Source organism: Beduini massiliensis (assembly GCF_000829905.1).
Taxonomy (GTDB): Bacteria; Bacillota_I; Bacilli_A; order Erysipelotrichales; family Coprobacillaceae; genus Beduini; species Beduini massiliensis.
The window spans coordinates 230,686-288,356 of record NZ_CDPP01000003.1; the positions used below are offsets into that span (position 1 = coordinate 230,686).

Below are 57,671 nucleotides of genomic sequence, written 5' to 3' on the forward strand. Positions count from 1 at the left end.
GGAGCAGTATCTTCGCTGCTACAATCATTTAGTGGAAAAGTACGGCGAAGGCGGTTATTTAAAACTATATCTGGAAACAGAAAAAAACAAAGCGGGATTAGAAGCACTGCGTTCACTATTAAAAGATCCGGATGCTTTAAAAGAACGATTTAAAAAGGTATTGAAATAACATAAGAAATAACGATGGAGCATAGCGGCCATCGTTTTTTATTGAATATATAATGGGAGAGCGCTATAATTTTTATAAAAGGAGGGATTTTTGTGACGATTACACAGTTTGCTCAAGATATTTATATTTTAGATGATCAGCGAGTGAGAGAATTTTTGATTTTAGGAAGAGATCATGCCGTATTAATTGATACCGGTTTCTCAGATACTCCTATTCTTGACGAGGTACGAAAAATAACCGCTTTACCTGTTCAAGTAATCTTAACGCATGGAGATGGGGATCATATCGGCAACCTGTCTCAGTTTAAAGAGTGCTGCTTTCATCAGGCAGATGAAGCAAAAATTAATCCGACAATCCCTTTTCATTCTTTAAAAGAAGGGGATATTATCGATATTGGTGATTACCATTTTAAAATCATCGAAATACCGGGACATACATATGGCAGCATTGCCTTATTAGAACTCCAGCATCATTGGCTGATTGTAGGGGATACAGTGCAAAAAGATGGACCGATCTATATGTTTGGTGAGCATCGCAATCTTGATCAATATATCGAAAGTCTAAAGAAATTAGCTAATATGAAAGAGCAAATCCGAACAATTTTGCCAAGTCATCATGACTGTCCGATCTCGCCGGATTATATTGATTATTGTTTAGAGGATGCCAAACGCTTAAAAGATGGTCAACTAGAAAGCAGTCCCCACCCTAAGATGCCTTGTCGGGAATATAGGGGAGTGCATGTTCATTTTTACTATTGAGAAGGGAAACCTTCTTTTTTCTTTAGTAAATATTTAGTAAACTATTGATTTGTTTACTAAAATCTTTTAAGATAAAGGTGAAATGAAAGGGGAATCATAATGGCGACGATTAAAGATATTGCACAATTAGCTCAGGTTTCTCCAGCGACAGTTTCCCGTATTCTTAATCAAGATGCGACGATCTCCGTGACACCGGAAACAAGACAAAAGGTGCTGGAGATTGCTAAAGAGCTCCAGTATACAAAAAAGACAAGGAATCAGATTGGTTCTGTGCCTGCTTTTACGATAGGCATTGTACAGTGGTACAGTTTAGAACAAGAACTGGAAGATCCTTATTATCTGTCTGTACGCTTAGGGGTGGAACGTTACTGTCAGCAAATGGGAATTCCTATTGTTCGTTATTTCAAAAATGATCAGCATCATCCAGACATTAGTCAAAGGGACGGTTTGATCTGTATCGGGAAATTTAGTGAAGATGAGATTTCTTACTTTAAAAGTTGTTGTCAGAATATTTTGTTTGTCGATTTGATTTCAGAAACTATTCGGGAAAATTCAATCGTTCTGGATTTTGATAAAGCCATGCAAGATGTATTGGATTATTTATGCAGTCTTCATCATCGAAAAATCGGATATTTGGGGGGAGAGGAATTTGGCAGTGATCATAAAAAGTTTAATGATGCTCGCTTAAAAGCCTTTCTTCAATATGCTTTACTTCATAATTTGGAAGTTCAGCCGTATATTATGTTGGGACAATATACAAGTGAATCGGGATATCAGATGACAAAGAAAATGATTGAGAAAGGAAATCTGCCGACTGCGTTATTTGCTGCCAGTGATCCGATTGCAATAGGAGCACTAAGAGCAATGCAGGAAGCCGGAATCGAAGTGCCAAAGCAGGTAAGTCTTATTGGTTTCGATGATATCTCTGCTTCCTCATATACGAATCCACCGCTGACAACGGTTCATGCTCCTGCACAGGAAATGGGGGAATATGCAGCTAAATTGGTAGTTTCCAAATTGTTGTGCGATACTTTAATTCCGATGAAGATTTATCTCCCCTGTCATTTAGTAAAACGAGAGACTTGTCAGATAAAGGAGGATCAAAAATGAATCATGAAATCAATCGTCTATTACATTTTGCTTTACAACAACATTTAATAGCAGAAGAAGATTTCGATTATGCAGCGAATTTATTAATGGATGTATTGAAACTAAACGAATTTGAAAAAGAAGAAATCAATGAGCAGTTAAAAGAATGTACGCCAATCTTGGAACTTTTGTTAGATGATGCGTGTCAGCGAGGGCTGATTGAAAATGATACAACACATCGCGATCTGTTTGACACCCGCATTATGAATTGCTTAATGCCGCGGCCAAGTGAAGTGGTTGAGCGTTTTTTAACCCTTTATGAAACGAAAGGTCCAAAGGCCGCTACAGAGGCTTATTATCAATTATCGATCGCTTCAAATTATATTCGTCAATCAAGAGTGGATCAAAATATCAAATGGGTTACGAGCAGTCCGTATGGAAATATTCAAATTTCAATTAATCTGTCAAAACCGGAAAAAGATCCAAAGGAAATTGAAAAAGCAAAATCAATCAAATCAACGGATTATCCAAAATGTTTATTATGTAAAGAAAATGTTGGCTTTGCCGGAGATCTAAAGAAAAATGCCAGACAGACACACCGCATTATTCCGATGAAACTTGATGAAGAACGCTATTATTTGCAGTATTCCCCCTATGTTTACTATAATGAACACTGCATCGTGTTTAATGAACAGCATATACCAATGAAAATCAATGGACAGACATTTTCACATCTGCTTGCTTTTTTAGATATCCTGCCGCATTATTTTATCGGGTCAAATGCAGATTTGCCGATTGTAGGCGGATCTATCTTATCGCACGATCATTTTCAAGGGGGATGTCATCATTTTCCGATTGAAACAGCTGAAGTGTTGGTAGAATATACCTTTGAACACTATCCGTTAGTAAAGGTGGAGATAATGGAGTGGCCATTATCCACGCTGCGTCTTACATCTAAAGATAAAACAGAGTTACTGCAATTAAGTGAACATATTTTAGCTGTATGGCAGGATTATAATGATGAAACGGTGGATATTATCGCCTTTAGCGAGGGTATTCCTCATAATACGATTACACCGATAGCAAGAAAAAAAGATGATTTTTATCAGCTGGATTTGGTGTTAAGAAATAACCGCTGCAATGATGAATATCCGGATGGCATCTTTCATCCACATCCAACAGTGCATCATATTAAAAAGGAAAACATAGGGTTGATTGAAGTCATGGGGCTGGCAATTTTACCGGCACGTCTGGATAAAGAAATGCACTATGTAGAAGAAGCCTTGCTTCAAAAAAGAAATCCGGATGATCCAATATTGGGTGCACATCGAGAGTGGGTTCATACGATTGCCAGTCAGCATACGTATACGAAAGAAAATGTTAAAGAAAAGATTCAAGAGGAAATCGGGAAAGTTTTTATTGAAGTGTTAGAAAATGCCGGGGTGTTTAAATTAAATAAAGAAGGGATAGAAGCATTCAAGAGATTTGTTTCTAATTTGGGATAATATAATGACAAATATCAATATGATACAAAAGGATCCGCAAACGGGAATTGTGGTGGTTAAAATGGAAAGCGATCAGCTTAAAGTAATGGTGACTAATTTTGGCTGTCATCTTATTTCTGTATTGATGCCTGATAAAAACGGGCATTTTGGAGATGTAGTCTTAGGGTTTTCGGATCTTAAAACCTATCAAAAACAAGATAAATTTATCGGTGCCATTGCGGGTAGGGTTGCTAATCGTATTAAACATGGAGAATTTAGTCTAAACGGGAAAGACTATCATTTAGCGCTCAATAATGGACCTAATCATCTTCATGGCGGCTTGATTGGCTTTGATAAAAAGATCTTTGATTATAAGATCGAAGGCAACGCAGTCGTATTTCACTACTTATCGAAAGATATGGAAGAAGGATATCCGGGGAATCTTGATTTAAGCATCACTTATGAGTTGGTTGAAGATACTTTAACGATGCGTGCACATGCAGTTAGTGATCAAGATACTCTGATCAATATCACGAATCACTCCTACTTTAATTTAAGTGATGAAACAGAATTGATCGACCATCATGAACTTATGGTCAAAGCAGATGAGATTGCTTGCATCGATCAGGATGGACTGCCTGATGGTAAATTTTTAAAGGTAGCGGGAACGCCTTTTGATTTCAATGCATTTCGTTGTATTGGAGAAGGTTTGCAGCAAGCACATCCACAGCTTACTTTAGGAAAAGGCTATGATCATCCTTATATCCTAAGCCAATCTCAGGATCAAATCTGTCTGCGACATCCCTTAAGCAAAAGAAAGTTAAGTATCAGTACCAATCTGCCATGTGTTCAGGTATATACGGCTAACTATTTAGATGAAACCCTTATCGGGAAAAAGGGACATCCATATAAGGCCCAAGAAGGAATCTGTTTAGAAACACAATATCTGCCGGATGAAATTCATTTGGCAAAAGAACCAAAAGTTATCTTAAGAAAGGGCGAAAGCTATGATGCTGTGACGGCATATCGCTTTGAGGTGGAAAAATAGTATGAGACAATCTGCATTATTAAAAAAAGAAATAGAAAATCATCACTATGACGAATGTCTTTTAAATCTTTATGTCGATGAAGCAAAATTAGAGAAGCAAAGACAGCGTTATATCAACGCGATTGAACAATTTGAAAACTTATACGGAGAAAGGGAAATCGAGATTTACAGTGCTCCGGGAAGAAGTGAAATCGGTGGAAATCATACGGACCACCAACATGGTAAAGTATTAGCGGCTTCTATTAACTTAGACTGTATAGCAATCGTGGCAAAACGAGAAGATGCCATTATAAAAATTGTTTCTGATGATTTTGATATCAACCCCATTACATTAAATGATCTGTCTGTGAAAGAGGAGGAAAACGGAACCTCTGAAGCATTAATAAGAGGGGTATGTCATCAATTGAAAACATTAGGCTATCAGATTGGCGGATTTGATGCTTATATGACCAGTGAAGTTCTAATGGGGGCCGGACTTTCTTCATCGGCAGCATTTGAAGTGGCCATTGGTTCTATTTTATCCGGATTGTATAATGAGATGACTATTGATCCTGTGGAAATCGCTAAAGTCGGGCAATATGCGGAAAATGTCTACTTTAAAAAGCCTTGCGGACTAATGGATCAGATGGCATCATCGGTCGGATCAATCATATTTATTGATTTCAAAAATATCGATCAGCCGCAAATCCAACGTTTAGACGTGGACTTTCCGACATTTAAACATAGTTTATGTATCGTTGATACGAAAGGTTCTCATGCAGATCTGACAGATGACTATGCTGCGATTCCGGTGGAAATGAAAGAAGTGGCACAAGTATTTGGTCAGCAGTTCTTATGTGATATTTCAGAAGAGGACTTTTATGCTAATTTGAATAAGGTGCATGCTATCTGCCATGACCGTGCATTATTAAGAGCCATTCATCTTTTTGAAGAAAATAAACGTGTTGAAAAAGAAGTCAATGCTTTAAATGCCCATGATTTTGAAGCCTTTAAAAAACAAGTGCAGTTTTCCGGCAATAGTTCATTTAAATATCTGCAAAATGTTTATTCAAATCATGATATTCAAAATCAAAGTATTCCTTTAGGGTTGGTGCTAACAGAAAACTTCTTGCAGGATGCCGGGGTATGCCGCGTGCATGGCGGTGGTTTTGCCGGGACAATTCAGGCTTTCATTCCCGATCATCTTGTTGAAGGGTATCAGTCTTATATTGAAAACTTCTTTGGTCAAGGAACATGTCATATCTTAAAAATCAGAAAACAAGGTGGCGTTAAAGTTATCTAAGATACACAAGTAAATCGTGTAAAAATGGTCTTATTAAAAAAATAGATCATTTTTTTATGAATGAAACAAGTTGGAGTTGAGATATATTTAAAAATGTGTTATTATTATGCTCCTTGAGTAAGGCGGCAGAAGGATGAAAACATGGTGAATTGATAACTAAAGGTTACATTGCTCTGCCATTTTTAGTACTACGATGGTAGTACTTTTTATTTTGTTTAAAAAGAGAGGTGAAAGAATGATTGAATTAGAAAACATTAGTAAGACGTACAAAGTAAGCAGGCGAAATGCCGGGTTTAAAGAAGCCGTTAAATCTTTATTTAAAAAAGAGATGGTCGAAGTGGAAGCCTTAAAAGATATCTCATTTAACATTAATGAAGGTGAAATCGTGGGCTATATCGGTCCTAACGGTGCCGGAAAAAGCAGTACGATCAAGATCATGTGCGGGATTTTAACGCCTGATGGAGGACGCTGTATTATCGATGGTATGGTGCCATGGCTGGATCGCAAAAAGTATGTGAAACAGATCGGCGTTGTATTCGGACAACGAAGCCAATTATGGTGGGATGTTCCGGTAATCGACTCATTTGAATTACTCAAGGATATTTATGAAATTGATGACTCGGTGTATCATCGCAATGTAAAAGAATTAAGTGAATTGCTTCAGTTAGACACACTTTTAAGAACACCGACCCGTTCATTGAGTTTAGGTCAGCGAATGCGCTGTGAGATTGCGGCGGCACTGCTTCACGATCCTAAGATCTTGTTTTTAGATGAACCGACAATCGGATTGGATGCAGTCAGTAAAGTCGCTGTCAGAAATTTTATTAAAAAGATTAACGAAACCCGCCAAACAACCATTATTTTAACGACCCATGATATGCAGGATATAGAAGCTCTGACTTCCAGAATAATCCTGATTGGTCATGGACGTATTTTATTTGACGGCTCTTTAGCAACACTAAAGAAGCGTTATGGGGATTATAAATTTATACGATTAGAACATCGTGGCGGAACCATTCTTCCTAAAGCAGGACTGGTGGTTAATGAAGAAAACCAGCAGATCGTTAAACTTACATTGGATCAAGAAAAGTTAAGTATCAATGAAGCCATCGATTATTTATCAACACAAGTCGATATTCTCGATCTCACGATCGATCCTCCCTTCATTGACGATATCATTATCTCCTTATATAAGGAGTACCACATATGAAAAAGTATTTAAGTTTTTTTAGGATCCGTTTTAATTTATTATTGCAGTATCGGGGAGCCGCTTATGCCGGAATGGTGACCCAATTTTTCTGGGGAATCATGACCCTGCTCATGTTTCATGCTTTTTATGAGGCTGATCCCAATGCTTTTCCGATGACCTTTCGTCAGTTGTCTGCCTATATTTGGATACAGCAATCCACCATTGCTTTACTGATGGTCTGGTTTTTGGAAAATGACATTTTTGAAGAAATCACTTCAGGGGGTGTTGCCTATTCTCTTGTCCGTCCGTTAGATCTTTATACGATGTGGTTTACTAAAAATGCGGCAACCCGTTTGGCAAAAGCCACGTTAAGATTTCTTCCGATTTTATTGATTGCCTCTTTACTGCCTGATCCGTACCGCATGAGTTTGCCAGCCTCCGGACTGAGTTTTATTTGCTTTATAGGAGCGATGCTTTTAGCTTTGATTATTGTAGTAGCGTATTGTATGCTGATATATATTGCGACATTTCATACGATGAATCCAATGGGTATTCGCCTTGTCGCAACATCAATGACCGAATTTTTCTCAGGTGCAATTATTCCGTTAGCGTTTTTACCCACCTATCTGCGTACTTTGTTGGAATGGAGTCCATTTGGATCGATGGTCAACTTTCCTTTACAGGTCTATAATGGTAACATTCAAGGAATGGCATTACTGCAAGGATTACTTCTTCAGTTATTTTGGGCAGTTGTTTTAGTGTGGATAGGAAAATGGTGGATGCAGCAGTCTTTAAAGAAAGTCATTGTACAGGGAGGCTAAAAGATGAAACTTTATTTAAAATATTTTCAGATTCATTTACACAGTCAAATGCAATATAAAGTATCCTTTTTTCTTACTGTTATAGGTCAGTTTATCTTATCTTTTTCCGCTTTTTTGGAAATTTATTTTATGATGACACGCTTTCACACCGTAAATGATTTCCCTTTTGAAGAAGTCTTATTATGTTTTGCGATTGTGATGTTGGCTTTTGCTTTAGCGGAATGCTTTGTACGGGGATTTGATGGTTTTTCTTCGATTTTAGGCAATGGTCAATTCGATCGTATTTTAGTTCGGCCACGCAATATTATTTTTCAAGTCTTGGCCACAAAGATTGAGCTATCAAGAATCGGACGTTTTATTCAAGCTGCCATTATTTTTGCCTATGCCATTCCACGTTGTCAGATTATATGGAGTGCTGATAAGATTTTCACATTGATCTTGATGGTAATTTCCGGTGTTGTCGTATTTAGTGGATTATTTATTATTTATGCCTCCCTATGTTTCTTTACAACAGAAGGACTGGAATTCCTAAATATTTTTACAGATGGCGGCAGAGAGTTTGGGAAGTATCCGTTTTCTATTTATGGGGAAGGTGTTTTAAAGTTATTTACCTATATTATCCCATTAGCTTTATTTCAATATTATCCCTTTTTATATCTGATTGGCAAAACAGAGGATATCAAGTATATGTTAGCACCGCTTATCGCTTTTCTCTTTTTGATTCCATGTTTCATGTTGTGGCATTTTGGATTAAAGCATTATAAATCTACCGGTTCTTAGATTTTTAAAAAATATAAACATTAATAAAAAAAGACAAACAAAGAATGACCACTCTTCTTTGTTTGCCAATCATATAGCGGACGATCTGTCTGCTTTTTTTATTTTAGTAAATTCCTTGTGAGATCATGGCCGCTACGACTTTTTCAAATCCGGCAATATTTGCTCCGGCAACAAGATCATAACCTAAACCATATTTTTCACTTGCTGCTTTGCTGGCAGCATGAATATTCTGCATGATCTGTTTTAATTTTTCATCAACTTCTTCTTTGGTCCAGCTATAACGCATTGAGTTTTGTGCCATTTCCAAAGCGGAAACCGCAACTCCTCCGGCATTTGCTGCTTTGGCAGGACCCAAGATGATTTTATTTGCTTTAAAGAAATTCATCGCTTCCGGACGCGTTGGCATATTGGCTCCTTCAATGACATAGCGTACACCGTTTTTTGCCAATTGTTCTGCTTCTTCTAAACCAATTTCATTTTGCGTTGCACAAGGCATGGCAATATCGCCTTTAAGCCCCCATGGTTTTTGATTTGGGAAAAATTCACAATTAAATTCTTTAGCATAATCCGCTAATTTAACGTCATTAGATTCTCTGATCTTGACTAAAAAATTGATTTTTTCATCCGTATTAATTCCGTTTGGATCATAAATATACCCATCTCTTCCAGAGATTGAAATAACTTTTGCCCCTAATTCTTTTGCTTTTAAACAAACACCCCATGCTACGTTTCCGTAACCGGAAAGAATGATGGTTTTCCCTTCAAAGCTTTCCCCTTTTTCTTTAAGTACTTCTTGAGCATAATACATAGCACCAAAACCGGTTGCTTCCGGACGAATCAAACTTCCGCCATATGGCAATGGTTTTCCGGTTAAGACCCCATTTTCAAATGCACCGCGAATACGACGGTATTGTCCGTATAAATAACCGATTTCACGAGCACCAACACCGATATCTCCAGCCGGAACATCAACATCCGGTCCGATATGACGATACAACTCTGTCATAAAACTTTGACAAAAACGCATAATTTCAGCGTCTGATTTTCCTTGTGGGTTAAAGTCCGATCCGCCTTTGCCACCACCGATTGGCAATGTCGTAAGCGAATTTTTGAAAACCTGTTCAAAACCTAAAAATTTAACGATACTTAGATTTACACTTGGATGAAAACGCAGTCCGCCTTTATAAGGACCAATCGCTCCATTAAACTGAACACGATAACCGCGATTTACTTGCACTTGACCTTGATCATCTGTCCAAGGCACTTTAAACATGATGGCTCTTTCTGGTTCAACGATTCTTTCTAAGATCGCAAGTTTTTCATATTCCGGATGTGCTTCAATGACGGGTGTCAAACTTTCCAGCACTTCCTCTACAGCTTGGCTGAATTCCGGCTCATGGCTGTTTTTTTCTTTCACTTCTTTTAAAACGCGTTCGATATATTTCATAATTCATCCCCCTTGTTTTTCATTTTACTAAAAAAGAGGATATAAATAAAGAGAAAAAGTAAATTTTTTAGAATTAACAAAAAACCGGCATAAAGATACCGGTTTCATTCAAAATTTATTTTTTACTTTGTTCAATGACACGTTTTTGAACGGGCTCAGGAGCGATTTCATAACCTAGAAACTCCATTTCAAAAGTTCCTTGTCCTTGTGTCATTGCTTTAAGATCGATGGCATATTCCATGATTTCATTCTGTGGGACTTCCGCTTCAATCATCACATTTCCGTCTTGATGATCAATGTTGCCGACACGGCCGCGTTTTTTATTAATATCACTCATAATATCTCCGGTATATTTTTCATCGGCGGTAATCATCATTTTAACAAAAGGTTCCAATAAAGCGGGTTTTGCTTTTGCCATCGCTTCTTTAAATGCCATACTGGTAGCGGTTTTAAAGGCTAATTCAGAAGAATCTACATTATGGTAAGATCCATCAATAAGAGTGGCTTTGATCCCAATCACCGGATATCCGGCAAGGACACCTTCTTTTACACTTTCCAAGAGTCCTTTTTCAACCGCAGGGAAGTACGCTCTCGGAACGGCTCCGCCTACGATTTTTTCTTCAAAGATATAGGGTGTATTTAATTGAAGTGAAGGTTCAAACGTGATTTCAACATCGCCATATTGTCCATGACCGCCTGATTGTTTTTTATATTTGGCACGCTGAGTGACGGTAGAACGAATGGTTTCACGATAAGGAATAACAACATCTTGCAAAGTTACATCAATTTTAAATTTTGTTTTTAGTTTGGAGACGATAATATCCAAATGCTGATCGCCCATTCCATAAATCAGCTGTTGTTTTGTTTCCGGATTGGTCTCAAAACGCAGAGTTTGATCTTCTTCTAATAAACGATGAAGGGCATTGGCAATCTTCTCTTCATTATCTTTGCCAACAGGGCGGATTGCTTTAGAATAATAAGGGGTTGGAAATTCAATCGGTTCATAAGCCACACGATATTCTAAAGTACATAAAGTATCGTTTGTTTGAGTATACTGCAGTTTAGTCAAAGCACCGATATCTCCGGCATTCAATTCTGAAGTTTCAATCAGTTCTTTTCCTTTCATAATAAAGAGCTTATTTAATTTTTCGGCTTCTTTTTTATTGCTGTTATAAAGGGTCATACCGCTTTTTAAAGTTCCTGTACAGATCTTAATTAATGAAATACGACCTACAAACGGATCGGCAATCGTTTTAAAAACAAAAGCAGAGGGAGCTAAACTTTCATTATAGCCAATGATATCTTGTTCATTTGTTTCAAGATTATTAACAATAAAGGAATTGCAAGTATCACCAGCCGATGGGAAAAAGGCCACGATTGAATTTAAGATGATTTGAATACCGATTGTCTCTGTTCCACACAGTACCGGAATAATTGTATTATTCATCACTCCTTGACGCAAAGCCCAAGAAATTTCTTCTTTGCTGAAAGGTTCTCCATTAAAATATTTTTCCAACAACGCATCACTTGAATTTGCTACCGCTTCATCAATCATCTCTTTGATTGGATTGACTTCATCCCACATATCCTCTGGTATTTCGGAAGGAACTGTATGATCTCCTTGGAAACGGCGGCCTTCCATTTTGGCGACATTGACATAACCGACCATCTTATTTTCTTCCATGATCGGCACTTGAATAGGGGCAATGGCTTTGCCAAAGGTTTCTTTTAGTTCTGTCAATTTTTGTTGATAAGCGCTGTTGGGATCGTCTAAACCATTAATAAAAATCATTTTGGGCATCCCTTTTGTTTTATTCATGGCCTGAATCGTGCCGACGTTGATGCCTTTGCTGGCAGGCACAATGATTAATGCCGATTCAGCGGCACGAATCGCTTGATTGATTTCTCCCACAAAATCAATGTTTCCCGGTGTATCTAATAAGTTAATCTTACAGTTTTCCCATTCCAGCGGAACAACCGTTGTATTAATTGATATTTTACGTTTAATCTCTTCATTGTCATAATCACTGAGGGTATTTCCATCTGCAATCTTACCGATTTTGCTGATGCTGCCGGCACGGTAAGCCATCGATTCTATAATACATGTCTTTCCGCTGCCGCTATGTCCTAAAACAACAACATTTCCAATTTCATTTGAATGATAAACTCTCATGTTATCACGCTCCTTTAAGTAAGGTTTATCTATAGTTTTATTTTACCATATCTCCTCTTTTAGTAAAGCGCTTTCATGCTATTGCTTAAAATAACTGCCATAATAAATAAGGCAGTTATTTGGTATTCAATTTTTCTTTTAATTCTTTTGGAACAGCAAAACAATGAGTCAGTGTAGCATTTAAAAGCTTGAAGCGTTCCGCATATTTATATGGAGTATTGTATGCCATCATTTCAAATAAGGAATAAAACATTTGTATTTGCTGTTCATCCATTTGTGATTGATGAGCACGAATCGCATCCATCTTTGTTTCTATATAATCGGTGATATCAACAGTTGTATTATCATCACTGGTAAAATAGAAACCAATGATCTTAACGGAAAAAGCATCGGGATGCGGACGATTGTCTTCATAAGGATAATATGGCTGACCACAACGCATAAAGGCTTCACATAATGCTTTACCGGTTTGAATATGCACCGGGTGCATTTCATTTGGTAAATCCGGATCAACTGTAAATATGGCATCCGGTTTTACTTCTCGAATCACTCTGACTAAATCTTTTACCAATTGTTCATGAGTAGCGGGATGTTGATCATGATAACCAAGATCGCCTAAATTGATAGTTCCGGTAATATCCATAGCAGCCTGTGCTTCTTTTTGCCGAATTTCTCCCAGCATTTCGGGAGTGATGGCCGGATCATTGGAACCTCCACGACCTTGAGTGACCGTCAGTCCATAGACTTTCACTCCTTTTTTGACTAAATAAGCCATTGTACCGCCTGCACCGATTTCATTATCATCCGGATGCGGCTGAATGAAGAGAGCTGTTTTGATATCATCCATTTTTGGATAATCTATCATAAAATCCATATACATCTTCCTTTCTTTTTATATAATTGTTTTTTCAAGATGTTCTTTTGTGACTAATGGAAATAAGATTTTATAGTGACGACTTCCAACTTTAAAAGTTAACCGATGTTTTTCGTAACTTGCTTTCTGAATATTTTTTGCACGAATGAATTCATCGCGGCAAATCACCGATTTTTTTGAAACAAACACCCAACGATTCAAATGCCAATACGTTAATATCAATCCTGCAACATGAATCAAAGTTGAGATAGATTCATTCACGACAGATAAAGGAATCAGGAATTGAAGGACAACGTAGATATTAAAAAGATAAACTTCCAGTTTCTGTGGAAGCGATAAAACACGTTTAATCGTACGATCCTGCTTTAATAGTTTTTTAGTTTTTGAATAATCATAGAAATAAATTCCAAACGTAATGATTTTTAATAGTACGATAATAATGATATGAAACATGATGACACCGCCTTTTAAAATATTTTAACATAAATTAAAAAAAATAAGTATATAAAATTAAAACAGTTACACAATAATCTTGAAAGGAAGGTGAGATATATGAATTCAAATAACTCAAGTACTAACAAATTAGTAGTTCCTGGAGCTAAAAATGCTATCGATCAAATGAAATACGAAATCGCTAACGAATTTGGTGTTACATTAGGTGCTGATACAACTGCTAGAGCTAACGGTTCAGTTGGTGGAGAAATCACTAAACGTTTAGTTCAAATGGGACAAAACCAAATTAAAGGATCTTCTCAAAACTAATGATGAAATAGGGCACTCTTGAGTGCTCTATTTTTATTTTTCTCCAAGTCTTATCACACATTCAAGTTTATCAGCTTATTTTTAAAGCGTCATGATATTTTCTGCGGTTTTGTAAAGTTTTTATGAGATGTTCATTAAATTGTTTCTATTTTTGAAAGCGGTTATAATCGAATTCGTTGAAATATTTTAAAAACTCCGTTAGAATAAATGATGAAGGCAAAAAATTGTTTTCAGAATTATAAAAAAAGCTTATTTATTATATGTTTTCGTTGATAATAAACGTATATTGGGAATTGGAGGAAAAATTATGTCAATGATCATTGCAGTCAATGCCGGAAGTTCATCTTTAAAATTTCAACTTTATAAAATGCCTGGATATGAAGTACTGGTTCAGGGGAATGTTGAAAGAATTGGGTTAGAGAGCGGACAGGCTGTTATTAAATACAATGGTAAAAAGGAAGTTGTTCAAGATGTTTTCCCAACACATAAAGAAGGTGTCGATTTTATCTTGAAAGTATTATTGGATTATCATATCATCGCCTCATTAGATGAAATTGAAGCGTGCGGACATCGTATTGTCCACGGCGGGGAATATTTTAATCAGTCAGTCGTTGTAGATGATGATGTCGTAAGTAAAGTAGAAGAATTATGCGAACTGGCGCCATTACATAATCCGGCGCATTTAATCGGGTATCATGCCTTCAAAGAAGCATTGCCTCATAGTCGTCATGTTTTTGCTTTCGATACGGCTTTTCATCAAACTTTAGATAAAGAACGTTATTTGTATGCCTTGCCCTATGAATACTATACCGACTTAGGCGTACGTAAATATGGCGCTCATGGATTAAGTCATCAATATGTATCTCAGCAGGTGATTCAGCATTTAGGAAATCCAAAGCGTTCACGCATTATTGTGTGTCATTTAGGAAATGGAGCGAGTATTTCGGCAGTGGAAGATGGAAAATGTATTGATACATCAATGGGCTTTACGCCATTATCCGGAGTCATGATGGGAACCCGCAGCGGAGATGTCGATCCTTCTATCATGCCGTACTTATGCAAGAAGCTGAATAAAACGGCTCAGGAAGTATTGGATATATACAATAAAAAATCAGGAATGCTGGGCGTATCGGGGATTTCGTCAGATTCACGTGATGTGGAACAAGCATTATTTAAAGAAGGCAATGAACGTGCATTATTGACAGGACTTCTTTATGCTAGAAATGTTTCAAAATATATTGGAAGTTATGTGATGGAATTAGGGGGCGTGGATGTGATTGCGTTTACTGCCGGAATCGGTGAAAATGTGCCTTATTTACGAGCATTGATCATCGATGATGTTGCCAGAGCATTAGGATGTCATATCGATGTGGCATTAAACAATCAGCGCAGTGATGAAAGTCGTGTGATTTCTTTACCATCATCACAAGTAGAAGTCATGGTTGTGCCAACCAATGAAGAATTAGTCATCGTTCGTGATACAGTGCGTCTACTCGGCATTAACGAAGGAGAATAGCGATGAGTATTTTTGACACTATCAAAACTTATCAAAAAGTATGTTTGTATCGTCATGTCAATCCGGATTTTGATGCGTATGGCTCACAATTAGGGATGGCTCATATTTTGCGTCAGCACTTTCCGAAAATGAAGATTATGCTGAAGGGGCAAAGAAATGAAGAACTGCTTACTAAATTAGAAGAGGATGATACATGGGATCACTTTGAAGATGTCAGTGATGCTTTGGCAATTGTATTAGATACAGCTAATCATGAACGTATCGACGGAGAAGATTATCATCAATGTGCAGCCAGAATTAAAATTGATCATCATTTAATCATCGATTCCTTCGGGGATATCAATATTGAAGAGCCCACAAAATCTTCAACGTCACAAATTGTCACCGAACTGTATCAGGCTTATTTTAAAGAACCGATGAATCGTCAAGCAGCAACTTGCTTATATTTTGGGATGATTGCCGATTCTAATCGTTTTATGTATCGCAGTACGGATGGCAGTACATTAAAAGCCGGAGCTTATTTGTTGGATTGTGGAATCGATATGGAAAACATTTACCAAAGAATGTATCTGCGTAAAGAAATTGATCTTCGCATTAATCGTTTCATATTGAATCGCTATGAATCGACGGACAGCGGTATTGCCTACTACACATTGAATCAAGCGGATTTAGATGAATTAGGGATTACCCGTGAACGTGGTTCTGATTATGTCAACATGCTGGCAAATATTCAGGAATTTAAGGTATGGATGGCCATTACTCAAAACTCAGAAGCCAATAACTGGCGTGTCAGTTTAAGAAGCCGCGATGTATCTGTAAATAAAGTCGCTGAACAATTCAATGGCGGCGGACATCAGTTAGCCAGTGGAGCTACGTTGGAGTCCATCAATGATTTGCCAAAATTGATTGCCGCTATTGAGGAACAAATGAAAAGAGATTAAGATTGTAATTGTTTACAATCTTTTTTCTTAGTATAATAGTCATATAAAGTTCAAAAAAATCAGTTATAGTAATAAAAGAATATGTGGAGGCAATATATGAAGACAAAAATATTGGTGGTAGATGATGAGATTCATATTCGTGAATTAATCAAGTTTTATCTGAATAAAGAAGGTTATGAAATTCGTGAAGCAAGCAATGGCGAAGAAGCTTTGGAAATCGTAGAAAATGAGTTTATTGACTTGGCGATTGTCGATGTCATGATGCCGATTATGGATGGCTATGACTTTGTGAAAGAAATGAAAGAAATTCGTGATATTCCGGCGATTATGCTGACAGCCAAAGGAACTTCGGAAGATAAGTTGAAAGGGTTTGATCTTGGGATTGATGACTATGTCGTGAAACCTTTTGATGCACCGGAATTAATGGCACGTGTCAAAACCATTTTAAAACGATACAGTGTCAATGCACAAAACATTATTACGATTGGCAATACGACGCTAGATGGTGATAAATATGAAATTCATTATAAGGGAGAAGTGATTCATTTGCCTTTAAAACAATTTGAATTAGTATTTGAACTCGCTAAAAATCCTAATCAAATCTTCTCTCGTGAACAGCTGATCGAAAGAATCTGGGGAATGGACTATGATGGATTTGATCGTACCGTTGATGTTCACATTAAAAGAATTCGTGAAAATTTAGGACATATCGAGGATTTTAAAGTAGTGACGGTACGCGGACTGGGTTATAAAGTAGAAGTGGAAGCACAGTAGACGATGAAATCCATTTATGGAAAACTGATCCTTGGATTTCTTGTCAGCATTTTAATCAGTTTCTCCTTTGCCGGCTATTTTGTACTTAAAAACAATTCAGAAGAGTTATCGGAATTTACCCGAGTGGAACTGCAGGATGCTACGCGGCTGATTTTAAATCAAATGACCTATGTCGAAGATAGTCAAGTAGGACAGGTGCTTACTAATATATCTGAATCGTTGAATGTGGCGATCCTAGTCAGCCATGATGATTCGGAAATTGTTTACGGACAGTTTAAAAAACCGGATAAATTAGATGAAGCTATCTCTAATTTGAAAGAAAAAAAAGAAGGCTATATCGATATGCGAAATTCCTTCTTTCAAACAGTAGGCACTCATTTTGAAATCGATGGGACACAATATACTTTATTTGTGCAGAAAAATATCTCTCAGCAGGAAAACATTTTTAAACATTCAGCCCTGTTGGCAGTAGGATTTATTTTTATCGTGGGAAGCGTTGTCTTCTTAATCATCGCGGATATCATTGTTAAACCGATCACTCGCTTAACCCGAGCTACTCAGGAATTGGCAAAAGGAAATTATAAAGTCAGTGTTAATTATGTCGGTAATGATGAGATCGGACGATTAAACAAGAGCTTTAACCTGATGGCACAGCAGTTAGGGAAAACCGAGCAAACCCGTCAGCAATTTATATCCGATGTCTCGCATGAGTTTCAAACCCCTTTAACGTCGATCAATGGCTTTGCCACTATTTTAAAAAATGAAGACTTACCTCCGGAACAAAGAGAAAAATATACGGATATTATTTTGTTTGAAAGCCGACGTTTGTCGCAGTTAAGTAAAAATATGCTGCAGTTGACTTTATTAGATGGAGAAGATATCACATTGAATGTGGAAAACTATTCGTTGACGGAACAGTTATACCGTGTCATTTCTTCTTTAGAAGAATTTGCCAAACAAAAAGATATTGAAATAGATGTGAATATTCCTAAAAAAGACATTATGATCAGCGGGGATCAGAACCGTTTAGAACAAGTCTGGATTAACTTGCTGAATAATGCAATCAAATATACAAATGAGGGCGGCTATATATCCGTCAATTTAAAACGCAACAGCAAAGATGTCGAAGTCATGATCAGTGATACGGGGATCGGCATGGATGAGGAAGCACAACGCCATATATTCGAACGCTTCTATCGGGAAGATAAAGCCCGCAGCGTTGGCGGAAACGGATTGGGTTTAGCAATCGTCAAAAGTATTGTCGATCTTCATTTTGGAACCATTAAAGTTAAATCACAAAAAGATGTCGGATCAGAATTTTATGTGAATCTGCCTTATGAAAGAAACAATACTTTAAAAGAAGTCTTTAAATCATATCGTAAAGAAGGATAGAGGAACCCCCTCTATTTTTCTTTCTTTATTTTTAAATTCATTTATTATATAATAATATACTGAGACAAGGGGTGAGCATATGTATTTAAAAAGAATCGAACTGCATGGTTTCAAATCATTTGCTGATCGTGTCAATTTAGAATTCCAACAAGGGATCACCGGAATCATCGGTCCCAATGGCTGTGGGAAAAGCAATATTACCGATGCCATCCGTTGGGTGTTAGGCGAACAATCCGTCAAATCATTGCGCGGAACTTCGATGATCGATGTCATCTTTGCCGGTTCACAGGATCGTAAACCGCAGAATGTGGCAGAGGTTACCCTCGTTTTTGATAACGCCGATCGTTATATTGACAACGATTATCAAGAGATTGAAATTACCAGAAGAATCTACCGTCATAATAATGAAGGAGAATATTTATTAAATAAGCAGTCTTGCCGTTTAAAAGACATTATCGATTTAATGATGGATACGGGATTAGGACGTGATTCTTTATCGATGATCTCGCAAGGTAATATTTCCAGCTTTGCCGATTCTAAACCGGAAGATCGCCGATCAATGTTTGAAGAAGCAGCCGGAGTGGCAAAGTATAAGAAGAGAAAGATCGAATCTTTAAAGCGATTAGAAAAAACGAATGATAATCTAAGTCGTATCAGTGATATTGTCAATGAACTTGAAAAACAGATCATTCCCTTGAAAAAACAAAAGGAAAAAGCAGAACAGTATTTAGCTTTAAGAAAACAATTGGAAGATATTGAGATTGGATTAATTGTGTTTGAATCCAAAGAATTAAAAGATAAAATGGATCAGTTAAAAGCATCGATCGAATCTTTAGAACGTTTTGATCAAGAATACAGTGGGGACTTAGCTTCCAAGGAAGCCATTTTAGAAACGAAGAAAAACAAAATGGTGATGTTGGATAAAGAAGTGGATGAAATGCAAGTTGCCTTAATGCAGGCAATGGAAGAAGTAAATCAGCTATCCACCAGCAAAGTACAAATTGATGAGAAACGTAAACATATTATTGAAAATCAGTCAGGTGCAGATTTGGAACATAAAATCACCTCATTAAAGCAGATGCTGGGTGATATATTAAGCGAGTATAATAACCGTGTCGAACGTTATGACCAATCACAAAAAGAAATCGACGAATTAGAAGCAACGCGTCAGGCAGTCAATAAAAAGATGGAAGGACTGCGCCAACTTCATGAACAGCAAAATTCAAAATATAATGCTCTTAAAACAAAGCAGATGCTTTTAAAAGAGCAACAACAAAACCACAGTAATTATCAGTATGGGGTAAAAACAATTTTATCTTCTTCTATCAATGGGGTCATTTCCGTATTAGAAAAAGTAGTGACACCAAAAACCGGCTATGAACAAGCCATTGGAACAGCTTTAGGGGCGGCTACTCAATTTGTTTTGACCGAAAATCAAAGCAGTGCCCGATCTGCCATTCAATATTTAAAGCAGAATAAAGCCGGGCGTGCTACCTTTTTGCCAATCGATGCTTTGTCTAAACGTACCGTTAGAGAAGAGCATTTATTAGTGGCGAAGAATACAAAAGGATTTTTAGGTATTGCCAGTGAATTTGTAGAATATGAACCTAAATATACAACGGTTATTGCCAATCAATTAGGGAATACTCTGATTGTAGACAGCATGGAAACAGCCAACACATTAGCGAACAGTTTATATTATCGTTATAAAATCGTAACGATTAACGGGGATGTGGTGAATGTCGGAGGATCGATGACCGGAGGGCAAAACCGTCAGCAGCAAAACAGCTATTCGCATAAAAAAGATATGGAAGATATCCAAACGGAGATGACGTCATTAGAAAACAATGTCATTCATCTTAAAACACAGATCAATGAGTTGGATTTAAGCAGTCGTGAATACAGTAATGAACTGCTTCAAAAAAAGATTTCTTTTGCTCGTTTAGAGGAAGAAGTCTCTTCCAAATTATCACAGTTTAAAAGTTTAAAGGCTCAATATGAAACTTTGTCTAATGAAAAACTGGAAGTGAATCAGATCATGAATGATGAAACGGAAAATGACGTTGTGAAACAGTTAAATGCAGCCATTCAAAAACGTGATGATTTAACTGAATCAATTAAAGCAAAGCGTGAAACCCGCATGGGATATGTCAATGACAATGAAGCATTGGAAGAGGAACTGCGCCAGATTCGTAAAGCCATGGCAGATGTGAAGTCAAAACTGATGAATGAGCGTGTGGAATTTACCAAAGTGGAATCACAGCTGAGCAGTAAACTCGCATATTTGAATGAAGAATATAAAATGACATTTGAATATGCAAGCGAAAATTATGGCAATAACGTGTATAATGAAGAAGCGCGCAGTGAAGTGTTCGCTTTGAAAACAGAAATCAAGCGTTTAGGGAATATCAATTTAGATGCCATTGAAGAATATCAACATGTAAATGAACGCTATGAACATTTGAATACACAACGTATTGATTTATTGGAAGCGCAAAACGGTTTATTGAAAGCAATCGATGAGATGGATCATGTCATGGTGACCCGATTTGACGAGACGTTCCATCGAATTAATGATGAATTTAATGAAGTCTTCAGAGCCTTAATGGGCGGCGGACGTGCCTTATTAAAATATACCGATCCTGACAATATTTTAGAAACAGGGATTGATATTGATGTTCAGCCTCCGGGAAAATCGGTGCAGAACATATCGCTTTTCTCCGGTGGAGAAAAGGCTTTGATTGCGATTTCATGTTTATTTGCGATTTTAAAAGTGCGTCCGGTACCTATGTGTATCTTAGATGAAGTTGAAGCGGCATTGGATCAAGCCAATGTAGAACGTTTCGCTAAATATTTAAAAGAATTTGCCGGGAAAACACAATTTATCGTTGTCACACATAGACCGGGAACAATGGAACAGTGTGATATTCTGTATGGAGCTACCATGCAGCAAAAAGGGGTAACGAAACTAATTAGTGTTAAATTTGAAGATGTCGCTGAAACAGTGAACTAGGAGGGTGACAGATGGGATTTTTTAGTAAAGTAAAAGAGAAGATCGTTGGAAAATCAGCCAAGCAAAATGAAAAATATGTTGCCGGGTTAGATAAATCGAATGCCAGTTTTTCAGACCGTATCAATCAGTTAGCAGCACGTTTCAGAGAAATAGATGATGATTATTTTGAAGAATTAGAAAACATTTTGATCATGAGTGATGTTGGGGTCAATATGGTCATGAAAATTGTAGATGAAATCAAAAAAGAAGTTCGCTTACAAGGTATTACCGATCCTAAAGATATCAATGAGATCATCATTGATAAGATGTTTGTTATTTATGCAAATGACAGTGTGATGACCAATACGATTAATTATCAGGAAAATGCTTTAACCGTGATCTTAATGGTCGGAGTCAATGGTGCCGGGAAAACGACAACGATTGCTAAATTGGCACATCGAATGAAAGATGAAGGACGACATGTTATGTTGGTGGCTGGCGATACGTTCAGAGCCGGAGCGATCGATCAGTTAGCCGAATGGGCAAGACGTTTGGATGTGGAAATCATTGAAGGCAAAGAGGGCGGAGATCCTTCCGCGGCGGTGTTTGATGGAATCAAGCAAGCCAAAGAAAAAAAGGCAGATGTACTGATCATTGATACTGCCGGACGTTTGCAAAATAAGGTTAATCTAATGAACGAATTAGAAAAAATGAATCGTATTATCAAACGTGAAATTCCCGATGGACCGCATGAAACTTTATTAGTCGTCGATGCAACAACCGGACAAAACGGGGTATCGCAGGCAACGGAATTCGCTAAAATTACAGAAATCACCGGTATCGTTTTAACGAAAATGGATGGAACCGCCAAAGGAGGAATCGTCCTTTCGATTAAAGATGCCTTAAATATTCCTGTTAAATTTATTGGTCTGGGAGAAAAAATGGATGATCTGCAGGCATTTGATCTCGAACAGTATGTATATGGCTTATGCAAGAATCTGATGGGAGAATAAAATGGACTCATTAGAAAAAACACAGCGTGTCAATTTATTAATGGATATGTATGGTCAACTGTTGACCGATAAGCAGTTAAGCTATTTGACTCTGTATTATGATGAAGACCTTTCTTTAGCGGAAATTGCCGATGAAATGGAAGTCTCACGTAATGCGGTGTATGATAATCTTAAAAGAGCGATTGCTTTATTAGAAGGATATGAAAAAAAATTAGGATTATTGGAAAAACATCAAAAAAGATTACAATTAATTGACCAGATCGAAGCATTCGAAGCAGAAGATCATGATAAGCTTTATACTTATCTGGAAAAAATCAAAAATATTTAGGAGGCTATTATGGCATTTGAATCATTATCGGAACGTTTGCAAAGTTCCATCAAGAAAATTCGCGGTCAAAGTTCATTAACAGAAGAAAATATGGATGAGATGCTTCGCGAGATTCGCCTAGCATTATTAGAAGCCGATGTTAACTTTAAAGTTGTTAAAAGCTTTATCCAAAACGTAAAAGAAAAAGCGTTGGGACAAGATGTCATGGGATCTTTAACACCGGGACAAATGGTCGTTAAAATCGTACATGATGAATTAGTTGCATTATTAGGAACAGAAGTATCGGAAATCAATTTTACTAAGAAACCAACTGTCATTATGATGGTCGGACTTCAAGGAGCTGGGAAAACGACAACCGGTGGTAAGATTGCCAATCTGATTCGTAAAAAATATAAGAAAAGCCCGCTATTAGTTGCCGCCGATATTTATCGTCCAGCCGCAATCGATCAGTTGGAAACCTTAGGACGTTCATTAGATGTCCCTGTCTTTTCTAAGGGGACAGACGTAAAACCGGAACAGATCGTCAGCGAAGCTATGGAGTATGCAAAAGAAAATAACCATGATGTGATTTTGATCGATACTGCCGGACGTTTACATATCGATGAATTACTGATGGATGAATTGCTTCACATTAAGCAAATAGCTCATCCGGATGAAATCTTGTTAGTTGTTGATGCCTTGACCGGACAGGATATCGTGAATGTGGCAAGCAGCTTCAATGAAAAATTATCCATTACCGGGGCTGTCTTAACAAAGTTAGATGGAGATGCCCGTGGTGGGGGTGCCTTATCTATTCGTCATATTACTCAGGTACCTATTAAATTTATCGGGACCGGTGAAAAATTAGATGCTTTAGACTTATTCTATCCAGAACGTATGGCTGACCGTATCTTAGGTATGGGAGATGTCATGTCGTTGATTGAAAAAGCACAGGATGTCATCGATGAAAAAAGTGCTAAAAAATCATTGGATCGTTTAACGTCAGGACAGTTTGGACTAGATGATATGCTTGATCAATTGAAACAGGTTCAAAAACTGGGACCGATTTCCGGAATATTAAAGATGATTCCGGGAATGAACGGTGCAATTCCCAATGTGAATGACGAAGATGCTAAAAAAGAAATGGTCAAAACCGAAGCTATCATCAATTCAATGACTAAAGAAGAACGCCGTGATCCATCTGTGCTGAATGCAAGACGTAAGCTTCGTATTGCCAGCGGTTGTGGAATGCAGGTTGCCGATATCAATCGTCTGTTAAAGAAGTTTGAACAGTCTAAAGCGATGATGGAAAACATGACCCGTATGAATCCAATGACGGGAATGATGAGCGGAAAACCAAAAAAATCGGCTGTCGTACAGCCTAATCGTAAAAAAGAACGTCATAAAAAGAAGAAAAAACGTTAATATAGTAACTAAAAAGGATTAAATGAGAGCAGGCATCTTATTTAATCTTTTTAGTTAAACAGAATTATTTCAATTTTAAGTATATATAGGTGTTGAGGTTACTATTTGTTTTGGTGAAAAATAAATGCATCTTAAATATATGTTTTAAATTAATACAAATGTGTTCTAACTAAATATTTTACTGGATTAGAAAAAATTTTTTCATAAAAAACATAATTATCTATATATTATAATAACCTTTATTTATTAAATTTACTAAATTATATCATAAATAGAAACATATTACAATTTTATTTTATATTTAGAAATTCTTCGTTGTTTACTAAAATTAGTGATATTCTTTAATTAAAGAAAGGATACAACATTGTTGTAAAGGTGATTACTATGCTATCAAAATTAAAGATTTATGTTGTTTTTTCCTTGTTTGTATTATTGACTTTAGCCCCAGTTAATGCTACAAATGGCGGTGATTCTCTTGATGAAATATCTGAAGTTAAAACTCAAATTGAAACTAATGATAAAGTAATTAAATTTGAAAACAATAACAATGAAGCAGTTAATATTATGACACCAGTAACTGAAATAACACAGGTTATTGATCATCCGGACGGGCAGGTTGAAATTATTAAGAAAACTAGTGTGACTGTTTATTTTGATAAAGAAACTGATGAACCAATAAATCCGAATGTAAGAGGTGTTGGTGGTAATGATTCTAGCTATAGTGCATATGCTGAAATAAACTCGCATTTATTTTTTAATGGTAATTTAGTAGCTGTTACGGGTGTTGATGGTTTTTATGTTTTAAAAGAACCATCAGTTAGATGTTGGGGGCAACTTGTAGAATGTGGACAAACTAGTGGTTTTGATAAACAGTATATTTCTTTTAATCCAACTGGAACATCTTTTAATTATAATACTGGCTTTCATACGAGTTCAAAATTAATGGCAGTATATGGCTCTAAATATACGGTTACATTAGGTAGAAACTCTGCATCAATGACATGGAGTTTTACAGTCGATGATACAGTAGTAAATTAGTGTGTCTATAGGAGGAAGATAAAATGGATAAAAAGAAGAAAATTTTATATTCTATTATTGCCTTTGGCTTACTGTTTTGTTTAGGTCTATTTAATTATTATGATCATAGTAAGTTGGCAAAAACCACACTGTTCAGCGAATATTTTCAAATATACTACATGGTCAAAGTCTTCATCCAATTTGTATTCCCCATTTTGGCTATTGTCATTTGTCATAAAATAGAAAGTAACGATCGGGGGTCCAATTTATTATTCCCACTCATGTTAAGTGGCATGATGATAATCTTAGTTGTTTCAATTTTCTTTTTAAAGATTGCTTACACATATTATTGGCTGGATGGATATGTGATTATTACTTCTTTTTGCCTAATTAATATCTATAAAAAAAGAAAAAATGTCTAAATAATAAATAAAGAGGTGATCGAAGCATTATGACGATTACCTTTTTTAATTAGACAGCTTATTTAATTGATAAAAATATCGATATTATGAAAATAAATTGAAATAATTTTCAAATAAAGATAGACTAATGAAAATAAGATTATGTTAAGTGGAATGTGATTAGGTATCAAGGAGGAAAAATAATGGAAAACAAGCGACCTAATTTATTATTATTTGTCAGTGATCATTTTCGCAGTGAAGCTGTTCATCATTTAGGAAACGAGGCATCTGTTACACCTAATATCGACAGGTTAGTGAATAATGATGCTGTTTCTTTTTCCAATGCATTTTGTCAAAATCCAGTTTGTGTTCCCAGCCGATGCAGTTTTTTATCCGGTCAATATCCGCATGTGAATGGCTTTCGAACGATGCATCATTTAATGTCTGCTCACGATGATAATCTGTTAAAAGAATTAAAGAAGAATGGCTACCATGTTTATTTTGGAGGTAAGAATGATGTTTTTAAAGAGGAAGTGGACTTATCTTTGTATTGTGATGATCGCAGTGATGCTTATAGTGAATTGAATTGTATTGCTCAAGGTGTCCCGATGAAAAAAGGGTATCGCCCCATTTTACAGGGAGTAACACAGCAGATGGCAATCGAAGCTGCTAATACGAAAGAGGCTAGCCGTCATCGATTGAACAAAAAGCATTATTATAGTTTTTATCAGGGAATCGTTGATGATGCCAATCCTTTTGCGGTTGGGTTTATGGGGGCAGAAGATGCTCAAATCAGGGATGCCATTGAGTATTTGAAAAACTATGATGGGGATGCTCCTTTATGCATGTATTTGGCATTGACCTTACCGCATCCATATTATGCTTGTACAAAAGAGGATGATGCATGCATTGATCAAGCGAAACTATCACCAGTGGTGACACTGACATCGTCACGAGCTAAACAAAAACCGAGCATCATGCAAGGAATGCGTGAAAATTATCAGCTATATCAATGGTCGGAAAAAGATCTGCTTGCAATCAAGAAAACATATCTGGCGATGGTGCATCATGTTGATTACAATTTCGGTAAAGTCATAGAAGCGTTCAAGCAAAAAGAGATGTATGATGATACGGCGGTATTCTTATTTAGTGATCATGGGGATTACGCGGGAGATTATGGGATTGCAGAAATCAATCAGAATACCTTTGAAGATGTTTTAACAAAAGTCCCTTTAATTATAAAGCCTCCTAAATCAATGACTGTAAAACCGGGAATTCGTTCTGCTTTAGTTGAACTTGTGGATATTCCCCAAACCATCAGCGAAATAACAGCTTTGCCCTTATCTTATCCACAGTTTGGGAAATCCCTTTGTTCGCACTTTGCTGCTATCAAAGAACATCGCCGTTATGTGCATTGTGAAGGTGGGCGCAGAGAAGACGAAACTCATTGTATGGATGGCGGACATCCTAAAGATCATCTTTATTGGCCGAGAACCAGCGAACAAATGAAAATGCCACAGCATACTAAAGCAGTCATGATTCGCAGCCGACAGTATAAGTATGTCAAACGTTTATATGAGTCAGATGAATTTTATGATCTAAAACTTGATCCTTTAGAACTCAATAATCAGATTAAAGAAGAACAATATCAAGAAATCATTGCGGAAATGAAAGAAGAATTATTAAACTTTATGATTGAAACCTGTGATCAGGTGCCTTATCATCGAGATGAACGATGATTTAGCATAGCAAGACATCAATTTTAAATACAATGGATAGATATCAAAATATTTAATGATCCTTTAACGGGAGATATGGAGGAGAAAGTGAGATGACAACGGTCTATTTTATAAGACACGCTGAACCTAATTATGCCAATCATAATGATCAGCAAAGGGAACTAAGCCAAAAGGGATGGCAGGACAGAAAGCGGGTCAGTGAATTTTTAGCGGATAAGCACATTGATGTGGCTTTATCCAGTCCTTATAAGCGAGCCGTAGATACGATAAAAGATTTTGCCGATCAGCATGATTTAACAATAAAAATAGTGGCAGATTTCAGAGAAAGAAAAGTGGATAACGGATGGATTGAAGATTTCAATGCCTTCAGCAGGAAACAATGGGAAGATTTTACTTATAAATTAAAGGATGGAGAGTCTCTTAAAGAGGTTCAGGAAAGAAACATAAAGGCATTAACGATGGTGTTAGAGTCTTATCCTGATCAGAATATTGTGATTGGCAGTCATGGCACCGCGTTAAGTACGGTCATTCATTATTATGATCCTTCCTTTGGTTATAAAGAATTTGAAAAGATTCAATCACTGATGCCTTGGATTGTTCAATTGACATTTGATGGTACTAAATTACTGGACATAAAGCGAATCGATGTATTTTGCGGCTAGACAAAGCATGTAGGGATATATCATGATAAATAAAAATGGATATCTTACTTTGATATCCATTTTAAGCTATTATATGATGATAAAATTTATTTCTCTGAATCTGTTGCTTCTTCCGGTAAAATATAATAATCATTTTCATCCACGTACGCACGTTTCTTTTGCAGCTGACTATGAACAAATTCACTCACCATTGAATAAAGCAAGGCAGTTAGCGGAACAGCCACTAACATTCCGATGAGCCCGAACAGTCCACCAAAGATAATTAACGAAAGTAATACATAGATACCGGAAATGCCTACCGATCCACCCACAACACGAGGATAAATCACATTTCCTTCAAACTGCTGTAAGATCTGAAAATAAACAATGAACCAGATCGATTGTATGGGATTAATTGCAAAGATCAGCAAACATCCAAAAGCCATTCCAAACATAGCCCCAAACATTGGCACTAGGCTCGTCAGGGCAACAATGGCAGAAATAAGTTCCGGGAATGGAAAACGGAAGATTAACATCCCAATATAGCAAAGCACTCCTAAAATCACAGCTTCTACCAATTGTCCGCCGATAAAACCGGCAAAGATCGCATTCGCTTTTTTACCGATACGGAAAATATATTGTGCCGGACGATCTCTAAAAATAGCAACGATCACCTTTTTTAATTGAATAATATATTCTTCTTTTGAATTTAATAGGTATAAGCTGATCATGAAAGCAGTAAACCAAGTTCCAAATGAACCGATGAAGTTAACCGATGTATTGATGACACTGCTTGCTCCAACCCCCAGCCATTTAGCACCGTTTTTTAAAATATCATCCCATCTTAATGTATTAAGATATTGGACAATCTGTGATTTAGATGCATCATAATCGATATGGAAATACTCCAATACTTCATTGATATAGGTAACGGTATGCTGTAAATAGATACTGAAGTTATTAAACAGCATGCCAAAGCTGTCGATTAATTTTGGAATAATGACACTGACAATTAACGCACAGATGATAAAAGCAAATACTAAAGTTAAAATGACCGCAATGCCTCTTGAACGTTTATGAATAAAAGAGTTCTCTTTTGTATGTGTCATAATGAACTGCTGAATTTTTTTCATCGGCAGATTTAAGACATAGGCGATTGCAATTCCATAATACAGCGGCTTAAACAACATGATCCAATACCACACTTTATTTAAGACAGATGTAAAATTAAAGATGACAGCCGCTAGAATAATGGTAAATGTTACCAGAATGACCCATGGCTTAATGATTTTTTTGATCGTTTGGTTATTCATTTTATTCCTCCCCCTCTAGTTTTTCCATAGTACCATTTTTTATTGACTAATTCAATTTATTTCATTATATTATCATTAGATAAAGGAGACAAGAATGAAGGGATATATTTTTGATTTAGATGGTACATTATTAGATTCGCAATGGGTATGGAAAAGTTCGACAGTTGAGATTTTCGAAGAACTGGAATTACCGGATGTTGACACACTTTACTTAGAAATGCGTTCTTTTTCTTTGGAGGAAGCGAACGACTTTATCATTGAACGATTTCAATTACCTTATACTCGTGATGAAATGATAGAACGTGTGAGTGTAAAAGTAAAAGAAAAATATGACCATTTAGTAAAGGCAAAAGCAGGAGTGCTGGAAAAATTAAAAGAATTTCATGAAGCCGGCATTAAAATGACGATTGCGACAGCCAGTGAAAAAGAATTTATTTTAGGATGTTTGAATCGTTTGGGGATTACGGAGTTAATGGATCATATCATCACGACCAGTGAGTACAACACAAATAAAAAAGAAGAAGCCGTGATTTATGACATTGCCTGTAAGCTGATGCAGTTAGATAAACAAGAAGTCGTTGTATTTGAAGATGCTTTGCATGCGATTGAAACATTGAAGAAAAACGGTTATTGTGTATATGCAATTGAAGATGATGATGAATTGGATCACCGTCAGCAAATTTTACAGTTAGCAGATCGATATATTAGCGATTGGAATGAATTTTGTTAGATTGTTTTTGAAATTGTACAATTATATTTGATAAATATTTAAAAAATACTAAAAATATTTTATTTTTTACTGATTGATGTTATACTATCTCAAAAGAGGTGAGGATATGGAAAAGTCAATCAGTACTTTTTTTAATAAAGCATTGCTTCATAATGATATAAAAAATCAGCTTTATAAAGACTATGACGTAAAAAAAGGATTACGTAATGAAGATGGTACCGGAGTGTTAGTGGGATTAACCACGATAGCCGATGTTGTCGGTTATACTATGGTTGAGGGGGTAAAAACAGACAGTATCGGGGATCTTTATTATCGTGGGATCAGTATTAAAGATATTATCGATCATAAAGGCAGTCGCTTGATTTATGAAGAGGTCTGTTTTTTGATCTTATTTGGGTATCTGCCAAACACACAGGAACTGGATGCCTTTACTCAGCAGCTACGTCTGCGTTACCATTTGCCGGAAGATTTTTTGCAGTCACAGATCTTGCGTCATCCGGCGGCTAATTTAATGAATAAACTGCAGCAAGATATATTAGCCCTCTATGCTTACGATGAGAAGGCAGACGATGTCAGTCCATTCAATACTTTAGAGCAGGGGCTGAATTTGCTGGCTCGTTTAATGAGCATTACCATTTATGATTATCATGTTAAGGTACATCATTTTGATCATCAGAGCTTATATATTCATCATATTAAAGAAGACTACAGCATTGCCGAAAATATTTTATATTTATTAAGACCGGATCAGACTTTTAGTGAAAATGAGGCAAGTGTCTTGGATACTTTATTGGTTCTGCATGCCGATCATGGCGGGGGAAACAATTCTACTTTTACAAATGTCGTCATCAGTTCTACAGGGACAGATATCTATTCCGCTTTTGCCGGTTCAGTCGGTTCATTGAAAGGTCCTCGTCATGGCGGGGCGAATCTAGCTGCCAGAAAGATGATGCTGGAAGTGATGAAAGAAATCGGTATGACAGAAGATTGTGACATGATTCGAAATATGGTCATCAAGATTTTAAATAAAGAAGCAAACGATCATTCCGGTTTAGTGTACGGCATGGGGCATGCTATCTATACTTTAAGTGATCCAAGAAGTGAATTGATGGCAAGAGAATGTGAAAAATTAGCGATTGAAAAAGGACGCACAGAAGAATATCGCTTTTATCGTTTATTTGATAGGATTGCATCAGAAACAATCAAAGAAATCAAGGGAACACAGGTTTGCAGTAATTTTGATTTTTACAGCGGACTGGTCTATGATATGCTGGGAATCCCAACGGATCTTTATCCATTGCTTTTTGTGGTCAGCCGCAGTGTCGGCTGGTTAGCACACAATATAGAAAATAAACTGTATGCCGATCGCATCATTCGTCCGGCTACACAGTATGTAGGAAAAATAAAAAAATATATCGACCTATCCAAGCGTTAATGTGGTATCATTTAGATGAAATCAGAATAGGATAAATGGAAGGTGATAAAATGAGTTTTAAAAAGATAGCAGTAGAAGAATTAACATGCAACCCATTTACAATGATTGGTAAAGAATGGATGCTGGTAACAGCCGGAAATGAAAAAAGTGGTTATAACACAATGACGGCTTCATGGGGCGGACTAGGAATCAACTGGAATAAGCCGGTGGCTACCATTTATATTCGACCACAGCGTTATACTAAACAATTCCTTGATGAAAAGGAAACCTTTTCCCTTTGTGTGTTTGATGAAGATTATAAAGCACAGTTAGGTTATTTAGGCAGAGTATCCGGAAAAGATGAAGATAAGATTCAAAAAGCCGGAATCACACCACAGTTTACGGAGGATACGACTTACTTTGCGGAAGCAAAATTAGTGTTGATTTGTAAAAAGCTGTATCGTGCACCGATCGTGCCTGAAGGATTTTTGGATAAAGAAATCGATGAATTGAATTATCCGCAAAAAGATTACCATGATCTTTATATTGCCGAGATCATCGATGTTTTAAAAAGAGATTAGTTTCTCTTTTTTTATTGCATACTAGAAAAAGGAGGCAGAATATGTCAGTTATTATAGCGTTACTCTCTGCATTTTTTGCGGGAATCACTTCTGTTTTAGTGAAAGTTGGAGTCCAAAAAGTAGATTCCTCTTTAGCGACAGCACTAAGAACGATCATTGTTTTAATCTTTAGCTGGCTGATGGTCTTTGTCGTGGGGTCATTCTCTGCAATCCATACCCTTTCTTTGACCTCATTATTCTTTTTAATACTATCCGGCTTAACCACAGGTGCTTCTTGGATCTGCTATTTCAAAGCTTTGCAGCTGGGTGATATTAATAAAGTCGTTCCGATTGATAAATCCAGTACAATCTTGACCATGGTTTTGGCTTTTATCTTTTTAAAAGAACCCCTGACATTATCCATGGTCTTTGGGATTCTCTTTATGGGAGCAGGTACTGCCCTGATGATTCAAAAAAAGGAAACGTCACAGATTGTAAAAAGTAAGGCTTGGCTAGGGTATGCTTTATTATCGGCAATATTTGCCAGCACTACCTCTATTTTAGGAAAAGTGGGAATTGAAAACGTAGAATCAAATCTGGGAACGGCGATTCGTACGATTGTTGTGCTGATTATGGCATGGCTCATTGTTTTTATGCAGCATAAGCAGCATGAAATAAAGGCGATTGATCGTAGAAGCTGGTGTTATTTGATCTTGTCGGGCATAACGACAGGATTATCGTGGCTGTGTTTTTATAAAGCTTTACAGATCGGTCAAGCGAGTATCGTCATTCCTATTGATAAATTAAGTATCTTGGTCAGTATTAGTTTTGCTTATCTTGTGTTTAAAGAAAGACTTACTAAAAAAGCGTTCTTAGGGTTAGTTTTGATCGTTATCGGGACATTCGTTTTATTAATCAAATAAAAAACAGATCGGAGTCCTTTACAGACAGATCTGCTTTTTAGTGAGTGCGGTCTATTTATTTTGTAGTACTTCCAAAACCACCGTTACGTAATGAAGTGGCATCATCATCGATTGTAATTCCATACTCAATAAAGATTCCTTGCATGAAGCCTTCTCCTTGTTTTAAAACAACCGTTTTGTCTTCATTGGTATCATTGGTAATTTTAGAAAAAATATGTCCTTCATTATCTGAATAAAAATAGTCACTGTCAATAATCCCCACCGTATTATTTAACTGCAGACGATATTTAAACCCTAAGCCACTGCGTGGATAAAGTTTTAACACCCATTCATCGTTCATTTCCACACGGATGCCTGTCGGAATTTTAATCGTTTCCTGTGGTTTTAATTCAACGGTGATCGGCATAAAAAAATCATATCCGGCAGATCCGGTTGTAGCTCGCTTAGGCAGTTTGATCTGCTGATAGATTTCTTCAACGTTGCCGCCTAAATCCCATCCTTTTTTAAATTGTTCAAAGCTTACTTTGTGAAATTGTGCAATTCTTTTCATAGTGTCCTCTAATCCTCCTTATAGTATACAAAAAACTCACAGCAGTGAGTTTATTTTAATAACGCCGTTAGTTCGGCAGCCCCTAAAATATAGAAAATCCAGCCAAATATATCCGGACGTAAGATCGAAGTCAACGCCTGTATCCACATTTGCGGATTCAACAAAAGGGCGGGCAAATAATTTAATCCAATCATTATCCCCACCACAAAGATCGGGGTTGCGATAATTGACAGTGCATATCCGATATAGCAGATCACGCGTACTTTAGGGTTGACATACGAGGATGTCTTTTTCGCTACCTTGGCAATTAAATATGCACTTAATAAATAAATGACGCCAAAGCGAAATGTTGTTCCGGTTGTAATTGCCGCTTGGATAAACCCACAAATAAGTGAGATTACTAAAATACTGACAATGACGATCGCATACTGTGCAGGTGAAAGAAAAGCATCATTGTTGCTGCGGAAATACTGCATGGCTTCGCGACGCTCTTTTCGTCTTTGCATATCTTCTTTAAGTCCCATTTCATCACCACCTATGGCATCCATTATAACATACTTTTTATTTAATCACATCTATAACTCTGATACTTTGAAAAAATAATGAATTCTGATGACGAATCTGAGAAAATGAAGTATGATAACAATTAAGGAGATGGGAATATGGAAAAAATAGCATTTATTGGCGTTGGCGTTATGGGTAAATCGATGGTCAGAAATCTGATGAAAAAAGGATATGAAGTATCGATTTACACACGTACTAAAAGTAAAGTGGAGGACGTTATTGAAGAAGGGGCGTTGTGGCATGAGGATGTTGCCAGTTGCGTGGAAAATCAAGATATTATCATGAGTATGGTAGGATACCCGGCAGATGTAGAGGAAATTTATTTTGCCGATCACGGTATTTTAGCGCATGCGAAAACCGGAGCTGTCGTTATTGATTTTACTACGTCTTCACCGGCTTTAGCCAGAAAGATTTATGAAGCGGCTAAAGAAAAGGGGATATCGGCTTTGGATGCACCGGTATCAGGCGGTGATGTGGGGGCACAAAATGGAACTCTGTCCATCATGGTAGGAGGAGATGAAGCCACTTATCAGCAAGTACTGCCGATCCTATTTGTTTTAGGGACAACATTAAACTATACCGGAACAGCGGGAAACGGACAGCATACAAAGATGGCAAATCAGATTGCTTTAGGCGGAGCGATTGCAGGCGTATGTGAAGCTATGACATATGCTCGGGCTAATGGGTTAAATATCCAAAATATGTTGGATTGTATTTCATCAGGGGCAGCGGGAAGCTGGCAGATGAGCAATATGGCACCACGTATTCAAAAAGAGGATTTTGCTCCGGGCTTCTTCATCAAACATTATATTAAGGATTTAAAGATTGCAAAAGAGGGTGCTGATTTGGCACATGTTGATCTTCAAATCATGGAAGCTGTCCTTAGCATGTATCAGGCATTGGAAGATGAAGGTTTGGGTGATTTAGGGACTCAGGCGCTAATTAAATATTATGAGGAAAAGCGTTAACGATACAACATTGTATCGTTTTTTTCTTGACTTGGAGTTTACTTCAAAGCGTATGATTAAGATTAGGAGGTGAAAATAAAAAACGCTAATAACAGCGTTTAAAACCAAAGAGTCAGACACCAACCGACGAATAATCCCAGTAAAGCACCGCAGAAGACATCACTGAAATAATGGACATTCAGATAGATGCGAGAGACGGCGATGCCTAGACCGACAAGTAAACTGAGAATACCTAAGACTGGATTGTAATTTAAAATGATGAAAACACAGGCAAAAGAGGACATCGTATGCCCGGATGGGAACGAGTAATCTTTTGGCATTTTGATTTTGAGGGGGATATCATGAGAGTGACAAGGACGTTTTCTTTTAACAACGGGCTTAATCATCACTTGTCCTAACAGTGTCGCAAAGATCAAAACGAGAAAGAGTTTGATTCCTTCTTGTCGCGGCGGTGCCCCATAATAAAAATAAGCAGTGACAAACAGCCAAAAATAACCGCAGTTTCCAATATATGACATAAAGATCATAAGGTGGTCCAGCCATTTTGGAAAGGTTTTCTGATTTAATTTTTGAAAGAGATATAAATCAAATGCCTGAATCTTTTCAATCATTTCTAGGCCCCCTAATAGTGTCCACATTATATCATATTTTATAATAGGCTGCCAGTATAATTAGAAACGAAGCGAGAAGGAAAAAACAGATATTTTGGTTGGTGCAAATCCATTGTGAAAAATGAAAAAATAGGGTAGAGTGATAGATGTAGCAACAAAATGTTCCTACGTTTGAAAGATCAGATTTTTATTATGGGTCAATCTTACAATTTAAGAATGATAAAAAAATTATAAAAGTGCAACTTTTATATTATTAGGTGGTAGAAATTTGTTTTATTAAAGAGTATAATAGTTATAGTAACAATAAGGAGGACTATAAAAAATGGCAAAAAATTATGTGTCAATGGATGGTAACCAAGCTGCAGCTCATGTTGCGTATGCGTTTTCAGAAGTAGCAGCTATCTATCCAATTACACCTTCTTCACCTATGGCAGAACATGCAGAAGCATGGTCAGCACAAGGGAAGAAAAATATTTTTGGATCACAAGTGAACGTTATTGAAATGCAATCAGAAGCAGGGGCAGCCGGAGCTGTTCACGGTGCTTTGCAAGGAGGCGCTTTAGCGACAACTTTCACTGCATCTCAAGGGTTATTGCTGATGATTCCAAACTTATATAAAGTCACTGGGGAATTATTACCAGGTGTATTCCATGTAGCGGCAAGAGCATTAGCAACACGTGCGTTAAATATCTTCGGAGATCACCAAGATATCTATGCTTGCCGTCAAGTTGGGATGCCAATGATTTGTTCACATTCCGTACAGGAAGTTATGGACTTAGGTGGAATTGCTCACTTAACAGCAATCAAAGCCTCTGTACCTGTAATGCACTTCTTTGATGGATTCAGAACTTCTCATGAAATTCAAAAAATTGAAGTATTGGATTATGAAGTATTTGAAAACTTATTGGATAAAGAAGCTTTAGCTAAATTCAGAGAAAACGCTTTGAATCCACACACCAACCCAATTCAACGTGGTGGGGCAGAAAACGATGATATTTATTTCCAAGGCAGAGAAGCTCAAAACGAACATTTTGAAGCGGTAACTGAAATCGTCGTTGATTACATGAATAAAATTTCAGAAGTAACTGGCAGACATTATGCACCATTTACTTATTACGGAGATCCAGAAGCAACAAAAGTTATTATTGCAATGGGTTCTGTTACGGAAACAATTATTGATACAGTAGATGAAATGATGAAACGCGGTGAAAAAGTCGGGTTAGTAAAAGTTCATTTATATCGTCCATTCTCAGCTAAATATCTATTAAATGTTTTACCTAAGACAGTGAAAAAAGTGGCTGTATTAGACAGAACAAAAGAAATGGGTGCAACAGGAGAACCATTATACTTAGATGTTGTTTCTGTATTAAAAGATACAGATATCGAAGTGATTGGCGGACGTTATGGTATGGGATCTAAAGATACGAACCCTAAACATATCAACGCTGTTTACAGACATTTAGACAGTGAAAATCCATTCAACGGATTTACAATCGGTATCAAAGATGACATTACTCATTTATCATTAGATACAGATCCGAATTTTGAAGTAGAATCAGACTATACAGCTTGTTTATTCTATGGTTTAGGATCAGATGGTACTGTTTCAGCAAATAAGAACTCAATCAAGATCATCGGAGATAATACAGATCTTTATTCTCAAGCTTATTTTGCTTATGACAGTAAAAAAGCCGGTGGAGCTACTCGTTCTCATTTAAGATTCGGGCATTCTCCAATTCGTGCGACTTATTATATTGATAACGCAGATTTCGTTTCTTGTTCAGTAGATAACTATGTATTGAAATATGATATGCTGAAATCTTTACGTAAAGGCGGAACATTCTTATTAAATACTGAATTCTCTAAAGAAGAAGTTGTTGATTATCTGCCAAATAAGATCAAAAAACAATTAGCTGAAAAGAACGCTAAATTCTATATCATCAATGCTAATAAGATTGCTCATGAAATCGGTATGGGTCGTAGAACAAATACGATTTTGCAATCAGCATTCTTTGCATTGAATCCACAAATTTTACCAATTGAAAAATCAATTGATTTAATGAAAGCAGCAGCTAAAAAATCTTACAGCAAAAAAGGTGAAGAAATCGTTAAATTAAATTACATCGCAATCGATCAAGGAAAAGATGCTATTGAAGAAGTTGCGATTGATCCATCTTGGGCGGATTTAACGGTCAATACGACACGTACACGTACAGGTGATGATCATTTCGATGATTTCGTTACTGTTATCAATGAATTAGACGGTTACGATCTTCCTGTATCTAGCTTCATGGATAAATTAGACGGATCTATGAAATCAGGTATGGCATTAAAAGAAAAACGTGCGATTGCAACAGAAGTGCCTACATGGATCAAAGAAAACTGTATCCAATGTAACAACTGTGTGATGGTATGTCCACATGCAACGATTCGTGCATTCTTAGTAGATGATGAAGAAATGGCAAATGCTCCGGAAGATATTTCTAACGATGTATTAAAACCAATCGGAAGAGGTGTTGATGGATTAGTTTACCGTGTTCAAGTATCACCAGACAGCTGTGTTGGCTGTGGTTTATGTGTGACTGAATGTCCAGGTAAAGGTGGTAAAAAAGCTTTGGAAATGGTAAGTGTTAAAGAAGAATTAAAACATGCGCCATTAGCAGATTATATGTACAATAAAGTATCATATAAAGCAGATAAATATCCTACAACAACGGTTAAAGGTGTTGGTTTCATGAAACCATACTTCGAAGTATCTGGTGCCTGCGGTGGATGTGGGGAAACGCCATATTACCGTTTAGCTTCTCAGTTATTTGGTTCAGATATGCTGATTGCCAATGCAACCGGATGTAGTTCAATCTATGCAGGATCTACGCCTTCTACACCAATGGTAATCGATGATAATGGGCAAGGTCCGGCTTGGGCAAACTCATTATTCGAAGATAATGCTGAATTTGGATTTGGTATGAAATTAGCTGCCAACTACAAAACAAAACATATCTTAGAAGTCATCGAAGCAACAAAAGATGAAGTTGAACCTGAATTAAAAGAAGTCTTCAATAAATATATTGAAGTTAAAGGAAATAGAGCAGAAGAAAAAGCGTTATATGACAACATGATCGCTTTGATCGAAGCATCAAAATGTGAAGAAGTAAAAGATATCTTAGACTATAAAGGTGATATCGTTACAAAATCACAATGGATCGTCGGTGGAGACGGATGGGCTTATGACATCGGATACGGTGGAGTTGACCATGTATTAGCTAATGATCAAAACGTTAACATCTTAGTATTAGATACAGAAGTATACTCTAATACCGGTGGACAGTCTTCTAAATCTTCTCAAGCTGGTTCTATCGCGAAGTTTACAGCTGGCGGTAAAGCAGTAGCTAAAAAAGATTTAGCACAAATCGCTATGGCATACGGACATGTTTATGTTGCTCAAGTCGCAATGGGAGCAAACCCAATGCAGACAATCAAAGCATTCAAAGAAGCAGAAGCTTATGATGGACCATCATTGATTATCGCTTACTCTCCATGTGCTGAACATGGTATCAAAGGCGGATTGGCTAACCATCAGCAACAAGAAAAACGTGCTGTTGAATGTGGTTACTTCAACTTATTGAGATATGATCCAAGATTAGAAGATGAAGGAAAGAACCCATTACAAATCGATTCTAAAGAACCTGATTTCACTGGATTCCAAGACTTCTTGTTATCTGAAAACAGATTCTCTCAATTAATGAAAGTAAATCCTGACCATGCAAAACAATTAATGGAAAAATGTGAAGCTGACGCTAAAAAACGTCGTGCACGTTTAGACAGAATGATGTAATCAAGAGACCGAAAGGTCTCTTTTTTGTTGACTGGATAATTGAACGAAAATCAAAAACCGCAGAAATTATCATGAATGAGAAAAGTCTTTTTGTTAAACTTAGAGAGAAGTAAAGGAGAGATAAAAGATGAATGAAAGTAAAATGACTGTTGTCGCTAGAACCCTTCATTTGAGTGGAACGTCCTATGAAGTAGGGTATCAGCTAGGAAATAAAATTAAGGAGAACCTATTGCTGAAAAAAAGATATATCTTAAAAGACAAAACGATTGATCTAAAACAGATTGAAGAAGAAAATGAGCTGTTTAACCATTGGTGTCCGGGATTATGTGAGGAAATAAGAGGTTTTGCCGATGCTTTGCAAGTTGAATTGGGAAACCTTTATTTTTATGATATGAGCTATTTGGTTCCACGCTGCAGTCAGATCGCATTGACGTCTAAGGTCACAGCAGATCATATGCCAGTGCTTGTAAGAAATTATGAATATGCATATGAACAGGAAGATTTCTCATTGGTAAAGACAGCAATCAACAAAAAATACAGACATATGGGTACCTCTATGCTGGAATTTGGCAGAGATGAAGGCATTAATGAATGGGGGTTAGCAGTAACGATGACGTCTTGTGGACTGCCAATCGTTAAACTGCAAAACATGAAAGAACCTAAGATTAAAGGATTACAGTATTGGATTGTTATCAGAGCGTTGCTGGAAAATTGTAAAGATGTCAATGAAGCATTGGATTATATAAAAGACATGCCTATCGCATTTAATATGAATATGTTATTATTGGATAAAGCTGAAAATATGGCACTGGTTTTGACTATGGACGGAAAATTTGCTGTAAAGAGAGTTGAGGCTAAGGATCAGGAGTCCCTTCTATTTACAACGAATCATGTAGTACTTCCTCAATTCAAACATTTAGAACCACAAGCGTTTCGCCATAGTATAGGACGTTATCAATATATTGAAAAAGAGCTTAAAGATAAGAAGAATATCACGAGGGAGCAATTAAAAACAATGCTGTTAGAAAAATATCCGAATGGACTTTGCTTTCATAATTATCGGGAAAGCTTTGGAACAACGAAAAGTATTCTTCTTTCACCTTTTGAGAAAACACTCGAAATATGCTGGGGCGGACGCTTGGAAAACCAGTGGCTCAAGTATGATCTTCATTCGGCTGAAGCCGATGAGGAATTTGAAATAGATTTAAGTATCGATCAAATCGAAGCCGGGATATTTGACTGGCAGTCGTTTTAAAAGGAGTCGTTATGGATTATAAACATGCTTTAGAACAAGCGGTGATTTATATTGAAAATCATTTACAAGAAGATATAAAAGTAGAAGAAGTCTCTCGTTTTGCCGGATACTCCTATTACCATCTTAATCGTCAGTTTATCGCTGTTTTAGGAGAAAGTGTTGGAGGCTACATCAAAAAAAGGCGTTTAGCCAATGCTGCGCAAAAACTCCTTTATACGAATGATTCAGTTATTTCGATTGCATTGGAAAACAGTTTTGAATCACCGGAAGCTTTCAGTCGTGCTTTTAAATCGAGATATAAAGTGAGTCCACTACAATATCGCAAGCAACGTATTCAAACATATATATCATCAAAAAAACGTTTAGATGAAGAATCTTTGGAGCATTTGCTTCATCATGTCACTGTACATCCTAAAATTATTGAACTTCCAGAGATCAAAGTAGCAGGAATTCGTCAAGAAATACAACCTCATCATCAAGATTTGAAAAGATTATGGGAACATTTCTTTTTGTTGTTGGAGAATATGCCTAATAAAATGGTGTCTGGTCGTAAATTTGGCATTTATGAATCCATTGAAGAAAATCTTCATTTTAAAATTAATGAGGATATGCTAATGAACGAATGTTTTGCAATAGAAGTCACTTCTTTTGATGGGCTTGATGATCATTATGTCACGAAAATCATTCCTAAAGGGCGTTATGTTGTTTTTACACATCGTGGCAGTTTGGCGACACTGTCACAAACTATTGATTATATATGGGGAACTTGGATGCTTTCTACAAAAGAAGAATTGGATAATCGTGAACCTTTTGAATTATATGGTGAGAAGTTTTTGGGTTATGACCATCCTGATTCAGAAGTCGATATTTATATTGCGATACGTTAATAAGACCTGTTTAGTAAAAACAGGTCTTTTGTATATCGAATATTTAATTATTTCTATCAGGAGTGAACCAAAAGAAACAGTTCTTTTAAGGAATAAGATGAAACAGACGTGCTATTGTTGCGATCATAAAGCAGATGACAAAGCCAAAAGCAGTAGGCAGCAGAAAAGAACAAAGGGTCCATTTTAAACTTTGGGTTTCTTTTTTTATTGTCAGACATGTGGTTGAACAAGGCCAATGGAGCAAGCAAAATACGATTGTGCATAAAGCCGTTACCCAAGTCCATCCATTATTCAACAACAATGTATATAACTGGGGATTGCTCAGTTCAATCAGACTGCTGGTTGACATATAGGTCATAATGATAATCGGTACCACGATCTCATTGGCTGGGAAACCGAGGATAAAGGCAAATAAGATGACGCCATCCAATCCGATTAAATGGCCTAGCGGATCTAAAAAATGAGCGCAGTGCATCAATACACTTAATCCGTTTACTTGAATATTTGCCAACAGCCAAATAATAAGTCCGGCAGGAGCCGCTACAGCAACGGCACGGGCCAAAACAAAAAGGGTACGGTCTAATAATGAACGGACAATGACTTTGCCGATTTGTGGTTTACGATAAGGCGGTAATTCAAGAATAAAAGAAGAAGGAACTCCTTTTAATAAAGTTGAAGATAGAAGGCGGGAAGATACAAACGTTAAAAGGACTCCAAGTAAGATGACTCCTGTCAGTAAAAGAGCGGCATAAATTGTTCCCATAATCCCACCTTGACTGCCAATAAAAAACATCGAAATCAACGCAATCAGCGTTGGAAAACGACCATTGCAGGGAATAAAGTTATTAGTGATAATAGCAATCAGCTGCTCACGCGGAGAATCGATGATACGACATCCTGTTACCCCGGCAGCGTTGCAGCCTAACCCCATACACATTGTCAGCGCCTGCTTCCCGCAGGTTTTGGCTTTTTTAAAGTAATGATCTAAATTAAAGGCGATTCTAGGCAGATAGCCGAGATCTTCTAATAAAGTAAACATCGGAAAAAAGATTGCCATCGGCGGCAGCATGACCGCCACTACCCAAGCGAGTACACGGTACATTCCGTGAACTAACATATCCGTTAAAAAAGCCGGAACATGTATACTGTTCATAAATAATGCAAGTTGGTCTTCTAATGCAAACAGGGTGGTAGATAAAAACTGAGAAGGATAATTCGCTAAAGAAATGGTAATCCAAAAGATAATGCAAAGAAGGATCAGCATGATTGGAATTCCTGTTACTCGATTGGTCAGCCATTTATCGATCTTTCGCTCTTTATGTGGTTCTTGAGAATGCGTCACCACTTGTTTGGCAATATCTTCTGCTTGTTTGACGATGGTATGAATAATCTGATCCTCTAAAGATTCTGTTTCCAATGAAGCACGTATTTCCCTTTGTTTTTCAAAGATAGCATCGCTGTTGCCAAACGTACGGATGTATGCATGAAGACGTTCATTAGAGGGACTGTCCAGTAATCGCAAAGCTAACCAGCGAGCTGATGGCTGCGTATCGCATGGCAAGAGGGACTGTAAACTCTGAATGTGCTGTTCAATGCTTTCCTCATAATGGATGGCTAAAGGGGAAAACGCATAATGATCGATCGTTTCTATGGTGCTTAAAAGATGATCGATTGTTCGGGGATCACGAGCGGCTGCTCCCACAACCGGTACCCCTAAGAGTTGTTCTAATTTCAGTAAGTTAATCTTGATTTTTTTCTTTTTTGCTTCATCCATTAAATTGACACAAACAATCACATGATCTGTAATCTCAATCGTCTGCAATACCAAATTCAAGTTTCTTTCTAAACAGGTGGCATCACATACAACAATCGTGGCTTTGTTGTTTTCGTAGCAGATAAAGTCACGGGCAATTTCTTCTTCAGCAGAATGAGCAAAAAGGGAGTAGGTTCCAGGTAAATCCACTAATGTATAGGATTGATCATGGATCGAAAAACTCCCTTCGGCTTTAGCGACGGTCTTGCCAGTCCAGTTGCCGGTATGCTGATTTAATCCGGTTAAAGCATTAAAAATTGTGCTTTTGCCTACATTGGGATTCCCGGCTAAAGCAAGTATCGGTATTTCTTTCAAATCTATCGACCTCATTTATTATAATTTTTTGAGCATCCTCATTACGCAATGCGATAACAGCACCACGGATATCATAAGCGATAGGATCGCCCGCAGGACTTTTCAAAATACATTCTATTTTAGTGCCGATGATTAGGCCGATGTCTTGTAAACGTCGGCGCATGCTTCCATTTGTATTAATATTTTTTACATAACCAATCTGTCCTTCTTCTAACGTATTCATTTTTATCATATTTTATGACTCCTTCTTCTCTTTGCCATTCTATTCTATGACCTATAGGATAAAATGGTTAGCCAATCCGCCTATAGTGTTTGTAAATGGGGGGGAATTATAGTATCATTATGACCATGGGCAGCAAAGTGAAATCTTTATAAGCTGTATTTTGTTTTAAAGGGAAATGTAGTATAATACAGATAGGTGATAAAATGAAAATTAAGTTATACTTTGAAAATGAAAATGCCATTGCCAAATCAGGAATCGGAAGAGCAATGAAGCATCAGGAAGAAGCATTACGTTTAAATAATATCGAATATACAAAAGACAGCTCAACGAAAGATTATGATATCCTTCATATCAATACCGTTTGGTATAACAGTTGGCGACAGGCGAGAAAAGCAAAGCGTTTAAAAAAGAAAATTGTGTTTCATGCGCATTCAACAGAAGAAGATTTTAAAAATTCATTCATGTTCAGCAATCTTCTTGCTCCACTTTATAAAAAATGGCTGATTCATATGTATAACTTTGGTGATGTTATCGTCACTCCGACCCCTTATTCAAAAAGGGTGCTGGAAAGTTATCATATTCATAGAGAGATTTATCCAATTTCCAATGGAATTAATTTAAACAATTTTAAAAAGGATGCAGCAAAGGAAAAAGTATTCAGAGAATATTTTAAGCTTGCTCCTGAGCAGAAAGTCATTATCAGTGTCGGGTGGTTTTTTGAAAGAAAGGGCTTTGATACTTTTTGTGAAGTAGCAGAGCAATTACCGGAATATACGTTTATATGGTTTGGGGATAAACTGATGTCGGCACCTACCAACAATATTCGAAAACTGATGATGAATCCGCCTAAAAATGTGATTCTTCCGGGATATATCAGCGGTGATGTGATTAAAGGCGCATATTCAAATGCAGATGTGTTCTTTTTTCCAAGCCGAGAAGAGACAGAAGGAATCGTTGTGTTGGAAGCTTTAGCGAGTGAGACGAATGTACTTGTTCGTGATATTCCTGTTTTTGATGGCTGGTTAGTTGATCAAGAAAATTGTTATATGGGGCGTAGTAATGAACAATTCATCACATTGATTAAACAGATCATTAATAAAGAAGTACCGGAATTGAAAGAAGCAGGATATGAAGTGGCACGTAAAAGAAGCTTACAGTATATTGGGGAAGATTTGAGAAAGGTATACGAGAGTGTACTGAAGAGGTAACCTTATGAAAGCGATAATAAAAAAATATGTCATGAACTTTGTCTGGATATTCTTATTTGCTTTTGTGGCGCTTTATTTTTCCTTAAAAGGTGAATTCCATCTTATTATGGATACTATTCGAAACGCAAAAGTGAATTGGATTATCGTTGCCTTTATTTTTATGGTGGCTTACAACTTATTAGAGGGGTATGCCTTATCGATATTTGGGAAACTTTATAATAAGGCGTATTCTTTTAGACAAGGCGTTGTCAATTCCTTTTGTGCTACCTTTTTTAATGGTATTACACCATTTCAAAGTGGCGGGCAGTTTGCACAGGTGTATGTGTTTAATAAGCAGGGGATACAGCCTTCGTATTCGGCAAGCATTCTTTTGATGAACTTCATTGTTTATCAATCGATTGTGGTGCTTTATACATTGGTCATCGTTTTATTTAAGTATTCTTATTACAGTAAGAATTTTTCAGAGTTTTTCTCTTTGGCACTGATTGGGTTTGCGATTAATTTTGTGGTTATCGTCGGACTGTTTATTGGAGCGAAGTCTCGCACTTTGCAGAGTTTTTTTGTCAATGTCGTTTTGCGCATTGGGGCAAAAGTGAGAATTGTGAAAGATTATGAAACAACCGCAATGAAAGTGGAACGTCACTTGGAAGATTTTCGCAATGAATTGAAAGTATTGCAGAAAAATAAAAATATCTTGATTACAGTATCGATCATCAATGTTTTAAAATTAACGGTGCTTTATATTGTGCCTTACTTCTGTGCAAAAGCTCTGAGTTTAGATATTGCTCAGCTGCATGTGAGCGAATTTATCGGAATTACGGCATTTATTTATATGATCACTTCTTTTATCCCCATTCCGGGAGCTTCCGGAGGAAGTGAAGGAACATTCGTTATTATGTTCGGATTTTTATTAGGAGGCGTTGGAGCTAAAAGCAGCATGATCGTCTGGCGTTTTGTAACCTATTACTTAATGCTGATTTTAGGTGCATTAGTCTTTGCTTTGGATCCACAGATCAATCGAAAGGAATAGAAATTATGAAGATTGGAATTTTTACAGATACATATTTACCCGATATCAATGGTGTTGCGACTTCTTCTCATATTTTGCGTCATGCATTAGAAAAACATGGACATGAGGTGCTGATTGTTACTTCCGAACTGCCTGATGACAGTGATTATCAGGATGAAGAGAATGTATTGCGTTTGCCGGGGATTGAAATGAAGAAGATATATGGCTATCGTATCTCGAATATTTTTTCATTCAAGGGAATGAAAGAAATCACAAATCAGGGATTGGATGTCATTCATATTCAGACGGAGTTTGGGATTGGCATATTTGGCAAAATTGCTGCACAGATTTTAAATCTTCCGGTTGTTTATACGTATCATACAATGTATGAGGATTACAGTCATTATGTTGCCGGGGGATTGACACCACTCAATACAATTGTGAAAAAGTCGATTGAAAATATCAGTCGTATTTATGGTGATAACTGTACAGAACTGATCGTTCCTTCAGAAAAAACAAAGGAAGCGCTGATTAGTTACGGATTAGAAAAAGATGCTCATATCATTCCGACAGGATTGATTTTGGATGCCTTTGACGAAAAAAATATCGATAAGGAAAAAGTAGCGGCAATTCGTGAACAGTATCAGATCAAAGATGAATTTGTAGTGACCTTTTTAGGACGTTTGGCGCCGGAAAAAAGTGTCGAACTGATTCTTGAGGCGGGGGCATTATTAAAGCAGAATGGCGTTCAGTTTAAAATGATGATCGTGGGTAAAGGACCCTCATTAGATGATCTGAAAGAAGAGGCACGCCGTCTTAAAATCGATGATGTTGTCATTTTTACCGGACCGGTTACAAGTGATCAGGTTCCTAATTATTATCATGCTTCGGATATGTTTGTATCGGCATCTATTACCGAAACACAGGGATTGACCTTTATAGAGGCTCAGGCATCCGGTTTAGTGGTACTGGCACGCCATGATAAGAATTTAGAAAGTGTCATCGTGGATGGAAAGAATGGTTTTTATTTTACAGATGCAAGAGATTTAGCGGAAAAGATTAAAATGGTGCAGGCAATGGATACGACGAATATTCGTCATCAAGCCTATTTAGATGCACAGCAATACAGTGATGATGTGTTTTATGAAAAAGTGTATAAGGTTTATCAGTTAGCGATTGAACATAAACACTATAGCTATAAAGTACAGAATTTGTTCCCATTAAAAAATAATCGCTATGAATGTGTTTTGAAATCAGATGAAAATGAGATTACATTCGAGCTTCCGGAAAGCATTATCAATAAATATGGCTTATATAAAGGAAAAACAGTTGAACGTGATGAATTTGATGCTTTAAATGATCATGAAAAGGTAGCAGAGGCCTATCAAAGAGCATTACGCTTTCTAACAGTTAAGGATTATACTAAGAAACAAATTGTTGAAAAATTGAATCGTCTGGAACTCTATGATGATATTCAGATTGATATGACCGTTAATCTTTTGATGGATAAGAATCTGATTAATGATGAAGAATATACTATTGATTATTTGCAAAGAGCCTCAAAACTCGGATTAGGGATCAATAAAGCCATCAGCAATTTGCGTATGAAAGGAATTGAAGATGAGGTCATCGAGAAAAATCGAGAAGCCTATGGTGAGGAACAGGAATATGAAACAGCTTTAGAAATCGTTGAAAAGGTATATGCTGCCAATTCGCGCAAGTCACGTACGGCAATGATTGATGCGATTGCCGATAAGCTATATCTAAAAGGGTTTTCATCAGCTGTTATCAATAAAGTAATGACGACCTTTGATTTCTATGCAGATGAAGAATTAGAAGAAGAATTGATATTAAAAGAATTTGATAAAGCATTTAAGCGCTATAGTCAGAAATTTGATGGAAAGCCTTTATACAATAAAATTTATATTTATTTAATGAGAAAAGGATTTGACTATCAGCTGATCAAACAAGTAATGAAAGAGAGCGGTTATGAAGATGAGTAAAAAAATCCAGGAAATAAAACCGGGAGATAATGGGGTTGAATTTGATGCAATCATCACACATGTAGTGAACGGAAAGACCAATAAAGCGCCATATCTTTCTTTAACATTTCAAGATGCAACAGGACTGCTGGACGCAAAATTGTGGGCAGCTACACCGGAACAGATTGCGACGGTAACGGCTGGAAAAGTTGTGCATGTCGTTGGCGATGCAATCAAATATAACGATGATTTGCAGTTAAAGGTCAATAAACTTCAAATCTTGGATTCGAGTGAAGAAGAACAGGTCAAATATTTAAAATCGGCCCCAATGGAAAGAGAGGACCTGTTGGCAGGTATTCAGCAGTATATCGCTAAGATTGAAAATAAAAAGCTGAATACCCTCGTTTCTGCATTATTTAATGAGCATCAGGCGCTTTATGTGATTTATCCGGCAGCAAGCCGTAATCACCATGAATATGTCTCTGGGTTGGCTTATCATACTTTATCGATGCTTCGGATTGCCGAAACATTATGTCAGCAGTACGAAACCCTGAATAAAGATTTATTGTTTTCTGGTGTAATCATGCATGATTTAGGGAAAGTGTTTGAATTAAGCGGACCGATTGTTCCCGAATATACGATGGCAGGCAAGCTGCTTGGTCATATTTCGATTGCTCAGGCATTAGTAGAACACTGTGCAAAAGAAAAGCAAATCGAAGGAGAAGAAGTTGTCTTATTAAAACACATGATCTTATCGCATCATGGAAAGATGGAATATGGTTCACCGGTATTGCCATTAATCAAAGAAGCAGAAATCCTGTATTTAATCGATAATATTGATGCTCGTATGAATATGATGGATAAAGCTTTGGAAGGCGTTGAACCGGGTGGCTTTACAAAACGTGTTTTCTCTTTAGAAAACCGCAGTTTTTATAAACCAAAATTATAAGAAAAAGATCTGGAATGAAGTGAACCCCAATATTTGGATACCCAAATAGAGGCGGCTCATGTCATGATCCAGATCTTTTATTTTAGTATTTCATTTTTGATTTCTTCTAAATCCCATTGCCCCTGATGATCTGTGAATTTCGGGTCGAAACCATCATTTTGATCATATCTGGGGATAATATGGAAATGCAGATGAGTGATCGTTTGTCCGGCAGCTTCCTTTGCATTCGTCAAGATATTGATCCCATTGGCATTCAGGTTTTCCTTGATTTGATTCGCTAAAGTTTTCGCAATCACAATCATATGTCCTAAAGCATCATTGTCTGCTTCTAAAACAGAATCATAATGCGCTTTACTGATGACTAAGGTGTGACCTTTGGTAGCCTGAGAAAGATCAAGGATAGCGATACAGATATCATCTTCATAAAGAACAGTACTATTGATTTGATGATCTTTGATCATACAGAAAATACAATCTGACATAAATAATCCCTCCTGTTTTATTCTAACATAAAAGGGCTAAAACAGCCCGATTATTTAAGATAGTTTTCATTTATTCCTTTAATGTCTTCTGCTAAGCCTTTTTCAAAAACTTCAAATTGATATGTTTTTAAATAGTGGGCTTCAGCTTCAGAAGTCACCTCTGTAATAGCTAATAAGCTTGTTACGATGGTATCTTTGTTAGCTTGACGATCTGTATCCATAACGTTGATAACAGCGTATTTTCCATCAGATAAAGCGACCGGCACACTGTACATCCCAGCAGTTGTGAAAGAAGCTGACATCTTTGCAATGCTGCTGTCCACTGAACTTGTAGAAGCTTTTGTATAAGTTAATTTTTTATCCGGTACACTGCCTGCTGCTTCATTGGCAGCATCTTCAAATGTCATTTCTCCGTTATCGATCTTTCCGATATAGCTAATAGCATCTGATTCATTGTCTACACTGAAGTAACGAATATAGGCATACCCATATTTTTCCGCTAACGTATCGAAGTTTTCTTCGATATATTTTTGTATCATCAATGTTTGTTTCACACTTGGTTCAATCATTTCTGTTTTGTAGCTGTCTAATGAATCATAGCCATTCGATTTAACGTAGTCCAACAGCTTATCTTCTCCGCCAAGCATATCGGTATAAGATTTGATCGTTTCATTTACTTTGTTGCTGATCGCTTCTGTATCGGTCACTTCAATGTTTGCGGCTTTCAATAATGCATCGTTGACTACTTTGCTGGCTCCGTAAGTAGAAAGCAAGCTTTCATAAATCGTTTGTTTTGTCAGTTCAATTCCGTTTTCTGTCTTAACAGCGAGGTTATCACCACCTGTTACTTTTGAAGTAATTGTGGTTTTATTAGAGGTGCACCCACTAAGAAGTAACGCCACTGCTGCAATTATCATTGTTTTTTTCATATCATTACCCCTGTCTTGATGTTTCTCTTTGTTCTAACGCACTTTTTACGTAATCCGTTACTGCTTTTTCGATGGTTTCATCTCCATATTGAATATTATATGAATTGAAAACAATATATTCTAAGTATTGATCATAGAATGTATCTGATGACCAGTTTTTTAATACAGAATCACTTGCCGACAGCTGTTCTTTAATTGTATCTTTATCTGTGCTGTCAATCTTGATGATGTGGTAACCATATTCACTTTTTACCGGTTCACTGACTTCGCCTTCGTTCATTTCCATCATTTTTGTTTTGAAGGCTTCAACGAAGTTTGTTTTATTATCACAGACTCCTAAGCTTCCGCCGTTAGAAGCAGAGCCATCATCAGAATATTCTTTGGCTGTTTCTTCAAAGGATTTACCTAACGCCAGTAAATCTTGAACCTCTTTTAATTTGGCTGCTTCTTCTTCAGTTGGGTTCTCAGGGTCTGCCATCTTTACTAAAATATGACTTACCAGTCTTGGAGAAGTTAAATTATAATAATCTTCAAAAATTTCATCAAAATGTGTTTCAATATACTGATTCATAAATTCTGAGTATTGAAGATAGGTCATATAGGCATCTTTATATTCGTCAAGATTACTATATCCCATGTTTTTAAGTTGTGTTTTTAATGTGTCTTCCCTACCAGAGTAATTTTGCTTGACCTGATTGATCATGACATCCGCTTCAGTTTTCATATCATCTGTAGCCGGATATTCTTTCTTTACGATTTCCTGCAAGATAACCTGATAAAGAGTCTGAGCACCTGATGCTGAAGAAATGATGCTGTCATAAATATCATCAGCAAATATATATTCTCCGTTTATTGAAGCTAGTGCTGATTGACCATCCACTGTTTTACCGGTTGTGCTTGAACACCCGCTCAATACTAGCATGGAAGCGATCGCTAACGCAGCTATTTTGTTTCGTTTCATATGATCCTCCTTAAATTTAACAGTCTTATTATAAACTTTTTATATATTTTTTTCAATAAAATAGGCGAAAACACATGAGGATTATACATTTTCCCATAATATATACTAAGAGTGTGAGGTGAGATTGATGGAAGAATGTCGAGGAAGAAAAAATCCATTTGTTTTGGTCATTGTTTTGTTCATCCTTTTGATTATCATTGGCTGCGTATGTAACACTTGAAGGGAGGGGAAAATATGTTAGCTCATGAAAACTCTTTTTGCTTGATCTTAGTATTATTTATCCTATTGGTTATCATCTGTGGTATCTTTTAATAGGAAGACAAAGCAAACAAAAAAGAAAAAATCAGTATAAATAATGCCTCATAGCGATTTGCTGTGAGGTGTTTTTATTTGTAGGTACCTTGACATTTCATCGATATTTTTTATAATAAAGAGTACAGAAACGTTAAGGAGAAAATTATGGAATCAGATAAATTGTTAGCACAGATGCGTCTTTGTGCTCATTACTTGCATCACCGTAATGAAGGCAAGGGCAGTCAGGAAAGAATACTGATGATCTTAAATAAAAAAGAGCGTATCTCTCAGCGTGACTTATTAGAAATTGTGGGTATTCGTTCTTCTTCTTTAAGTGAAGTGTTGACGAAGATTGAAAACAATGGCTATATCGTTCGTCATAAAAAAGATGAGGATAAACGTAATGTTGAAATTGCAATTACACCAAGTGGTAAGAAAAGAGCGTTGGAAGTCCGAAAAATCCATGAAGAGCGATCGAAAAATCTATTTGCAAGCCTCTCGCCCCAAGAACAGATTGAACTCTCATCTTTACTTGAAAAATTGTTAAGCAGTTGGAATCAAGACGATCATCATCGCCATCATCATTCGTCTCACGAATAGAAAAGGAACTGTAAATTATTACAGCTCCTTTTTTGTGAATCAGTCATAATAGTTTTCTTCTTGATAACTGTTTTGTTCACGATAGGTCTGAATAGAAATCTTAAAGATCACTAAGAGCGGCATCGCAATCACAACTCCAATCGGACCAAACAGCGTTGAACCGGTTAAGATACCAAACAAAACCCAAATTGATTTGATTTCGATCTTTTTTGAATAAATCTTAGGCGTAATATAATAAGCATCTAAATTGGATAAGATAAAAATCATCAAAAGAAGCAATAACACTTTTGTGGTGCCTAAGCCTAAAGTAGTAATAAAACCAAAGGTATTGGCGAGGATCGGTCCGATATAAGGGAAGATACCGCTGACTCCGGAAAGCAAGCCTAAGGTAAACCAGTTTGGATGTCCTAGAATTAAATACATTCCACCGTATAAAACTCCCTGGATACATGATAAAATCAAAAATGCTTTAATATAGTCTATTAATCCCACATCGATTTTTTTAAGATATATCGGTAATTTCGGGGAAATAAAGTGAGATACTTTTTTGATGCGCTTGCGCACATTGCTGTAATCTGCTAAGAAGTAAATACTTAAAACAATATAGATAATCACATTTCCTAAAATGGATAATGCCTGTCCTACCATGCTTAACGATGTATTTAAGATGCTGTCGGGACGAATGAGTTCATTGATCTTATCGATCAGATAGCCACTATAGCTGGAGATATCGACATTGAATGAATTCATCAGAATCTTTTCCAATTCCTGAATTCCATTGGTGAATGTCGTTGTTAATTCCATGATGTTTTTATACAGCAGTGGAAGTAAAGTTCCAATCATAGCTACTAGGAACAACAAAATTAAAATAATCGTAATACCAATCGCATAATTACGCTTGATATGATGTTTTTCTAAATAACTGACAAAGGGCGAGAATACATAAGCGATCGTAAATCCAACAAAGAAAGGCTCAATGATTTTTAATACCATGTGTACCCAACTCATCCAAACGGCTTGAGTGGCATATAAAATATAAATAATGATTGAGAGCCCTAAAATGTTTAGGATCGTGAACATAAAACGCCGGCTGCTGATTTGTTGTATAAGTTTCTTCAAGTATTCCATATTAGCCCTCCTATTCATTATAAATATAACACATTTCATCGTATTTATAAGTGCTTTTCTCAATAATAAAAAATAATCTCCGAGAAATTTGTTGGATTTTCTGTTTTTGATAATAAAAGCGTTTATATATGTCATATATAAGGTGCGTTCCGCTTGAAAAATAATACGTAAAAAGGTATCCTAATAGTGCTTAAATCAATTGGTTTAAGTGGATTTTTATTAAATTTATAAGAGGATGGGTATGAATTAAATCAATAATTGAAAAAATATCACATATTCTCTTAAAAATATAATCATATTCATTGTTTTTATCTTGTTTTTCTACTAAAATAACTTAGAAAGGGGCGATACAATGTCGACTTTAAAAATAAAAGATTTACATGTAAGTATTGGTGAAAAAGAAATATTAAAGGGGATTGATTTAGAAGTCAACACTGGAGAAATTCATGCCATCATGGGACCTAACGGTAACGGGAAATCAACGTTATTATCAGCCATCATGGGGCATCCTAAATATGAAGTCACTCAAGGGAGCATAACGTTAGACGGGGAAGATGTATTAAGCATGTCAGTAGATGAACGTGCACGTGCCGGTCTTTTTTTAGGAATGCAGTATCCTCAGGAAATTCCCGGGGTTACAAATTCGGATTTTCTTAAATCAGCCATCAATTCACGTCAGGAAAAACCTATTTCCTTATTCAAATTTATTCGTACCTTAGACAAAGGCATTGAAGAGTTGGAAATGGACCCCAATCTTGCACATCGTTATTTGAATGAAGGGTTTTCCGGGGGAGAAAAGAAACGCAACGAAATATTACAAATGAAGCTGTTAAAGCCTAAATTTGCTTTATTGGATGAAATTGATTCCGGTTTGGATGTGGATGCATTGCGTGTCGTATCCGATGCCATTAATTCCATGCGCAGTGATGATTTCGGATGTGTGATGGTTTCCCATTATGAACGTTTATTTGAATTAGTTAAACCTACCCATGTCCATGTGCTGGTAGCTGGAAAGATCGTTTTGGATGGTGGCTATGAAGTTATCGAAAAAATTGATCAGGAAGGTTATGATTGGGTAAAAGAATTAGGAATTGAAATAGAAGTAGAAGAAGCAAGACGTCCGATCATTTTAGAAAACTGCGGAAAGAAAGCATAGGGAGAATGTATGGAACAGGAAGTTAAATTGGAATATTCTATTTCAATCAAGGACGAGAACATTCATTCTCAGGCATTACCGGCAGGCGTTAAGATCGATCAGACAGCGATTATTTTCGATTCAAGTGAACCAATCTCAGTGAATATAAATATCGAAATCGAAAAGCAAGATGCTGAAGTTCGTTATATTTTAAATCCGGGAGTTTCGGTAGAGCTTATTGAAACACGCTCAGGTGGTCATGGACATCACTTAAAGCGTCAGATTCAAGTAAAAGAAAATGCACATTTAGCACTTTTAACATTGGATGAAAGCGACAGCAGCATTAAAGTCAGTGATGAGGTAGAAATCGATCGTTTCGCTCATGTGGAGAGTGCTTATGCTGAATTGTCACTAAGCGATGTGACAGGGAAATATGCTTATCATCTTATTGGGGAAGAAGCGAGTGCAAAAATCAAGATGGCGGCTCTTTCAAGCCATCAGTATAAAAAAACTTATGAAGTCTCTTTATTACATAGTGCAAAAGCGACTTATGGTGAAATGAATAATTATGGGGTAGTAAAAGATCAAGGACACCTTTTCTTTGATGGAATCGGTCATATTGAAAAAGGGTACAGCCAGTCTGCCACCCATCAAACGAGCAGAATTATGGTGTTTGATAAAGAGTGCGTAGCAAAAGCAAGTCCCTATTTATATATCGATGAATACGATGTTAAAGCGAGTCATGCGGCTGGTGTAGGGCGTATGGATGAAGAACATTTATTCTATTTGCAGTCTAGAGGAATGACTAAAAATGATGCAATGCGTTTGATTACCTATGGATATTTGATCCCGGTAGTAGATGTTATTGATAATGAAACAGTAAAACAGGCGTTTAATGAAACACTTGAAAAAAGAATGGGTGATTAGATGTTGGACGTATATAAAATAAGAAAAGATTTTCCGATGCTCAATGGGAAAACGATGCAGGGGAAACCGCTGATTTATTTAGACAGTGGAGCTACGGCATTAAAACCACAAAAAGTGATTGATGCAGTATGTGAGTATCTGTCATCTTATTCAGGGAACTGTCACCGCGGAGATTATGATCTTAGTTATGAAGTGGATGTCGCATTTGAAGGGGCAAGAAAAAAGATTGCGGAGTTTATCCATGCCGACAATCACAATGAGATTGTCTTTACTTCGGGAGCATCAGAATCTTTAAACTTAGTCGCGTTTGGCTATGTGTATCCGCGTATTAAAAAAGATGAAGAAATTCTAGTGACGGTAGCGGAACATGCCTCTAACCTTTTACCATGGTTTGAGATTGAAAAAGCAACCGGAGCTAAAGTAAAATATATTGAACTAAACGAAGATGGGAAGATTACGCTTGAGAACGTGAAAAAAGCAATGACGCCCATGACCCGTATTATTTCGATTGCGCAGATTACCAATGTTTTAGGGTTTGAGGCACCGATTAAAGAAATTACCGCATTAGCACACGCCAATGGCATTAAAGTAGTAGTGGATGGGGCACAAAGTGTTCCGCATATGCCGGTCGATGTGATGGATTTGGATGTTGATTTCTTAGCTTTTTCCGGACATAAAATGTGCGGACCAACCGGCATCGGAGTTCTTTATGGAAAATATGACTTGCTGCAGGAAACGAATCCGATTCGCTTCGGCGGGGGATCAAATGCCCGCTTTAACAGCTGTGGAGTTGTCAGCTTAAAGAATGCTCCGGCTAAATTTGAGGCAGGGACTCCTAATATCGAAGGAGCGATTGGCTTGGGTGCGGCAGTCGATTATCTAAGTGCAATCGGGATGCAGAATATTCATCACTATGAATTGGAACTGCGTCATTATGCTATTGAAAAGTTATCGCAGTTGGATAATTTGGAAATTTATAATAAAGAAGGAGCAGGACCGATTGCTTTTAATATTAAAGGCGTCTTTTCTCAAGATGGTGCATCTTTGCTCAATAGTAAAGGGATTGCCGTTCGTTCCGGACAGCACTGTGCGAAGATTTTAGATGAATATTTAAAAGTAAGTCAGACGCTGCGTGTTTCTCTTTATTTCTACAATACGAAAGAAGAGATTGATCAATTAGTAGAAGCCTGTAAGAAAGGGGATGACTTCTTAGATGCGTTCTTTAGATGATCCAATGCTGCTTAGAGAAATTATCATGGACCATTACGAATATCCACGTAATCGTGAATTAACTCAAGAAGCAGGATATAAAAGAGTCAATATGGATAGTGAAACCTGTATCGATAATATCGATATTCAGGCAAAAATAGAAAATGGAATCATAGAAGATATTCGCTTTGACGGAGAAGCCTGTGCGATTTGTACTGCTTCTACTTCTATTATGAGCGAACTGTTAGCGGGTAAGAGTATCAAAGATGCGCGTTACATCATTGAACAGTATATGAATATGATTTATGAAAAAGATTACGATGAAGAAATTTTAGAGGAAGCGATTGCTTTCAAAAATACACATAAACAAGCTAACCGTATCAAATGTGCGACATTAGGATGGAATGGGCTTGTCAAACTGATAGAAGAAAGTGAGGAATAAGCATGGCAATAGAAGATCTTGATATTCCTACAAACAATGCAGAGTATGATTTTAAAGATGAAGATGTTTCGGTTTTTAAAACACCCAAAGGGTTGAATGAAGAGATAGTGAGAGAAATATCTAAAATTAAAAATGAACCTGAATGGATGTTGGAATACCGCTTAAAGTCATTAAAATGCTTTTTAGAAAAGCCAATGCCAACTTGGGGCGTGGATTTAAGCAAGATGAATTTCGATGAATACATCTACTATAATCGTCCAAGTGACAATTTAACGGATAAATGGGAAGAAGTTCCGGAAACAATTAAGAATACGTTTAATAAATTGGGAATTCCGGAAGCTGAACAACATTTCCTAGCCGGTGCTTCGGCACAATATGAATCGGAAGTCGTTTATCATAATATGTTGGAGGAAGTAAGAGA

56 protein-coding genes (2 of these 56 only partly in view) are annotated in these 57,671 nt (G+C 36.8%); 42 read left to right on the forward strand and 14 right to left on the reverse strand.

The genetic code is table 11. From position 1 onward, the window contains the following. The 9 genes from BN1225_RS02810 to BN1225_RS02850 all read left to right on the forward strand — a co-directional run. Positions 1–169: the 3' portion of an HD domain-containing protein gene (locus BN1225_RS02810; RefSeq protein ID WP_041138294.1), read on the forward strand. The gene continues 440 nt to the left of window position 1, outside the view; the window shows 169 of its 609 coding nt (coding positions 441–609); the start codon falls outside the window, past its left edge; it ends in the stop codon at positions 167–169. A 92-nt stretch (positions 170–261) separates the two neighbouring features. Then, entirely contained in the window at positions 262–927 is a 666-nt protein-coding gene (locus BN1225_RS02815) for an MBL fold metallo-hydrolase (RefSeq protein WP_041138295.1), read from the forward strand. A gap of 99 nt (positions 928–1,026) precedes the next feature. After that, entirely contained in the window at positions 1,027–2,037 is a 1,011-nt protein-coding gene (locus BN1225_RS02820) for a LacI family DNA-binding transcriptional regulator (RefSeq protein ID WP_041138296.1), read from the forward strand. Beyond that, complete coding sequence (locus BN1225_RS02825) at positions 2,034–3,521, forward strand: UDP-glucose--hexose-1-phosphate uridylyltransferase (RefSeq protein ID WP_041138297.1); 1,488 nt, start codon at positions 2,034–2,036, stop codon at positions 3,519–3,521. Before BN1225_RS02820 ends, BN1225_RS02825 begins: the two co-directional genes overlap by 4 nt. 4 nt (positions 3,522–3,525) lie before the next feature. Further along, the gene (locus BN1225_RS02830; RefSeq protein ID WP_052466273.1) at positions 3,526–4,548 is read left to right on the forward strand and encodes an aldose epimerase family protein; all 1,023 of its coding nucleotides are present in this window, start codon (positions 3,526–3,528) and stop codon (positions 4,546–4,548) included. Between the two features lies 1 nt (position 4,549). Next, a complete protein-coding gene (locus BN1225_RS02835; RefSeq protein WP_041138298.1) occupies positions 4,550–5,830 on the forward strand; it encodes a galactokinase in 1,281 nt (426 codons plus the stop codon). 235 nt (positions 5,831–6,065) lie between these two features. Then, positions 6,066–7,040, forward strand: a complete 975-nt coding sequence (locus tag BN1225_RS02840; protein ID WP_041138299.1) for an ABC transporter ATP-binding protein — start codon at positions 6,066–6,068, stop codon at positions 7,038–7,040. Further along, a complete protein-coding gene (locus BN1225_RS02845) occupies positions 7,037–7,840 on the forward strand; it encodes an ABC transporter permease (RefSeq protein WP_041138300.1) in 804 nt (267 codons plus the stop codon). The genes BN1225_RS02840 and BN1225_RS02845 overlap by 4 nt, the downstream gene beginning before the upstream one ends. Positions 7,841–7,843: 3 nt before the next feature. Then, positions 7,844–8,620, forward strand: a complete 777-nt coding sequence (locus BN1225_RS02850; RefSeq protein ID WP_041138301.1) for an ABC transporter permease — start codon at positions 7,844–7,846, stop codon at positions 8,618–8,620. 103 nt (positions 8,621–8,723) lie between these two features. Here BN1225_RS02850 and gdhA read toward each other — a convergent pair whose 3' ends face one another. From gdhA to BN1225_RS02870, 4 genes are all read right to left on the reverse strand, one after another. Continuing rightward, entirely contained in the window at positions 8,724–10,067 is a 1,344-nt protein-coding gene (gdhA, locus tag BN1225_RS02855) for an NADP-specific glutamate dehydrogenase (RefSeq protein WP_041138302.1), read from the reverse strand. A gap of 115 nt (positions 10,068–10,182) precedes the next feature. Next, entirely contained in the window at positions 10,183–12,240 is a 2,058-nt protein-coding gene (locus BN1225_RS02860) for an elongation factor G (protein ID WP_041138303.1), read from the reverse strand. A 115-nt stretch (positions 12,241–12,355) separates the two neighbouring features. Further along, positions 12,356–13,114, reverse strand: coding sequence for a PIG-L deacetylase family protein (locus BN1225_RS02865; RefSeq protein ID WP_052466276.1), 759 nt, complete (start codon positions 13,112–13,114; stop codon positions 12,356–12,358). An 18-nt stretch (positions 13,115–13,132) separates the two neighbouring features. Further along, positions 13,133–13,567 (reverse strand): hypothetical protein, encoded by a 435-nt coding sequence (locus BN1225_RS02870; protein ID WP_041138304.1) that lies wholly within the window; start codon positions 13,565–13,567, stop codon positions 13,133–13,135. Between the two features lie 99 nt (positions 13,568–13,666). On the opposite strand from BN1225_RS02870, the gene BN1225_RS02875 reads away from it, so the two are divergent. From BN1225_RS02875 to BN1225_RS02935, 13 genes are all read left to right on the forward strand, one after another. Continuing rightward, positions 13,667–13,876 carry an alpha/beta-type small acid-soluble spore protein gene (locus BN1225_RS02875; protein ID WP_041138305.1) on the forward strand — a complete coding sequence of 70 codons (210 nt, stop codon included), beginning with the start codon at positions 13,667–13,669 and terminating at the stop codon, positions 13,874–13,876. Between the two features lie 307 nt (positions 13,877–14,183). Then, positions 14,184–15,392 (forward strand): acetate/propionate family kinase, encoded by a 1,209-nt coding sequence (locus tag BN1225_RS02880; protein ID WP_041138306.1) that lies wholly within the window; start codon positions 14,184–14,186, stop codon positions 15,390–15,392. A 2-nt stretch (positions 15,393–15,394) separates the two neighbouring features. Next, positions 15,395–16,333 carry a DHH family phosphoesterase gene (locus BN1225_RS02885; RefSeq protein WP_041138307.1) on the forward strand — a complete coding sequence of 313 codons (939 nt, stop codon included), beginning with the start codon at positions 15,395–15,397 and terminating at the stop codon, positions 16,331–16,333. Between the two features lie 96 nt (positions 16,334–16,429). Next, entirely contained in the window at positions 16,430–17,107 is a 678-nt protein-coding gene (locus BN1225_RS02890; RefSeq protein ID WP_041138308.1) for a response regulator transcription factor, read from the forward strand. Between the two features lie 3 nt (positions 17,108–17,110). Then, a complete protein-coding gene (locus tag BN1225_RS02895) occupies positions 17,111–18,499 on the forward strand; it encodes a sensor histidine kinase (protein WP_041138309.1) in 1,389 nt (462 codons plus the stop codon). Between the two features lie 79 nt (positions 18,500–18,578). Continuing rightward, positions 18,579–21,512 (forward strand): chromosome segregation protein SMC, encoded by a 2,934-nt coding sequence (locus BN1225_RS02900; RefSeq protein WP_041138310.1) that lies wholly within the window; start codon positions 18,579–18,581, stop codon positions 21,510–21,512. Positions 21,513–21,523: 11 nt separating this feature from the next. Next, entirely contained in the window at positions 21,524–22,504 is a 981-nt protein-coding gene (ftsY, locus tag BN1225_RS02905; protein WP_041138311.1) for a signal recognition particle-docking protein FtsY, read from the forward strand. Between the two features lies 1 nt (position 22,505). Next, positions 22,506–22,832, forward strand: a complete 327-nt coding sequence (gene ylxM / locus BN1225_RS02910) for a YlxM family DNA-binding protein (RefSeq protein ID WP_041138312.1) — start codon at positions 22,506–22,508, stop codon at positions 22,830–22,832. A 9-nt stretch (positions 22,833–22,841) separates the two neighbouring features. Then, positions 22,842–24,236 (forward strand): signal recognition particle protein, encoded by a 1,395-nt coding sequence (gene ffh, locus BN1225_RS02915; RefSeq protein WP_041138313.1) that lies wholly within the window; start codon positions 22,842–22,844, stop codon positions 24,234–24,236. 384 nt (positions 24,237–24,620) lie between these two features. Then, positions 24,621–25,274: a hypothetical protein gene (locus tag BN1225_RS02920; protein WP_041138314.1), complete on the forward strand. Its 654-nt coding sequence runs from the start codon at positions 24,621–24,623 to the stop codon at positions 25,272–25,274. Between the two features lie 23 nt (positions 25,275–25,297). After that, entirely contained in the window at positions 25,298–25,675 is a 378-nt protein-coding gene (locus BN1225_RS02925) for a hypothetical protein (RefSeq protein WP_041138315.1), read from the forward strand. Between the two features lie 182 nt (positions 25,676–25,857). Then, the gene (locus BN1225_RS02930) at positions 25,858–27,393 is read left to right on the forward strand and encodes a sulfatase family protein (RefSeq protein ID WP_041138316.1); all 1,536 of its coding nucleotides are present in this window, start codon (positions 25,858–25,860) and stop codon (positions 27,391–27,393) included. A 92-nt stretch (positions 27,394–27,485) separates the two neighbouring features. Continuing rightward, positions 27,486–28,055: a histidine phosphatase family protein gene (locus tag BN1225_RS02935; protein WP_041138317.1), complete on the forward strand. Its 570-nt coding sequence runs from the start codon at positions 27,486–27,488 to the stop codon at positions 28,053–28,055. Between the two features lie 86 nt (positions 28,056–28,141). On the opposite strand, the gene BN1225_RS02940 is transcribed toward BN1225_RS02935, so the two are convergent. Beyond that, positions 28,142–29,347 carry an AI-2E family transporter gene (locus tag BN1225_RS02940; protein WP_041138318.1) on the reverse strand — a complete coding sequence of 402 codons (1,206 nt, stop codon included), beginning with the start codon at positions 29,345–29,347 and terminating at the stop codon, positions 28,142–28,144. A 94-nt stretch (positions 29,348–29,441) separates the two neighbouring features. Here BN1225_RS02940 and BN1225_RS02945 point away from each other — a divergent pair, with 94 nt between their 5' ends. From BN1225_RS02945 to BN1225_RS02960, 4 genes are all read left to right on the forward strand, one after another. Then, positions 29,442–30,077 carry an HAD family hydrolase gene (locus BN1225_RS02945; protein WP_041138319.1) on the forward strand — a complete coding sequence of 212 codons (636 nt, stop codon included), beginning with the start codon at positions 29,442–29,444 and terminating at the stop codon, positions 30,075–30,077. Between the two features lie 106 nt (positions 30,078–30,183). Further along, the gene (locus tag BN1225_RS02950) at positions 30,184–31,512 is read left to right on the forward strand and encodes a citrate synthase (protein WP_041138320.1); all 1,329 of its coding nucleotides are present in this window, start codon (positions 30,184–30,186) and stop codon (positions 31,510–31,512) included. 50 nt (positions 31,513–31,562) lie between these two features. Further along, a complete protein-coding gene (locus tag BN1225_RS02955) occupies positions 31,563–32,072 on the forward strand; it encodes a flavin reductase family protein (protein WP_041138321.1) in 510 nt (169 codons plus the stop codon). A 41-nt stretch (positions 32,073–32,113) separates the two neighbouring features. Further along, the gene (locus BN1225_RS02960) at positions 32,114–32,974 is read left to right on the forward strand and encodes an EamA family transporter (RefSeq protein WP_041138322.1); all 861 of its coding nucleotides are present in this window, start codon (positions 32,114–32,116) and stop codon (positions 32,972–32,974) included. 55 nt (positions 32,975–33,029) lie between these two features. Here the strand turns inward: BN1225_RS02960 and BN1225_RS02965 are convergent, their stop codons facing one another. Together BN1225_RS02965 and BN1225_RS02970 are read right to left on the reverse strand one after the other, a co-directional pair. Beyond that, complete coding sequence (locus BN1225_RS02965; protein WP_041138323.1) at positions 33,030–33,524, reverse strand: dCTP deaminase/dUTPase family protein; 495 nt, start codon at positions 33,522–33,524, stop codon at positions 33,030–33,032. A gap of 50 nt (positions 33,525–33,574) precedes the next feature. Next, positions 33,575–34,048: a hypothetical protein gene (locus BN1225_RS02970; protein WP_041138324.1), complete on the reverse strand. Its 474-nt coding sequence runs from the start codon at positions 34,046–34,048 to the stop codon at positions 33,575–33,577. Between the two features lie 138 nt (positions 34,049–34,186). Here BN1225_RS02970 and BN1225_RS02975 point away from each other — a divergent pair, with 138 nt between their 5' ends. After that, complete coding sequence (locus BN1225_RS02975) at positions 34,187–35,056, forward strand: NAD(P)-dependent oxidoreductase (protein WP_041138325.1); 870 nt, start codon at positions 34,187–34,189, stop codon at positions 35,054–35,056. Between the two features lie 98 nt (positions 35,057–35,154). Here BN1225_RS02975 and BN1225_RS02980 read toward each other — a convergent pair whose 3' ends face one another. Further along, complete coding sequence (locus BN1225_RS02980) at positions 35,155–35,667, reverse strand: phosphatase PAP2 family protein (protein ID WP_041138326.1); 513 nt, start codon at positions 35,665–35,667, stop codon at positions 35,155–35,157. Positions 35,668–35,989: 322 nt separating this feature from the next. Between BN1225_RS02980 and nifJ the strand changes: the two genes are divergently transcribed. The 3 genes from nifJ (at position 35,990) to BN1225_RS02995 (ending at position 41,644) form a co-directional block, all read left to right on the forward strand. Then, entirely contained in the window at positions 35,990–39,502 is a 3,513-nt protein-coding gene (gene nifJ / locus BN1225_RS02985) for a pyruvate:ferredoxin (flavodoxin) oxidoreductase (protein WP_041138327.1), read from the forward strand. Positions 39,503–39,629: 127 nt separating this feature from the next. Next, complete coding sequence (locus BN1225_RS02990) at positions 39,630–40,757, forward strand: C45 family autoproteolytic acyltransferase/hydrolase (protein WP_041138328.1); 1,128 nt, start codon at positions 39,630–39,632, stop codon at positions 40,755–40,757. A gap of 11 nt (positions 40,758–40,768) precedes the next feature. Further along, positions 40,769–41,644 carry an AraC family transcriptional regulator gene (locus BN1225_RS02995; protein WP_041138329.1) on the forward strand — a complete coding sequence of 292 codons (876 nt, stop codon included), beginning with the start codon at positions 40,769–40,771 and terminating at the stop codon, positions 41,642–41,644. A gap of 85 nt (positions 41,645–41,729) precedes the next feature. Here the strand turns inward: BN1225_RS02995 and feoB are convergent, their stop codons facing one another. Together feoB and BN1225_RS03005 are read right to left on the reverse strand one after the other, a co-directional pair. Then, positions 41,730–43,772 carry a ferrous iron transport protein B gene (gene feoB, locus BN1225_RS03000; protein ID WP_242857684.1) on the reverse strand — a complete coding sequence of 681 codons (2,043 nt, stop codon included), beginning with the start codon at positions 43,770–43,772 and terminating at the stop codon, positions 41,730–41,732. After that, positions 43,708–44,004: a FeoA family protein gene (locus tag BN1225_RS03005; RefSeq protein ID WP_074434787.1), complete on the reverse strand. Its 297-nt coding sequence runs from the start codon at positions 44,002–44,004 to the stop codon at positions 43,708–43,710. Before BN1225_RS03005 ends, feoB begins: the two co-directional genes overlap by 65 nt. 194 nt (positions 44,005–44,198) lie before the next feature. Here BN1225_RS03005 and BN1225_RS03010 point away from each other — a divergent pair, with 194 nt between their 5' ends. Genes BN1225_RS03010 through BN1225_RS03025 form a run of 4 tightly spaced genes read left to right on the forward strand, consistent with a single transcriptional unit; the run spans position 44,199 to position 49,143 of the window. Next, positions 44,199–45,203 carry an LTA glycolipid anchor biosynthesis glycosyltransferase, IagA/BgsA family gene (locus tag BN1225_RS03010; RefSeq protein ID WP_041138330.1) on the forward strand — a complete coding sequence of 335 codons (1,005 nt, stop codon included), beginning with the start codon at positions 44,199–44,201 and terminating at the stop codon, positions 45,201–45,203. Positions 45,204–45,207: 4 nt separating this feature from the next. Next, positions 45,208–46,233 (forward strand): lysylphosphatidylglycerol synthase transmembrane domain-containing protein, encoded by a 1,026-nt coding sequence (locus tag BN1225_RS03015; protein ID WP_041138331.1) that lies wholly within the window; start codon positions 45,208–45,210, stop codon positions 46,231–46,233. A gap of 5 nt (positions 46,234–46,238) precedes the next feature. After that, entirely contained in the window at positions 46,239–48,215 is a 1,977-nt protein-coding gene (locus tag BN1225_RS03020; RefSeq protein ID WP_041138332.1) for a glycosyltransferase, read from the forward strand. After that, positions 48,208–49,143: an HD domain-containing protein gene (locus BN1225_RS03025; protein WP_041138487.1), complete on the forward strand. Its 936-nt coding sequence runs from the start codon at positions 48,208–48,210 to the stop codon at positions 49,141–49,143. The genes BN1225_RS03020 and BN1225_RS03025 overlap by 8 nt, the downstream gene beginning before the upstream one ends. Positions 49,144–49,220: 77 nt before the next feature. Here the strand turns inward: BN1225_RS03025 and BN1225_RS03030 are convergent, their stop codons facing one another. From BN1225_RS03030 to BN1225_RS03040, 3 genes are read right to left on the reverse strand one after another with little or no spacing between them, the layout of a single operon-like run. After that, the gene (locus tag BN1225_RS03030; RefSeq protein ID WP_041138333.1) at positions 49,221–49,625 is read right to left on the reverse strand and encodes an HIT family protein; all 405 of its coding nucleotides are present in this window, start codon (positions 49,623–49,625) and stop codon (positions 49,221–49,223) included. A gap of 50 nt (positions 49,626–49,675) precedes the next feature. Further along, positions 49,676–50,554: a hypothetical protein gene (locus BN1225_RS03035; RefSeq protein ID WP_041138334.1), complete on the reverse strand. Its 879-nt coding sequence runs from the start codon at positions 50,552–50,554 to the stop codon at positions 49,676–49,678. A 4-nt stretch (positions 50,555–50,558) separates the two neighbouring features. Further along, the gene (locus tag BN1225_RS03040) at positions 50,559–51,515 is read right to left on the reverse strand and encodes a peptidylprolyl isomerase (RefSeq protein WP_041138335.1); all 957 of its coding nucleotides are present in this window, start codon (positions 51,513–51,515) and stop codon (positions 50,559–50,561) included. A gap of 127 nt (positions 51,516–51,642) precedes the next feature. Here BN1225_RS03040 and BN1225_RS15145 point away from each other — a divergent pair, with 127 nt between their 5' ends. The 3 genes from BN1225_RS15145 (at position 51,643) to BN1225_RS03045 (ending at position 52,409) form a co-directional block, all read left to right on the forward strand. Then, positions 51,643–51,735, forward strand: coding sequence for a YjcZ family sporulation protein (locus BN1225_RS15145; protein ID WP_074434788.1), 93 nt, complete (start codon positions 51,643–51,645; stop codon positions 51,733–51,735). Between the two features lie 14 nt (positions 51,736–51,749). Further along, positions 51,750–51,827 (forward strand): YjcZ family sporulation protein, encoded by a 78-nt coding sequence (locus BN1225_RS15150; RefSeq protein ID WP_074434793.1) that lies wholly within the window; start codon positions 51,750–51,752, stop codon positions 51,825–51,827. 147 nt (positions 51,828–51,974) lie between these two features. Then, on the forward strand, positions 51,975–52,409 hold the full coding sequence (locus tag BN1225_RS03045; RefSeq protein ID WP_041138336.1) for a MarR family winged helix-turn-helix transcriptional regulator: 435 nt from the start codon (positions 51,975–51,977) through the stop codon (positions 52,407–52,409). A 39-nt stretch (positions 52,410–52,448) separates the two neighbouring features. Here the strand turns inward: BN1225_RS03045 and BN1225_RS03050 are convergent, their stop codons facing one another. Further along, positions 52,449–53,537: an AI-2E family transporter gene (locus BN1225_RS03050; RefSeq protein WP_041138337.1), complete on the reverse strand. Its 1,089-nt coding sequence runs from the start codon at positions 53,535–53,537 to the stop codon at positions 52,449–52,451. A gap of 352 nt (positions 53,538–53,889) precedes the next feature. Here BN1225_RS03050 and sufC point away from each other — a divergent pair, with 352 nt between their 5' ends. The 5 genes in view from sufC to sufB are tightly spaced (at most 9 nt apart) and all read left to right on the forward strand, a layout consistent with a single transcriptional unit that may run on beyond the window. After that, complete coding sequence (gene sufC, locus BN1225_RS03055; RefSeq protein ID WP_041138338.1) at positions 53,890–54,693, forward strand: Fe-S cluster assembly ATPase SufC; 804 nt, start codon at positions 53,890–53,892, stop codon at positions 54,691–54,693. 9 nt (positions 54,694–54,702) lie between these two features. Then, positions 54,703–55,599, forward strand: coding sequence for a SufB/SufD family protein (locus tag BN1225_RS03060; RefSeq protein WP_041138339.1), 897 nt, complete (start codon positions 54,703–54,705; stop codon positions 55,597–55,599). Beyond that, positions 55,600–56,829, forward strand: a complete 1,230-nt coding sequence (locus tag BN1225_RS03065; protein ID WP_041138340.1) for an aminotransferase class V-fold PLP-dependent enzyme — start codon at positions 55,600–55,602, stop codon at positions 56,827–56,829. Continuing rightward, positions 56,813–57,250: a Fe-S cluster assembly sulfur transfer protein SufU gene (sufU, locus tag BN1225_RS03070; RefSeq protein WP_041138341.1), complete on the forward strand. Its 438-nt coding sequence runs from the start codon at positions 56,813–56,815 to the stop codon at positions 57,248–57,250. The genes BN1225_RS03065 and sufU overlap by 17 nt, the downstream gene beginning before the upstream one ends. Before the next feature lie 2 nt (positions 57,251–57,252). Further along, positions 57,253–57,671 carry the 5' end (the start) of a Fe-S cluster assembly protein SufB gene (gene sufB, locus BN1225_RS03075; protein ID WP_041138342.1) on the forward strand. The gene runs 985 nt beyond the window's last position, so 419 of the gene's 1,404 nt are visible here — the first part of the coding sequence; the start codon lies at positions 57,253–57,255; its stop codon lies beyond the right edge, outside the window.

What these genes read in the sequence shown, in the direction of transcription:
- BN1225_RS02820 (WP_041138296.1), top strand. Translation starts at nt 1,027, where the DNA reads ATGGCGACGATTAAAGATATTGCACAATTAGCTCAGGTTTCTCCAGCG.
- BN1225_RS02825 (WP_041138297.1), top strand. Translation starts at nt 2,034, where the DNA reads ATGAATCATGAAATCAATCGTCTATTACATTTTGCTTTACAACAACAT.
- BN1225_RS02830 (WP_052466273.1), top strand. Translation starts at nt 3,526, where the DNA reads ATGACAAATATCAATATGATACAAAAGGATCCGCAAACGGGAATTGTG.
- BN1225_RS02835 (WP_041138298.1), top strand. Translation starts at nt 4,550, where the DNA reads ATGAGACAATCTGCATTATTAAAAAAAGAAATAGAAAATCATCACTAT.
- BN1225_RS02840 (WP_041138299.1), top strand. Translation starts at nt 6,066, where the DNA reads ATGATTGAATTAGAAAACATTAGTAAGACGTACAAAGTAAGCAGGCGA.
- BN1225_RS02845 (WP_041138300.1), top strand. Translation starts at nt 7,037, where the DNA reads ATGAAAAAGTATTTAAGTTTTTTTAGGATCCGTTTTAATTTATTATTG.
- BN1225_RS02850 (WP_041138301.1), top strand. Translation starts at nt 7,844, where the DNA reads ATGAAACTTTATTTAAAATATTTTCAGATTCATTTACACAGTCAAATG.
- gdhA (WP_041138302.1), bottom strand. Translation starts at nt 10,067, where the DNA reads ATGAAATATATCGAACGCGTTTTAAAAGAAGTGAAAGAAAAAAACAGC.
- BN1225_RS02860 (WP_041138303.1), bottom strand. Translation starts at nt 12,240, where the DNA reads ATGAGAGTTTATCATTCAAATGAAATTGGAAATGTTGTTGTTTTAGGA.
- BN1225_RS02865 (WP_052466276.1), bottom strand. Translation starts at nt 13,114, where the DNA reads ATGGATTTTATGATAGATTATCCAAAAATGGATGATATCAAAACAGCT.
- BN1225_RS02870 (WP_041138304.1), bottom strand. Translation starts at nt 13,567, where the DNA reads ATGTTTCATATCATTATTATCGTACTATTAAAAATCATTACGTTTGGA.
- BN1225_RS02875 (WP_041138305.1), top strand. Translation starts at nt 13,667, where the DNA reads ATGAATTCAAATAACTCAAGTACTAACAAATTAGTAGTTCCTGGAGCT.
- BN1225_RS02880 (WP_041138306.1), top strand. Translation starts at nt 14,184, where the DNA reads ATGTCAATGATCATTGCAGTCAATGCCGGAAGTTCATCTTTAAAATTT.
- BN1225_RS02885 (WP_041138307.1), top strand. Translation starts at nt 15,395, where the DNA reads ATGAGTATTTTTGACACTATCAAAACTTATCAAAAAGTATGTTTGTAT.
- BN1225_RS02890 (WP_041138308.1), top strand. Translation starts at nt 16,430, where the DNA reads ATGAAGACAAAAATATTGGTGGTAGATGATGAGATTCATATTCGTGAA.
- BN1225_RS02895 (WP_041138309.1), top strand. Translation starts at nt 17,111, where the DNA reads ATGAAATCCATTTATGGAAAACTGATCCTTGGATTTCTTGTCAGCATT.
- BN1225_RS02900 (WP_041138310.1), top strand. Translation starts at nt 18,579, where the DNA reads ATGTATTTAAAAAGAATCGAACTGCATGGTTTCAAATCATTTGCTGAT.
- ftsY (WP_041138311.1), top strand. Translation starts at nt 21,524, where the DNA reads ATGGGATTTTTTAGTAAAGTAAAAGAGAAGATCGTTGGAAAATCAGCC.
- ylxM (WP_041138312.1), top strand. Translation starts at nt 22,506, where the DNA reads ATGGACTCATTAGAAAAAACACAGCGTGTCAATTTATTAATGGATATG.
- ffh (WP_041138313.1), top strand. Translation starts at nt 22,842, where the DNA reads ATGGCATTTGAATCATTATCGGAACGTTTGCAAAGTTCCATCAAGAAA.
- BN1225_RS02920 (WP_041138314.1), top strand. Translation starts at nt 24,621, where the DNA reads ATGCTATCAAAATTAAAGATTTATGTTGTTTTTTCCTTGTTTGTATTA.
- BN1225_RS02925 (WP_041138315.1), top strand. Translation starts at nt 25,298, where the DNA reads ATGGATAAAAAGAAGAAAATTTTATATTCTATTATTGCCTTTGGCTTA.
- BN1225_RS02930 (WP_041138316.1), top strand. Translation starts at nt 25,858, where the DNA reads ATGGAAAACAAGCGACCTAATTTATTATTATTTGTCAGTGATCATTTT.
- BN1225_RS02935 (WP_041138317.1), top strand. Translation starts at nt 27,486, where the DNA reads ATGACAACGGTCTATTTTATAAGACACGCTGAACCTAATTATGCCAAT.
- BN1225_RS02940 (WP_041138318.1), bottom strand. Translation starts at nt 29,347, where the DNA reads ATGAATAACCAAACGATCAAAAAAATCATTAAGCCATGGGTCATTCTG.
- BN1225_RS02945 (WP_041138319.1), top strand. Translation starts at nt 29,442, where the DNA reads ATGAAGGGATATATTTTTGATTTAGATGGTACATTATTAGATTCGCAA.
- BN1225_RS02950 (WP_041138320.1), top strand. Translation starts at nt 30,184, where the DNA reads ATGGAAAAGTCAATCAGTACTTTTTTTAATAAAGCATTGCTTCATAAT.
- BN1225_RS02955 (WP_041138321.1), top strand. Translation starts at nt 31,563, where the DNA reads ATGAGTTTTAAAAAGATAGCAGTAGAAGAATTAACATGCAACCCATTT.
- BN1225_RS02960 (WP_041138322.1), top strand. Translation starts at nt 32,114, where the DNA reads ATGTCAGTTATTATAGCGTTACTCTCTGCATTTTTTGCGGGAATCACT.
- BN1225_RS02965 (WP_041138323.1), bottom strand. Translation starts at nt 33,524, where the DNA reads ATGAAAAGAATTGCACAATTTCACAAAGTAAGCTTTGAACAATTTAAA.
- BN1225_RS02970 (WP_041138324.1), bottom strand. Translation starts at nt 34,048, where the DNA reads ATGGGACTTAAAGAAGATATGCAAAGACGAAAAGAGCGTCGCGAAGCC.
- BN1225_RS02975 (WP_041138325.1), top strand. Translation starts at nt 34,187, where the DNA reads ATGGAAAAAATAGCATTTATTGGCGTTGGCGTTATGGGTAAATCGATG.
- BN1225_RS02980 (WP_041138326.1), bottom strand. Translation starts at nt 35,667, where the DNA reads ATGATTGAAAAGATTCAGGCATTTGATTTATATCTCTTTCAAAAATTA.
- nifJ (WP_041138327.1), top strand. Translation starts at nt 35,990, where the DNA reads ATGGCAAAAAATTATGTGTCAATGGATGGTAACCAAGCTGCAGCTCAT.
- BN1225_RS02990 (WP_041138328.1), top strand. Translation starts at nt 39,630, where the DNA reads ATGAATGAAAGTAAAATGACTGTTGTCGCTAGAACCCTTCATTTGAGT.
- BN1225_RS02995 (WP_041138329.1), top strand. Translation starts at nt 40,769, where the DNA reads ATGGATTATAAACATGCTTTAGAACAAGCGGTGATTTATATTGAAAAT.
- BN1225_RS03005 (WP_074434787.1), bottom strand. Translation starts at nt 44,004, where the DNA reads ATGATAAAAATGAATACGTTAGAAGAAGGACAGATTGGTTATGTAAAA.
- BN1225_RS03010 (WP_041138330.1), top strand. Translation starts at nt 44,199, where the DNA reads ATGAAAATTAAGTTATACTTTGAAAATGAAAATGCCATTGCCAAATCA.
- BN1225_RS03015 (WP_041138331.1), top strand. Translation starts at nt 45,208, where the DNA reads ATGAAAGCGATAATAAAAAAATATGTCATGAACTTTGTCTGGATATTC.
- BN1225_RS03020 (WP_041138332.1), top strand. Translation starts at nt 46,239, where the DNA reads ATGAAGATTGGAATTTTTACAGATACATATTTACCCGATATCAATGGT.
- BN1225_RS03025 (WP_041138487.1), top strand. Translation starts at nt 48,208, where the DNA reads ATGAGTAAAAAAATCCAGGAAATAAAACCGGGAGATAATGGGGTTGAA.
- BN1225_RS03030 (WP_041138333.1), bottom strand. Translation starts at nt 49,625, where the DNA reads ATGTCAGATTGTATTTTCTGTATGATCAAAGATCATCAAATCAATAGT.
- BN1225_RS03035 (WP_041138334.1), bottom strand. Translation starts at nt 50,554, where the DNA reads ATGAAAAAAACAATGATAATTGCAGCAGTGGCGTTACTTCTTAGTGGG.
- BN1225_RS03040 (WP_041138335.1), bottom strand. Translation starts at nt 51,515, where the DNA reads ATGAAACGAAACAAAATAGCTGCGTTAGCGATCGCTTCCATGCTAGTA.
- BN1225_RS15145 (WP_074434788.1), top strand. Translation starts at nt 51,643, where the DNA reads ATGGAAGAATGTCGAGGAAGAAAAAATCCATTTGTTTTGGTCATTGTT.
- BN1225_RS15150 (WP_074434793.1), top strand. Translation starts at nt 51,750, where the DNA reads ATGTTAGCTCATGAAAACTCTTTTTGCTTGATCTTAGTATTATTTATC.
- BN1225_RS03045 (WP_041138336.1), top strand. Translation starts at nt 51,975, where the DNA reads ATGGAATCAGATAAATTGTTAGCACAGATGCGTCTTTGTGCTCATTAC.
- BN1225_RS03050 (WP_041138337.1), bottom strand. Translation starts at nt 53,537, where the DNA reads ATGGAATACTTGAAGAAACTTATACAACAAATCAGCAGCCGGCGTTTT.
- sufC (WP_041138338.1), top strand. Translation starts at nt 53,890, where the DNA reads ATGTCGACTTTAAAAATAAAAGATTTACATGTAAGTATTGGTGAAAAA.
- BN1225_RS03060 (WP_041138339.1), top strand. Translation starts at nt 54,703, where the DNA reads ATGGAACAGGAAGTTAAATTGGAATATTCTATTTCAATCAAGGACGAG.
- BN1225_RS03065 (WP_041138340.1), top strand. Translation starts at nt 55,600, where the DNA reads ATGTTGGACGTATATAAAATAAGAAAAGATTTTCCGATGCTCAATGGG.
- sufU (WP_041138341.1), top strand. Translation starts at nt 56,813, where the DNA reads ATGCGTTCTTTAGATGATCCAATGCTGCTTAGAGAAATTATCATGGAC.